We start from the raw sequence: 57,671 nt of genomic DNA, 5'->3' as shown, positions 1-57,671 counted from the left end.
GTAGAGATAGGCTATACTATCCGGAATTGGGCACATATCAGAAGCCTGCGTTTCTATTTCAACGGCACCAACCTGCTTACCTGGAGCAAGTTTAAATTATGGGACATAGAGATGGCGGGTAACGGTCTCGGCTACCCGGTGCAACGCGTATTTAACATGGGCGCCCTGGCGACCTTCTGATCACTTTTTAACTGTACGTGATGAAAAAAATAATCAGTCTTATATCCATTTTTGCAGTGGTCTATTTATTCAGCAGCTGTAAAAAATTCCTGGACATCGTACCCGACAACGTAGCTACCATTGACTATGCTTTCCGGTTGAGATCTACCGCAGAACGTTTTCTTTTCACCTGTTATTCCTATATGCCCGCCCTGGGCAACTTTGACGGGAATCCCGCCAATGCTGCCGGCGATGAGTACTGGCTACCGGTTACCAATACGTCTAATGCCTGGCAGATTGCCCGTGGCAACCAGAATGTGGTGAACTGTTACATGAATTACTGGCAGGGAAATTCGGGCGGTAAAGACCTTTTTGAAGGTATCCGTCAATGTAATATTTTCCTGGACAACATCGGGAAAGTGCCGGATATGACCACCAGCGAAAAAGAGCGCTGGATAGCCGAAGCCCGTTTTCTTAAAGCCTATTATCACTTCTGGCTGTTCCAGATGTATGGGCCTATTCCGTTGATCAAAGAAAACATCCCGGTGGGCGCCAGCCAGGAACAGGTATACCCACCCCGGGATCCTGTTGATTCCTGCGTAAACTATATCGTACAGCAGCTGGACGACGCAGCAGCGCATTTGCCGGATAAAATAGAAAATGAGGTGTCGGAGTTGGGGCGTATCACCAAACCCATCGCGCTTACCGTAAAAGCGCAGGTGCTCGTCCTCGCTGCCAGTCCCCTTTTCAATGGCAACCCTGATCATGCCGGGTTCAAAGGGCCTGATGGACGATTATTATTTGCTACCGCTGCCAGCCAGGAGAAATGGGTACGTGCTGCCGCCGCCTGCAAGGCTGCGCTGACGCTCTGCGAATCGCAGGGGTACCGCTTATATACTTTTAACCCGCAGTTCTTTCCTTACAAGATATCTGATACCACCCGGATAGAGCTGAGCATCCGTAATGCGATCTGTGAAAAATGGAACCCCGAAATCATTTGGGGGAATACCAACAGTATGGCAACCACTATTCAGGCCGGCGCCATCCCGCGGGGACTGGATCCTTCCAAGACCGCCAATAGTGCTACCGTTGGTAACCTTGCACCTACCCTGAAGATAGCAGAAATGTTTTACAGCAATCATGGTGTTCCTATTTCAGAAGATAAAACATGGGATTACAACGGCCGCTTTAAACTGCGTACCGGTACGCACGCCTACCGGTATGACCTCCAGGAGGGTTATCAAACGGCAGCCCTGCACTTTGACCGGGAGCCGCGCTTTTATGCCGACCTTGGATTTGATGGCGGCATCTGGTACGGGCAAGGTTTGTTCAACGACAAAGCCAATCTCTTTTTCGTTTCCAGTAAGAAGGGACAACCTGCCAGTGCTCAAAATCAATCGTCGTATTCCGTTACCGGTTACTGGCCGAAGAAGCTGGTCAATTTCAACAATGTTATCGGCGACGGTACCACCTATACCATACAGAGCTATCCCTGGCCAATGCTTCGTTTGGCTGACCTGTACCTGCTGTATGCAGAAGCGGAAAATGAAGCTAATGGTCCCAGTGCAGAGGTATACAGATACATTAACCTGGTACGTGAACGGGCTGGCATTCCTACTGTAGAAAGCGCATGGACCAACTATTCCCGCAACCCGGCAAAATTTGCCAATAAAGAAGGGATGCGGGATATTATCCAACAGGAACGGCTGATTGAATTAGCCTTTGAAGGGCAACGTTACTGGGATTTGCGGAGATGGAAAAAAGCGGTAGATGAGCTGAATAAACCAATTACCGGCTGGGACCTGGCCCAGGAAGATGCTGCCGCTTATTACCGGGAAAAAGTGATCTATAACCAAACCTTCACCACCAAAGATTATTTATGGCCCATCCCGGAATCTGAATTGCTGAGCAATAAAAAAATTAATCAGAATCCAGGCTGGTAACCCTTTTTAAACGTCTTACATATGAACAGATATATCATTTACGTTGTGCTCTTATGCCTTTGTTGCTGTAAAGAAGATGGGATTACCCCACTCAATAAAGATTATGCCCCGGGCCCTGTGACCCATGTAGTAGCCACCAGTATTCCCGGAGGGGCAAAGATCAGTTATAGTCGTCCGAAAGATAATACCCTGCTGTATGTAAAAGCAGTGTACGCCATCCGCCCTGGCGTGGAACGGGAGGTAAAGGCTTCTTATTACCAGAACAATTTAACGATAGACGGTTTTCCGGATACCCTGAATTACCCGGTAAAGCTCTATGCGGTGAGTCGTGGCGAACATGTATCCGAACCGGTTACCATCTCCATAAAACCGCTTACGCCGCCGGTAAAAGAAGTATTCCGTCAGCTTAAAATATCCGCCACCTTTGGCGGCGTGCGTATCAACTTCGTGAACACTGCAGAAGCGGACATTGTGATAGCTGTGCTGGCAGCCGATTCTACCAACGACCTCGTGCCGGCTGAAACCTACTATACCAAACGAAAAGAGGGCACTTTTGCAGCCAGGGGATTTAATACGACCAAAAGAAAATTTGCCGCCTTTGTGAGAGACCGTTGGAACAATCACTCGGATACGCTGTATGCGGAATTGGCGCCCTTGTTTGAAAAACAACTGGAGAAAACAAAATTCAAGGAGGTAGATCTTCCGACAGATACTTACGCCGGGCATATCGGCACTAAAATGTCCAACCTATGGGATGATAAATTGGGCGGCAATATTTTCCATACGAAACCGGGTAGCGGTCTTCCGCAATGGTTTACCATGGATATGGGCGTAACCGCCACCCTGAGCCGGTTCCGGCTGCATCACAGAGAGGGTACTACCGCTGGTCCTTATACTGGCGGCGATCCGAAAATTTATGAAATCTGGGGGAGCAACAATCCTGCTAACGATGGCAGCTGGGATAGCTGGACGCTGCTCTCCCGCTTTGAGTCGGTAAAACCTTCTGGTTTGCCTGAAGGCACCGTGACCACAGAAGACATACAATTTGCCACGGTAAACGGAGAGGATTTCGACTTCCCTGCCAACATCCCGCCTGTACGATACCTGCGTTTCAAAACCATCAAGGTATGGGGCGCGCTGGATCATATGTACATCGCAGAACTGACGTTCTGGGGTAACGTGAAGTAACCATTAAACAATTCATTTATGAAAAGATATATTCCTTTCTGCCTCCTCCTGTTATGTGCCTGTAGCAAGATGGACGATACTTATAAAAAATTCATCACCGGTGGTGAAATCATCTATGCCGGCGCCGTAGATTCTGTCAAGGTATTTCCGGGCAAAAACCGGCTACAACTATCGTGGTTGCTTACCGACCCGCAGGTGACCCGGGCGAAAATATTCTGGAACAACAAAAGCGACTCCCTTGACATAGTCATTAAAAGAGTATATGAAACAGATACCGTCAATGTTATTCTTTCTCCCTTAGCCGAAGGTGCTTACTCTTTCGATATTTATACTTTTGACAGCGGAGGTAACAAATCAATACGGGTAAGTAAAACTGGCCAGGTATATGGCGACCGGTATATCAGTTCGCTGCTGCCCCGCCCGGTTAAAAACGCCCTGTATGCCAATGGCCGGACAGTTATTACCTGGGGTAGCGCCGATCCGCATGTTACCAGCACACAAATCAGGTACACCGATTTAAACGGTGTACAACAACGTGTAGTCGTTCCCGTTGACTCTGTTAACACCACGCTGCCTGACTTCAATTTTGGCACGCCCGTATTTGACTATACTACAGAATATAAGCCGGATACTACGGCGATAGACCGCTTTAATACTGCCTACGAAACGGTAACTGTAAAAGGACCGCCGGTGGAGTATGCCAAAAACAGCTGGACAGCCACCGCTTCTGACTACGATGAACCATCCGGGCGCGGGCCGACCAATGCGATCGACAATAATCCGGCTACCATATGGCATATGTCTAAAGTGGCAGGTCTTACCTATCCGCATTCCATCACCGTAGACATGGGCGTTGCCAACCTCGCCTATGGGTTTACCTTTATACAGCGTACTCCCCTGGACGGTCCGTTGAAGCTGGTGGAAATTCAGACGAGCCAGGATAAGGTGAGCTGGGAGCCGCTGGGATCATTTACGTTGTTATCTACTGCTGATAAACAGTATATAGAGCTGACAGACAGTACCACGTTCAGGTATTTCCGGGTCATCGTACGGTCGGATTATAAGAACTCGAACTTCGGCGCACTTGCGGAGGTAGGGGTATATAGACGATAGTCCGGCATTTACATTACACGGCCTCACTGTTCCCTGGCGGCAGCAGTGAGGCCTTTTCAATGGCAATAAAAAAATTTTAATAAAGTATATTTATTCTAAACAAAATATTCTTATCTTGGCATAATACGAGCGTTATTGATCAAATCATAGTCGTTCTTCTCAGTGAACATTGAAGGAAAAGTATAGTTATCCTAAACCCTTAATCTTACCTTTTCCATTGCGGTTTTATTATTTACGGTGTGCCTTCAGCCACCCCTGTTGCCACGTGATGAGGTGTGATTGTTAACCGGTGTAAACAGGTTTGCATGTCTTGTATTTTCTGTTAAATAAACATTCACAAACCCAAACCTCTAAACAAATGAAAAAAAACCTGACGGCAATCAGCGTTTCTCTATTTGTTATGTTCGTGGCTGGCAGCAGCTGTACGAAAAACATGCAGGAAAACCCTACACTTGCCAACACCGGAACGTTAAGCGCCAGCGCCACTGCAACCCTGGCTACTATCGACACTGCTACCATTACCCTCAACTGGACTACCACCTATCAACGCATTGATGGTTTTGGTTCATTTGCCGGTCGCGCTACCCCTTTCTTTGAGTCACCCAAGCGGGATTCCATCATGCAACAACTCTGGGGCACGGATGGACTGCAACTAAACATGATCCGCGGGGAAGTACTGTACACTTATCCATTCGACAAACCCAGCGGCGTAGTAACTATCAAACCGGCGGGCAGCAGTGTAGACATGGACGTTAACAGCGCCGCTTACCAGGCATTAACCAGTGATCAAAAAGCACAAATCGCACAGCTCTGGATCTTCAAGAAAGTAAAAGAACGCTACCAGGTACCGATTATGTTTGCCAGCACCTGGACGCCACCGCTGTACATGAAAACCAACACCGGCAGCGTAAGTGGTCAAAATTTCAATGGACTCAACTACAGTTGCTGCTCCACGGACTTTGCCAACTACGTAGCAGGATTTACCAAAGCATACCAGGATGAAGGGATTAACTTTTATGGCGTATCTCCCAGCAATGAACCCGAAAATGTTTTTTCTTCCTGGGCATCATCTTACTGGACTGCCGCGCACCTGGGACAATTTATCACCAATAATCTCCGCCCTGCATTAAATGCCAAAGGGCTGACCACCACCAGGATCATTTCTTCCGAAAATGCCGCCTGGGGCACCGCCAACAGCTTCCTTTCCAGCATGGACAAAAGCAATGTAGACATCCTTGCCGGCCATGGATACGTGGAAATCGGCGACCTTATCTTAGGAAAAAGAGGCTTGAATCCCAATCCTGCTATCTGGAATTATGCTACCGGCAATAAACCTGTGTGGATGACCGAAGCCTGCGATGATAGCGGTGTATACGACGGCTCCATGGTGGGCGGTCTTAAACTGGCGGTGAACATGCACCAATTCCTGGCGGTATGCAACGTAAATGCTTACGTTTACTGGCTTGGTATGCTGGCATTCAATAACAACGAATCGCTGATCGGCGCCAGCGCAGATGGCAGCCTCGTATATCCGAAAACGTTTGACGTCATGGGGCAGTTCACCCGCTTCGTACATGCCGGCTACTATCGTTTCAACGCCGGCCTGGCCAATAACTCCACCCTGAAAGTATCTGCCTATAAAGATCCTGCGACAGGCAAATTCAGCGTAGTGGTGGTCAACCCGGGCGGTAATGAAACCCATTGCCGACTGAACTTATCTGGTTTTACCGCAGGTGCTATCGACTCTTATCTCACTGCCGACAACTCCAGTACGCACTGGCAGCAAGGCAGCGCGGTTGCGCCGCAAGGCAATGGCAGCTATGTGTTGACCGTGCCGCCTTCCAGCGTGATCACCTTTACAGGTACCGCTAATTAACTAGTGAAAAGGCCGGGGCGTTTGTTGTCCCGGTCTTTCCCTCTTAATAATTAACTGCTTAAACATTTTTCAAAAAAAGTATACTTATAATTTTGAAAAATGAAATAATTGCCTACTTTTGCATCCCGTCAAACAAAGAAAAATACCGGTTAAAAACGGGACGTAGCGCAGCCCGGTAGCGCGCTTGCATGGGGTGCAAGAGGTCGCTAGTTCGAATCTAGTCGTCCCGACAAAAAAGCAAATGCCTTATAACTCCTGTTGTAAGGCATTTGTTTTTGGGGTTAAATAAAATCATATGTAATAGACCAAACAAAAATTATTATATTTGTAATCTCACCAGCACCAAAACTCATTAATAATTCTACTATTTCGTCCTTGAATGAATAAGATTACTGATCCCAGCTATATATTACCCAATGTTCATGCATTGGCGTTATTTGATCAATTTGAAGGAAGTGCGAATAAACCATTACTTATTGACGGCATTGAAACACAAAGTCACGAACGAGGAGAATATGTTGTAAAGCTTAGGGCGGCTGAAAGATTATCCAATGAGGCATTTCAGCGAGAACTGATAGCAGCATTTATTGCAATGGAGTTAGATATTCCATGCGTACAACCTGCTGTAATTACAGTCAGCAGTGATTTTGTAGATACATTAAAGGGCGATAATTCCTGGCAAGTTGCCAATAAAAGTTTGGGATATAATTTTGGATCAAAATACATGACAGGATATAATACGATAATTTTGGGAGCACCGCTTTCTAATGAAGAACTGAAACATGCCCAGAATATTTTTCTCTTCGATCTACTGATCCAAAATACAGATAGAACTACAACCAAACCCAACATGTTATCCAATAGTAGAGAGATTATTATTCTTGATCATGAAATTGCCTTTGGGTTTGTCTTAGATATATTTCCAAGCATCCCAGGGACCTTCAAGGAGACTGATTTACTATGGATAAAGCTACATTGTCTATTAGACAAAGTAAAAAATACCAATGTAGATCTTGATGAATTTTGCAATAAAATTGGACGCCTTGATGAGTCATTTTGGGAACGGGTTTGGCAATTGACTCCAACTGAATGGGCTTCCCGTGATCAATTTCTTAAAATACGAAATTTTGTGTTGGGAATATTGACGCAAATAGATAAATTTAAAGTAGAATTAAAAAGAATAATATCATGATTAAATACCAATATCAAATACTTCGTTATTTGCCCGATAGAGTAAGTGGCGAGTTTATAAATGTTGGAATAGTTGTGTATGATTCTGTTAAAAAGGAATTACTTAGCCAGTTTCCTATTAAACAAACCAGACTAAGTAACTTTTTCCAACATTACGATTCAAAATTGATATTTGATTCAATAAAAAGAATTTGTAATGCTCTTGAGTCTATCGCTGCTATAGAACAGCATGCGGACTCATTAAATGAAATCACCAAGCAAATCCTTCCTGCTGACGAAAGTGCGCTATTCTTCACCGATGTAAAAAATGGAATTGACATTAGTCTAACAAGTGCGTTGAATCACCTTTTCAAAAAAATGATTCATGAACTTGATTTAATTAACAAAAGCGCAGGCAATACGGACAAAGCTGTCTGGAATAATTATTTCAAATCCTATTTTGATGACTATGGAATTACATCTCATTTAAAAACTCACAAAGTTGTAACGAATAACGATACATTGGAGTTCGAAAAATCTTGGAAAAATGGGAAATGGAACCTATTTGAGCCTGTTTCCTTTAGACTGTCACGAATAGACAATATAAAAAACAAGGTTTATAAATGGGTAGGAAAAATAGAAGAATTAAAAACGTCCTCCGAACCTTTAAATTTATATTTACTAAGCGAAATTCCTGATGACAATCCAGAACTCGAAAAATTTATATTTGACAAACTTGGACATTTACACTCTACAAAAACAAATGTTGAATTGGTGACTCCGGAAAATGTCATGGAATACGCTGAAAAAATCAAGAATGAAATTCAGTCACACCACGACTAACTAATTTAGTGATTCTTTTAGAAAATTACTAAAAAATATCATAGTCCATTTAGTATAGTCGCTAGTTCGAATCTAGTCGTCCCGACAAGAAGAAAGTCTACTCAAAAAATGGGTAGACTTTTTTTGTTTTTGGGCAGCATTGTTTAGGGTCGACTTGATCCTCCCTGCTTGGGTATAAAACCAACTTGATGGGTCAACGGCATATAACATTCGTCGCCATTACCCGGTTAACACCAGTTTCAATACTTACAAATGCCCCCTTCTTAACACTTTGACTATCTTTATATAAGAATACCTTCATTTTTTCCTTTACATTTTTTCAGAAGCAATTTTTTAAATTATGAATAGCTTACCACTCCAGGATTTTCTTAAAAAGAATACACTACTAAACGAAGAGGAGTCAGAAGAGGTGGCCAACGCTTTTAAGTTTATAAAGGTCCGCCGCAACCAGGTAATAGAACGGGAGGGAAGTATTTGTGGACATTTCTATTTTATTAATAAAGGCTGTCTGAGATTATATGAAATTGATAAAAAAGGAAATGAGATAACTGCCTATTTCGCTTTCGAAAACAGTTTCATTACTTCAATTACAAGTTTAATTACGCAAAAACCTTCGAGAGATATACTCATTTCACACGAACCCTCAGAGCTCATGGTTATTGACAAAGCATCGTTTTTTAATCTGATCGAAAGATATACTCAATTTAGATTGTTTTATAATAAGACGATTGAATTTGCCTTTATCCATGCCCAGATGCGAATCTACAGTTTTCTTGGTATGGATGGAACAGATAAGCTGAAATGGGTATTGGAACATGAACCAATGCTGCTGACAAGGATTTCCAGTAAGGCTGTGGCTTCTTATTTAGGCATGACAAACTCCACACTCAGTAAATTGAAAGCAAAGCTCTGAAATGTTGTCATATGACAACATTTGCTGCTAATCCTTCTCCTACTTTTGCTTTATCATTTAACAGCAAAAAAAATACAATGAGTAATTCAATCAGAAGGGTTTTTCTCTATGGAGAATTTCAAACAGCTGTTCCGCAGTTTACCAAGGAATTGTGGAGCATGGTGAATGAACAACTTAAAGAAGTGAAAGGATTGGTGGCAAAAACATGGCTTTGGGGCATTGGCACACACACTGTCGGTGGGTTTTACGAATTCGACTCTGAAGAAAACGCAAGGGAATTTGCTACCGGGTTATATGCGCAACAAGCGAAAAATGCAAATGCCAGTCTGACGGTGAAAATTTTTGACGGAGATACTGTTGAAGAGGCCAGCCGTGAGATGGGATCACCCTTTTATAAATGATCGTGAGTCTCCGGATGCAGGTATTAATACCTTAAATTCATTGTAGTTAAGTGGCTTTTCAGCTGATTGTCCAGCTCGCCCGACAGAAATATAAAACCTGCAATTGTAGCAGGTTTTATGTTTTATAACCATTATTGAGTCCGTACAACTCATTCAAATATTGTGATCACTAGGCCCGAAATAGCAAATATACTTAGATCAACGCCCCTGCCTTGCAATGATGGATTTTGGGAGAGCCAAAAGATCAACAATGTCAGTGTAAAAAATGCTGTAGTAACGATGAAATGTGGCAGTTTGGCCGAGCAGAGACACTCCCATGTATCCGCGCAGGTATAGTTTTTGCTGTTGCGTGCGACTGGTAGTAATACAATTACACAAATGCCCTTTTAATCTGTCGTATTTGCCCCTTGTTCAATAGCTCTTATTATTCGATTTTTACATGCTGGCCTGCTGAATGTATATCATGAGGACAGGCAGCGCAACCTCCTCGTCAAAGAAAGCAATTATGAAACTTCTTCTCACTTCCGCCGGCATCAGTAACACGAGCATTCATAAAGCGCTGGTTGATCTCCTGGGAAAACCGGTTACCGAAGCGAGCGCCCTGTTCGTACCCACCGCGATATACGCCCTGGCCGGAGGTGCTGGCATAGCACGAAGCGTGATTAACGGATCACTGGGTGATCCCTTCTGTGAATTGGGCTGGAAGTCGTTAGGGGTACTGGAGCTTACCGCGTTGCCCAGCATCAAACAGGAGCTTTGGGTTCCTATGATGCAGGAGACTGATGCCTTGTTGGTAGGAGGTGGTGACTGCCAGTATCTGACCTACTGGATGCAGCACTCCGGTTTGGCAGACCACTTGCCGTCGCTGCTGCGGAAGACGGTCTACGTAGGCTTGAGCGCGGGAAGTATGGTGATGACCCGCTTTGGAACGACCTACAGCGGCCATACACTGCCAGCCGAAAGCAGTAAATCGCTAGGACTGCTTGATTTTGCCCTGCATCCGCATCTGGATCATGAATGGTTTCCAGAGAATTCCCAGGCCAACCTGGAAAAGTTAGCAGCCACATTACCCGCGCCTTCATACATGATTGACGATCAAACTGCCATTAAGGTAACCGACGGCGCCATTGAAGTCATCTCTGAAGGGCATTGGAAGTTGTTTACCCCGTAATGTTCTTTAACAAAAGCCTGATTGACAGGCAATATACGGTGCCTATCCCTACCCATTTAAGCATGTTCAATTCCGTTTTCTTCCATTAGCTTTTTACCGTAATTAATGAGCATCTCCACCACCGGAAGCGCTTCTTTTCCTTTCTCGGTAATACTATATTCCACCCTGGGTGGCACTGCTGCATATACTTCCCTGTGTATCAGCCCGGAAGCTTCGAGGTCCTTCAATTGCGTGGTAAGCATTTTATGAGTGATATGCGGAATGTCTTTCTGGAGTTCACTATAACGCAAAGTTTTATTTCTCAAACGCCACAGAATGGGCATTTTCCAGGTTCCCCCTATATGAAACAAGGCAAATTCAATAGGATTATAATATAGCTTTCCGTCATGTTTAAATTCGGGCATATTAATATTCGTCTAGTTCTTTCCCAAAAGTAAGTATTGTACAAAAAAGTGCCTACTGTATACATCAGATCATAATGGGCATTTTTGCACAAAATAATTTTATGGTGATGGAAAAGACCGACATAACAGCTTTCAGGAAAGAGTTGAAAAATATGGTATCCCAGTGGACGCCGAAAGAAAAAATGCCAGTAAGTGTGGTAGCAGACAAGCAAATATACAACTATCTGCCAATCAGGATTTACAGGAAAGACGATAGCTCTATAGCGCTGCCTGTATTGATTTTCCTGCATGGCGGCGGTTGGGTACGGGGCGACCTGGATACTCATGATGATCTATGTCGTCGGCTCGTTTCGCAGGGAGATTTTATGATGGTTTCAGTTCATTATCGCCTTGCTCCTGAATACCTGTTTCCATATGCGATGGAGGATGCTTTTGCTACGCTAAAATGGGTACTGGAACATGCTGCCGAAATCAAAGCGGATAAAGGGAATATAGCCGTATGTGGCGACAGTTCCGGTGGTAACCTTGCTTTAGCGTTAGTTCAGCAAGCAAAAGAAAACGATATAGCACTTAAAGGATTAGTGGTAGCCTACCCACCATTAAGTTACGATTTTGATACACCATCCTATCATAAGTTCGCTGAAGGCTACGGATTAACAACAGCCCTGATGAAGGAGCTTTGGAATACCTATCTGGGTGATACCCTAAATGCTGAAAACCATTTTGCGTCCGTTATACGAAATGATTTCGTAGGGTATCCCACAACGTTGATAATAGCTTCCGATGAAGATCCGCTACGCGATGATGGCAGTCAACTTTTCAACAAAATGGTAGCAGCTTCCGTTGCGGTTACCTACTCTTTCTATCCTGGTACCCGGCATGCATTCCTTCTGCGAACAGCCATTGAAAAAGCTGCTATTACCGCGCAACAGGAAATAATCAACTTCCTTAAAAATAAAGTATTCGTTTCATAATATTTTATCGTCAGGGCCATACAAAAGCGACACTGCGTAATTTTAAAAACAACAAAATGACCGGCGTAACACACTACACCGGGCATTTTTCATTCCTTTAACATGTCACCCTAGTCCATTCGAAGCGCATTCACCGGATTACGTCTTGCCGCGCGTAATGTTTGCGACCCAATAGTGATGAGCCCCAGCACAAGTAATATGAGCGTCCCCGACAAAATAGTTCCTGCACCGAATTCCACCCGGTTAGGAAATTTCTGAAGCCATAGGTTATTGAGTAGGTAGCTCAACGGAGCAGCTATCAGGACAGCTATCAGCAGTATCCGAATGAATGTTGCAGACAGCAGCAGAACGAGCCTTGTATTGTTCGCCCCTAAAACCTTTCGGATACCTACCTCTTTTATTCTTCTTTCAGTGCTATAGGTGGCCATTCCCAACATGCCCAGGCAGGCAATAGTAACGGCAATAAAAGCCAGGAATCCCAGGATGGAAACAATATCGAAGAAGCCCTGGGAGGTGGCTGCCAGTTGATCATCGAAGAATTGATACTTGAAGGGATGAACCGGATCAATGGTCTTCCATTTTGCTTCCAGGTTGGCCAGGGTGGTCCTGATATTTCCGGATGCCATCTTTACATTAGTAAATCTAAACAGGTCGGGGCTATTTTGTAATACCATAGGCTGAATCTGGTCGTGATCCAGGTTCATATGAAAATCTTTAAGTACGCCAATCACCTCCAGCGACGTACTATCATTGCCTTCTGATGTCAATACCTGCCCAATCATTTCGGTTGGATATTTATAGCCCAATGCCCTGACGGCAGCTTCATTTACCAATAAATAACGTCCGGATGAACTGCCCGCCGGCAGTTTTTTTCCAGCTACCAGCTTTAATTCCAGGTTATCCGTAAAATTTTCATCTGTATGGAGGATGGTGAGGTTCTTATATTCTTCCTTGCTTCCCACTCTCTTTAAGTTCACCCCTTCTGATCTTCCCGTAACGGGGATGTAATCACAGGCCGAAACATTGACTACCCCGGGTACAATACCCAGTACATTTGAAACCGCCGTGTAGCTATTGCCCTGCAGGTCGACGTTCACGATATTTTTGGGATTGAACTCGTATTTGAATTTAAGGAAGTGCGTTGACTGGTTCAATATTAATAATGAGCTGATAATAAAGACCAGTGAAATAACAAATTGCGTAACGCTTAATATCTTCCTCATTCCTAATTTTCCCGGGCGCATACCGGTTAAATTTCTGAGCGTTTTAGCAGGCTGGAATCCCGACAGGTATAGGGCCGGGTAAATACCGGACAACAGCCCGATCAACAAGGCAAACCCGATAAAGCTAAGATAAACGGTCAGATTTCCTTCCAGATCAAAATGCAGGTATTGGTTTACCCAGAGATGCAGGAAGGCGGTCTTGAGACCAAAAAGGAAAAGGAGGGCCATGAGGAGCGCTGATAACGAGATCAATATTGATTCACTTAAAAATTGAAAAACAATATTTTTCCTGGTAGCCCCGTTCGCTTTACGCACCCCTATTTCTTTTGCCCTGGTCAGTGCCCTGGCAATAGACAAGTTGGTATAGTTCAAACAGGCGGAAATCATGATCACAAGCGCCAAAAGTGACAAGAAATAATACACCACTCTCGGCAAAGTAATATTGGGTTCATTGCCAAGTAAAATTCCCGGTGACATACTGGTGAGTTTTTGTCCTGTCAATCTGAAACTTTTAAAATCCGGGATATCTTTATAGGTCGCCAATGCCAGGCGATCCAGTGAAGCATTCAGATCAGACTCCCTTTTACCCGGATTAATCAACGCATAGGTATAACAGTGATATAAATCTTTCCAGTCTGTGCGAATATCACCGCACTTCTTACTATCGATAAGTACCTGCATAGAGGAACTGGAAACAAGCACGTCAAATTTCAGATGGGATTTATATTTTTTATCAGCGATGATACCCGTGATGGTATAAGTGCCCCATTTTACCGGTGTTGCTGCCCCACCCTGTCCTGTGTAGACCGATAATCCCCGGTCGGTAAATTCCACCGTTTTGCCAACAGCATCCTCATCCCCGAACAATTGACGGGCAACATTGGCAGTTATGACCATTGAGTTGGGAGCGCGCAGCGCCTCTTCCTTATTTCCATTGCCCAACTCGAAGCTGAATATGTTGAAAAAAGAGGGGTCGGCAAAATAGCCGCGCATTTCTACGGATTTTCCGTTATATAGGGCATCTCCGCCGATGCCCGTCACCAGGTGGGTGGCTTCTTTGACAACAGTATTCTCATTTTTTAGTGTTCCTGCCAGGGGAAAGGGACTGGTAGCATAAGGATGCCTAAAATCCGCTCTGTCACAGAGAATGCGATAGATACTATGTTTATTCACATTAAACTGATCGTAACTCCGTTGGTCAGCCAGCATCAGCATGATCAGCATACAAACCGACAGGGCGGAAGTCAATCCGAATGCGTTAATAAAGGAAAATATCTTGTACCTCAAGATATTCCGGAGTGCCACTTTCAAATAATTGAAAACCATAGTATATTTCTTGTGTATTGGATACTACACTAAGAAAATGCCGGCACGGAGGCATTTGTAAATCAATTATTTTGAAATTAAATATTTTTTAAACCTGTTCATTTTCGATACACGGGGCGTTCATTTTTGTTAATCCTGGCCAGCGTATGCTTTTTTTTCGGGATCCCATTTCTTAGCCTTAAAGTTCGCTTAACGTTGAGGTCCATAATAAAACGCTATGACACCGGAGCTAAAGGTTTTTGTTTTTATGAGATGAAGCATCGTTCTGTCGTTTATGTTCGCGAACAATGGTAAGCCCTTACCTGCTATAATTGGATGCACGCAGAGTTGAAATTCATCAATCAGATGCATGTTCATCAGGGTGATGATTAAGCTGCGGCTGCCTACCAGGATATCTTTACCTGGTTGTTGCTTCAACGCTGCCACTTCTTCCTCAATGCTTCTCTTTGCCAGGGTAGCGCTTGCCCATTCCACATTTTTCAGCGTATGAGAAAAAGCTACTTTGGGAATATTTTCCATTGCTACGGCAAATTCATCCATTGTCTTGTTGCCCGTGGGATTTTTCACCACATTAGGCCAATAACTTTCCATCAGCTGGTAGGTAATCCTTCCGTACAAAACGGCGCCTGACTGACGTAACAGTTCGGTGTAGTGTTGATGTATTTCATCATCCACTATCCCCGACGTGTGGTCACAATATCCATCCAATGTCATATTGATGGCTGCAATTACTTTCCTCATTTTATGATGTTATTTCATAAAGATAGTGCTCAATTTTTGCAACCGTAGGGGGCGAATCAGACATTATAGGGGTAATTATGCCAAGGTCACCTAAAATAAATCTTAAAAGGCGCTGAAGCTTTATTACCAACGGCTTCAGCGCCTTTTTTCCGGTGGCTTATTTAGCCTTACCTTCAAAATAGCCGACGATTTCGCCCACCGTCTTCATCTGAAACAGCTCTTCGGGGGCCGTTTCTACCCCAAACTGCGTTTGTAATTTAGAGAAAAGCTGCACTGCCAGGATGGAAGTCATTCCCAAATCATTTAGGGTCCGATCGGCCGTGATGGTACTTTCGGGAACATCGATGGAATTACTGATAGCATTGATGACGGTTGACTCAATAGGATTTTTCATATGTTATTATTTTTGAGGGTAAAAGTTTTCAGGTCCGGGTTAATTTCTTACAGCGCAACTCATAAATAACTATTCTTATTATAAATGGTTCAGGTACCTTAAAGATTTATTATCACCCGTACAAGAGGTCGCCAATTCAAATCCAAACGGACCGGCAAAACACAAAAAGTCTTCAACGCCTGTAAATACGCTTATTTACGGGCGTTTCTAATTTAAAACGCAATAGCATTACTCCGCAGTAGTGGGATCAATCACATTAGCCACTTCGTTGACAGCATTAGCCGGGAACCCTCCCTGTTTTGCATGCTCCCGGACCATTTCTTCATTGGGCGCGATATACACACAATAAATCTTATCACCTGTTACATAGCTATGCACCCATTGAATTTGCGGGCCCATATTGCTTAGCACTCCACAGGAAGCCTGTGAAATGGCTTTCAACTGTTCTTGTGACAATTTGCCTGCACCAGGAATTTCGCGTTCGATAACATACTTAGGCATAATGGTAGATTTTAATTGACAGTTAGATGTTCATTATTGGGGCTTTTTATAGATAATAGCGTTGGGGAAGTCAAAGGAGTAGTAGAAAGATATATATCCTAAATATAAGCAATTATCTTAAAAGCGCCCGGAAAAGCGCTACAACGGATGACCTTGGCATAGACTAAAATGTTCGTTAATTTCGTCCTACAGACAAGAAGCGAGGATATTTATGGCGCAGCGCGTGAAAGTAATTTTTTTTGTTGTATTAATGTTCAGCAGCTTCCAGGGCTACTCCACTGCCCGGGAGGATTCGGTCAGCAACGAACGGAAGACGATTTATTTTTTTAGCGGCCTGGGGGCAGACTCCAGTTTATTCAAGAACCTGAAACTGCCGGGTTATCATAGAGTTTACATCAGGTGGATTCCCGCCTTACCCAATGAATCCATCACGGAATATGCCGGCAGGATAAAGAGCCAGATCACGGTGGAAAACCCTTATATCATCGGTGTTTCTTTTGGAGGCATCGTAGCGGTAGAAATATCCAAGCAGATAAGGGTAGAAAAGATGGTGTTGATCTCTTCGGTAAGAACGAAGCAAGAATTGAACAAAATGCAGTTCTTTTTCATGAAATTAGGTTTATACCATATCATTCCCAGGGGACTGATAAAACGTACCAATTTCGTCACCTATCGCTATTTTGGCGCCCACTCAAAAAGTGACAAGAAAGCCTTAACGAGGTTATTGGAGGATACCGATGTTACTTTCTTTCGCTGGGCACTGAAAAGTATTGCTTATTGGGATAATAAAGAACCACCTGAACGGACCATTCAAATACATGGCACAGCTGATAGAGTCATAGCCAGCAGGTTGGTGCATCCTGATTACCGCATTAAAGGAGGAGGGCATCTCATGGTGTACAACCGGGCCAATACGATTAGTAAGATCATTATGAATTATTTTGGGAAGTAACATAAAGCGTTTAGCTGCGAGGCTTTCCTGTCTTGTGCTTTCCCTACCTGATTATCTAGTGACAAAATCACTGTAACTTTCCGGTAGTTGCCCCGTTTCATAGATAGACCAAAGCCACTGCAAGCATTATCTATTATCACACAAACATTTATTTATGAAACTGCCAAAATCTTTACTGGGCGCTATTCTTGTAGGAGTAACCATGCAAACAGCCACCTCCTGCAAAAAGGATAAAGCGCCGACTGTAAAAAAAGAAGAGAAAAAAGAGGAAAAGAAAGTGGTGCCGGATGCCTGTATTGCCTGTGGTATGGGTTGATATAATACCTGAATTGTGTCGCAAATATTTTCAACAATCGCCTGTAACCTGGACAACAACATTCTGGCTGCGTGCCTTCCCCTGATGGAGGCAGCCAGGGTTGAAGCTATCGAGTGGTCCTTCGATGCGGTAGAGCAGGCGCCTTCCTGGTTTGAGGAATTGCTGACCGTTTATAGCCAGGAAAACCGGCTTATCGGTCATGGCATTTTTTTCTCGCTATTCTCCGGCAAATGGCTGCCGGAGCAACAACAGTGGCTGAGCCATCTCCATAAGATTAGTCGCCGTTATCATTTCGACCATGTGACCGAGCATTTCGGGTTCATGACGGGTAAGGACTTCCACCACGGCGCCCCCTTAAATATTCCCTATACACCGGTTACCCTCAATATTGGACGTGACCGGCTGAAGCGCATACAGGGTGCCTGTGAATGTCCCGTAGGGTTGGAAAACCTGGCATTCTCCTATTCACTGGAAGAAGTAAAAAAACATGGTGATTTTCTCGAAAGACTGCTGGAACCTGTTAACGGTTTTATTATTCTCGACCTCCATAACCTCTATTGTCAGGCACATAACTTCGGGTTGTCTTTTGAAGCACTGAAAGAACTGTATCCACTGCACCTCGTCCGCGAAATACATATCTCCGGTGGTAGCTGGGAAGATTCCGATGCCATGCAGGGTAGAATAGTCCGTCGGGATACCCACGACAATGCAGTACCTGAAGCAGTATTTATTTACCTGGAAAAGGCGATAGACCTTTGTCCGTCCCTTAAATATGTAGTAATGGAACAGTTGGGAACTGCATTAACCACTACCGATAGCCAAGCGACATTCCGCAGCGATTTCCTCCGGATGGATCAAATCATCAGGAATAAAAACAGGATGACTGCTTCCCTTAATACATTTATGCCCCTCCCCTTATCTATCCAACCCCGGCCCCTTGAAGATATCCCGTTATACCAACAGCAACTGGAACTGTCTGATATACTGGAAACAGCTGGCTCCTTTGATACACTCATGGAAGCATTACAGGCATCCTCATTGGCACATTCCGATTGGCGGATTGAAAGATGGGACGCGGCAATGATCGAAACGGCAGCCAGCATTGCACAGAAGTGGAAAAAGAAATGACTATCTCACAAAACTACCATCTCCCCTGCGCGCGCCCTTAGCCGATTTACTGCGTGTAAACTGCTGCGGATACCAGGCCAGCTGCAACAGGAAGTACCGGCTTTTCATACTTGACACCGCGTTGGAATAACCAGTAACTGTCTGTGCAATCATGTTGTTGTTATGCTGTTGTAAAGCATCCATCACCACAAAACTGATAATGGCATCTTTTTTCTTCAGGAAACGCTTTTCAACATTGGCATTGATGACGAGCGGATGCTGATTGCCCAGGAAGCTGCTGGCCCTGAGCATATTTTGCCTGGCGCTGACATTAAGTTTAATATCTGCCGGGAAGAAGATAGCCCCTTTTACCAGTGCATTAAATTCATTGTTATACAAGGGGCGGCCTGGCTGCAATGAATTTTCGTTATTATCAGCGCGATATGCCAGGGCGGTGGCGATGTCCAGCCATTTCCAGGGAGAGAACGAAGCCATAAGAGATTGGTTCCAATTCTGCTGCAGGGTTGTTTCCAGGCTGCCATCTGCAAAATACAGCTGCTTTCCCCAGGACCAGTAACCATCGAGTTTAAGCGTGGTATTCATCCCCGGTAAATTTTTCGACAAAGAATAACCCAGGTTCTTATTATTACCACCTTTCATATTCAGGTAATAGGTTTCTGTACGTATCGTTTTGGTCACCGTATCTATCCGGACCAGCCTATTGGCTCCAATACTGTTATAGTTCTGGCTATAGGCTACTTCGCCTGTTGCAAATATTCCAACTTTTGCCAAGGTATAAGTTGCGCGCAAACGCCAATTGTCCACCAGGCCACTGGCCAGATCTTTATTACCAATTACCACATCAAACGGGGTAACATAGTAGGGCTTTGTATTGAGCTGCAACAGTGTAGGTAAATTGACGTCCCGGTTAAAACTGGCTAATAAATTCCCGGCAGAGGAAGGCGCATATTTAACAGTGATAGCAGGTAAGAAGGCGCCCGTCCGGGTGGAAAGATCCAATTCCTTTAACGGCAAACGCATATGCTGCCAGTTAATTTCATATCTCCCTCCCACTTCCACTGAAATTTTTTGATGATAATCATAAGTGACCGTAAAACTAGTGGGTAGCCGGTAGCCCGTCAGCATATTATCGTTACTGAGATCATTCAAACGTTTTACTTCCTGTCCGGGTAACACCTGGTCGCGGTAATTGATATCTGTGCTTTTGTTGATAGAAGGAGTTACTTTCAACAGGAAGGTTAATTTATTCCGCCAGGAATGCGTCAAAGCTACATCTACGGCGTTGAATAACGTGTTATTATCCTGCCGTTGTAACAGGTACAGGGAGCTATCCGGTTTTGTGATATCGGCGCCATACGTATCTGTATTATCATGCCCCGAGCCCTTCGTTGCCCGGCTGCTGCTGCTAATGGTCACATTCAGGTGAACTTTGCGACTGGTAAAAAATGTAAGCAGGGAGTACAGGTTATAGGAAGGCATATCGGTCGTAGTGCTTAACGACATTCGCTGTAAATTTTCCAGTATTCCAGACTGCTGTACCTCACTGTTATTTTTATTCTCATTGTGTGACATGGTGGCGGTGGCAGTCGTCATCATACTAAAATCGCCTTTACTGGCACTTCCGCTCAATGTCATCACATGAGAAGTAATAGTATTGTCGGTGGTTCTTTTAGTATTCCGCTTCAGGCTCCCCTCTTTATAAAATTCTTCTGAAAATTCTTCCGTCTCACTCACACTATGCAGGTGGTGAATGCTATAATCTGCGCCAAAATTCAATTTACCAAACGTATTACCGTAGTGTACCTGTGCGGATGCATTCTTCAGCATTCCCCCCGAACCTCCGCCACCCATCGAGGAAAACGAAGTGTTCATACCACTGATGGCGCCAATGGGTTCGCTATTCATGATTCCCAGGGGTTCCTGGTTGACCGATGCCGACAGGCTCCACTGTTTCCAGCCGTCGATAGACCTGGCCGATGCTCCGCCCCTGTAACGATCCTGTGTACCGCCTTCTGCATTCACCTGGTACATCCGGCCGGCGGATTTATCTGCTTTAGTGACAACATTCAACGTTTGGGAAGACGCTTCTGATGCGGATAACCTGCGCCCGGTTCCACTTTCATTATCCTGGATCACCTGGATGCGTTCTACAATATCTGCCGGCAATTCCTTAATGGCAGCGGCTACATCGCCGTCGAAGTATTTCGCGCCGTTGAAGAGCGCCCTGCTAATGGGTTTTCCCCGGTAACTCAGCTGGCCGTTGGCATCCGTATTAAATCCCTCCATTTTCTTCAGCATGTCTTCCAGCCGGGCATAGTCGCGAACAATATAATCCTTTGCCCAGAACTCAGTAGTATCGCCCCTTTCCTGTGGTCCTTTCGCAGTGGTTACCGCTACCTCTTTCAACTGTACCAGGCTGGATCCCATCACTACCGGTGGCAATACCAGGATAGACCTGGTATCATTCAGGAAATATTTTTTGCGGTAAGGACGATAGCTCATTACCTGTACCTCGATCGTAAAGCTTTCACTACGTACTGCTGGGAAATTAAACACCCCATATTCAGAAGTAACAACATGCAGGGTATCTTTCGATGAAGTTAACCGTACCGCAGCCGCTGGAATACTTCTACCCAGGCTGTCCCTGACAATGCCATTGACCCTTCTGACCGGCAATTGCCTGGCCACCGGTTTTTGTGGAATTTGCGCCAAAAGCATAGCTCCCGGCACCAACAATAAAAATATAGCGAGTGATAAAATCTTCTGCAAGCGATTTATTTTAGGCGATAGGTAATGGATAACTTTGATTCAACAGAAAGATCTTCCACAGCGTCGGTTGATCCGTTTTCCATATTAAATCCGGCGTAGTATCCGACTCCATTCAAGGCGGTCACAATATTCTTTTCTCCCGGAATAACGATGCGTATATAAACTGTACCACTTGTCACCGGCAATAATTTCATAGGAATGGCCAGCTCACAATCGGCGCCTACTATAGTACTGGTAGTCACGCCGGGCCTGTCCTCACCAGGCATACCCGTCACTACCTGCATCCCGTTAACGATCGTCGGAACTGTTGAAAGCAACATATCACTGGCCGACGACTTCCGGCTCCCCTGCTCCTGCTTCTCCCAAAATCCTCCTGATGCCTGGATACCGTAGTCATTATAGATAGTCAGCGTATCAAAAGAACGTTCCCCTGCTTTCTTTATCTCCATAAAATTCCACATGTCGTCTTTATTGAAACTGTAATGCCCGGGGTAAAAAATTTTAATACCATCCCTGTCATCTTTGTCTTTGCTGATCTCAAACGACATGCGCCCTGCCAACACCACTTTCCAGGCATACTTAGGACGCCGCAGCGCGATATACAGGAAATCATGATCGTTGTACACGTCGTAATAGAGCTGGGCAGCCTTGTCGTAGTGACGTAAGGTATCTCCCCACTCCTTCAGCTGGCCATCAACAATCACATTGCCGGGCCCGGGAGATTGCCCCCGGACAATGCCAGGAAGGCTGCCACAGAAAAATAACAAAGCACAGAGGCATGGGTATAGTAAAGTAACGGGCACTTTTTTCATTGTACGGAATCGGGTTATTAATACAGCGCTTATTTATCCAGCATGGATTTAATCGTTTGATCAATTTCTACATTCAGGCCATCTTCAATACGCAGCAAAACTTTACCATCCTTATCCAGCAGGAACTTGGTTGGATAAGCGGTTACCTGGAAAGCCTTTACGATATCCATTCCTCCTGCGCCTTCATCGTTGAGTACATGTACCCAGTTCACCCCGTCTTTTTTTATAGCTGCCAACCAGGCGGCCTTAGCTTTGACCAGTGGCGTTTTATCGCCATGTACATTTTCATTGGCCACGGCTATAATCTCCAGGCCTTTGTCTTTATAAGCCTCATAGAGCTCTTTCAAATGCGGATGGCTTTGTCGGCAGGCGCCACACCAGCTGCCCCAGAAATCCAGGATGACTAATTTTCCCTTGTAGTCGCTCAGCCTGACGGTTTTGCCGTATTGGTCTTTCCGGGTAAAGTCGGCCGCCTGTGTCCCATGCAACGATATCTTCTTCAGCTGCGTCATGCGGTCACGGATTTTCTGCGCTGCCTGTGTGTTTTTGAGCCGGTTGCTCAGTTTAGTATAGGCCACCGTATAGCTATCTGCGCTGTACATACCGTCGTTGTCGTTCAGCTCGTACAGACTTACATAAGAATCCGGATGTCCGGCTACAAACTGCTGCATCAGGATCCGTTTTTCCCGGTAAAGTGCCGCCGGCTTTGTAGTAACGAAATTGTAAAACCTGGTACTGTCCTTTTCCCTGTCAATAGCGGCCAGTTCTTTCATCATGGCAGCCTCCCCTATGTCTATACGCAGCAAAGCATTTAAAGCATCAATATCCCGTAGCACCTCGTTTTTGTCTACGCTGTCTTTCGACAGGAACGTCATCACCAAACCCGGATCCAGGTCAAACATACCTTTTGTAGACACCGTGGTATCCTGTTGCTGGCAAATTCCCGCTAAAGGGAGCAGCAGCATCCCCCATAGAATTAATCTTTTCATATTAACAGCTAATGTGATGGTGGTTGATATTAATATATAAGGCATCGGTAGCATCAAAAAGGGTGAAGGCAAAACAGGAATAATGTGATTATCGGCCAACAAAACAATTACATTATATTTAACTATCATTTGTTTACCGGCACGAAAACCGCACGGGTATTAATCATTATTTAATATAGCCCGCCGCCTACTTTATATCTTGAATAGTATTTTTGCTCGTCTATTCATCCCATCGGTAAAATAAATCTAACAGCTTTGACTTCGTTTTTGCATTCGGCAGATGTGATAGCCTTTGATGAAATCTATCATCAATATCACCATGCTGTTTTTAAAAATATCCGACGGTTAATTGACCAGCATGATATTGCAGAAGACATTCTCCAGGAAGTATTTCTTGCCTTCTGGAACAGCCGTCACCAGCTGGACCTTAGCCAGGGGCCTGGCAACTGGCTTTTTGTAGTGAGTTATAATAAATCCCTCCAGTATTTAAAAAAAGCGGCTACCGAGCAATCAAAGCTGGCCGTATACCCGGCGATCCGCGATGCCGTGGAAGATGATCATGCCTCCCTCCGGGAAAGCAGGTTGGCCCTGCTCAACGAAGCCATTGACCAGCTTTCTCCCCGCAAGAAAGAAGTATTCCAGCTATGCCGCCTGGAAGGTAAATCCGCCGTTGAGGCAGCGCGTATCCTCGGGATTTCGCATCATACTGTCAAAGAATATTTACAGTCCTCCTCCGAGGCCATTCGTTCCTACATAGCCTCCAGCCAGGCGGCGCTACCCGTTTTAGGCGCCGTTTTCCTCAGCTCCTACCTGTAAAGTGCCTTTGTTAACAATTCCGTAACCTGCCCCATCCCCCTCTTTTCATTCGTGTCTTACTTTTTATAGTTGAAAGATATGGAACAGATCATCGCATTAATACAAAAACTCAAAGACGGAACAGCTACGGCGGCAGAGGTGATGCTACTTGAAAGTATGCTGGAACGGGAAGAAGATGCTGCGCTCCGGCAGCAATGGCGTAATGAGTTTGACCACGCCGTAGCAACCGACGAACAGGTATTGAGCCAGGAGAGAACAAACGCCCTATTAATGCAGCTACACGCCCGGATGGAGGAACCCGGACAACATACCCGCGAACAGAAAGTGGTCCGTCTGCGTAGCAGGATACGCTCCTATGCCGCCGCAGTTGCAGGCATACTGCTGATATCCGGAATGTTTGCCATGTATTATACGCAGCTGCAAAAAAATGGGCCGCGTCCACTATCCAGTGCACCCGCGCCGCATTTGAAGCATCTCCGTAATACTACCGGCAAAGCGGTCATCATGACACTGCCGGAAGGCTCCCAGGTAACGATGGATGCCGGCGCTGTTTTATCTTACGATGAAAAGGCAGCAAGAACGGTAACCTTACAGGGCAAGGCCTCCTTTCAGGTAACGGCAAGCGATCAGCATCCATTCACCGTCACTGCCGGCGATATCACTACCATTGCATTGGGCACCCGGTTTATCGTAGATGCCAGCATGTTGCAAGCAGTAACCGTAAAACTGGAAAGCGGGAAGGTATTGGTACGTAACAACGGCAGCATGGCCAAAGAAGATATTCTTTTACAACCGGGAGAAGCTTTTCACCTGAATCCTATCACTCATCAATATGCAGTAACAAAAGTTGCCGGCATACCGGAAGATAACGCTCCTGGAGAAACTACTGTGAAACATGCCGTATTACTGACTTTTACGAACATGCCATTAGACAAAGTGTTCAAAAAATTAGCAGCTGCCTATCATACCGATATCCATTTTGCGGATAGCGAAGTGGAAGGCGCCTATTTCACAGGACAAGTATTAAAAACGGATTCGTTGCAACATATCTTATCAGCGATTTGCCAGCTAAACAATCTTGAGTTTACCTCCGGAGACGAGGGAATAACGCTCAGGAAGATAAGGTAACATCATTCACCAGTATTGATATAAAACATTTACACGCGCAGTGCTGCACGTGTGGGGCCATCTATTTCTTAAACTTTAATTAATACCTGTCAAAAAATGATCAGACTTCTAAAAAGCTATCTCCTCGCATTCCTCGTGCTGGCCATCGCATTAAGCGCCCGCGCACAGGATTTGGGCGGTACGGTGACTATCAAGGGTAGTGTAATGAGCGAAGCCGGCGACCCGCTGCCGGGCGTGTCTGTAATGGTTAAACAGCATAACGGTAGCAGCAGGATGAATACAACGACCGATGAAAAAGGAATTTTCAGGTTGCAGGGAATGAAACCCGGCGCGATGTACGATTTTACTTTTAGCTTCATTGGCTATGAAAACAACTTATTAAATAGCTTCGTAGTCAGGGATGGTAACAGCAACCTGTTACTGATCCGTATGAAAGAGGCCAGTAAAGGATTAAATGAACTGGTAGTCGTGGGCTATGGTACGCGTAGCAAAAAGGAGCTGACAGGCTCTGTTTCCTCTTTGCGCTCTTCAGACCTCAAGCAACAGGCGATCACCTCTTTTGACCAGGCCCTGGCCGGCAAAATGGCGGGGATCCAGGTAATGCAGACCAATGGCGCCCCCGGGGGCAACGTATCTATCCGCGTACGTGGCGTAGGTTCTATCAGTGCAGGCAACAACCCGTTGTTTGTAATAGATGGCGTACCCATTACCAACGATACCCGCAGTGCTTCTCCCGGTGTAAACAACTACCAGCAACCATTCAATCCGCTGGCATCCATTAATGTGAATGATATTGCCTCCATCGACGTATTGAAAGACGCCGCTTCTGCTGCCATCTACGGCTCCAGGGGCTCTAACGGCGTGGTACTGATCCGCACCAAAAGAGGTATAGCCGGAAAAATGACCGTCAGCTATGACGGTAGCTACGGCATACAAAACGTAAATAAACATGTGGACGTACTGGACGCCTACGATTATGCCAAGCTCGTATACGAAGGCCATAACAACGCCTATCTCGATGCGGTGCCCTCCGGCAAACCAACAGATCCCAATAGCGTAAGGCCTCAAAATCCTTCTACCAGGATTCCGCCTCAAATACTTCCCTACCTGGAAGGCAAACCCGGATTAACCAATACCGACTGGCAGAAAGAAATATTTCGTCAGGCGCCCATGCAAAGCCATACTGTAAGCGTATCCGGCGGTAGCGAAAGCCTCTCTTATTACTTTTCGGCCAACTACTTCAACCAGGATGGTATCGTCATCAACAACAACTACAAGCGCTATTCCAGCCGCTTCCGCGTTGACGGCGGCACCGGAAAATTCCGGTTCGGCGTAAATATGACGCCTTCGTATACCGACAACCGGGTGGTAAATGCCGAAGGACCCTGGTTTGCGCCCAATTCAGGCGTTATTGCACTTGCCCTGGGCTATGCGCCCATCTTCCCGGTTCGTAACCCCGACGGTACATTTGCTGACTCTGTGAATGTATGGGGCTATGGTCAGACCAACCAGCTTAACCCCGTTGCCGTGGCCACGCTGATCAAAGACCGTATCAAAAATTTCCGGTTAACAGCCAACGCCTACATGGAATATGAATTCCTTCCTAACCTGAAGTACCGTATTTCTGCCGGTACAGACCTCAACAGCTTCCGCAGGGATTATTACCGGCCATCCAACCTGCCGTTGCCATCCGGTACCCTTCCTTCGGTAGCAACAGGCTTCTCCAATACAGATATGTATACCAACTGGCTCACCGAGCATACCGTTACCTACAATAAATCCTTTGGCAAACATAAACTGGATGTACTGGCAGGATTTACCGTACAAAAGGAAAACCAGGAGCACAACTCCCTTACCGCCAACAACTTTCCTACAGACATCGTTACCACGCTGAATGCAGGACAGGTAAACGCGGGCAGCTCCACACTCGAACAGTGGAGCCTCAATTCCTGGCTGGGCAGGGCACAGTATAGCTATAGCGATAAATATTTTCTGACTGCCTCCATAAGACGTGATGGATCATCACGCTTTGGCGTCAATCAAAAATGGGCGTCTTTCCCCGCTGTATCAGGCGCCTGGCAGGTTTCCAACGAGCCCTTCTTCCGTGATATAAAACCTATCAGCTCTCTCAAAGTCAGGAGCAGCTATGGTCTTACCGGCAACTTCCAGATTCCGAACTATGGCTCCCTCGCGCAGATGAGCAATACCAACAGCAACTACATTTTCGGCAACCAGGCGTTGGTAAATGGCGTATCTATTACCAGTCCCGCCAACCCTAACCTTACCTGGGAGAGCATGGCCAGCTTTGATGCGGGACTTGAATTTGGATTATTTAATGAGCAGCTCAACGTTACCGTTGATTATTATAACGCCAAAACCACCAAGCTGCTGCTGAACCTCCCCGTTCCCGGAGCATCCGGCTTCAGCACCTATCTGCAAAATATCGGCGCCGTGAATAACAAAGGCTGGGAGATCTCCCTGTCTTATAACAAAAAGATAGCGAAAGATTGGTCTATTGAAGGCAATGCCAACATCGCATTTAACACCAACAAAGTAACTAAACTGGGACCTTCCGGCGCACCTATTATCGCGACCGGCGGTACGGGTAATACCTACTTTATTACCAAGATCGGGGAAACCATCGGGTCTTACTATTTGTACGTGGCGGATGGTATTTACCGCGACCAGCGCGACCTCGATAACTCTCCCAAGACCAGCAATCCTACGCATATAGGCGACCTGAAGTTTAAGGATATCAATGGCGATGGTAAGATCGATGCCAACGACCGGGCCATTGTGGGCAGCTTTCAGCCTAAATACATTTTTGGATTCAGCAATACGGTGCGGTATAAAAACCTGGACCTGAGCTTTTCTATCCAGGGCAGCCAGGGTAATAAGATCCTCAATCTATTCAGGCGCTACATCGCCAACGTAGAAGGAAACTTCAACAACCTCAGCGAAGTAAAGGATCACTATGTATCTCCGGAAAATCCGGGCAACGGCATTGTAAACAGGGCCAACAGGCTCGCAACCGGCGGAAATGGCATCACCTCTTCCTGGCATGTGGAAGACGGTTCCTATATCAGGGTGCGGAATATTGCATTGGGATATAACTTACCTGCCTCCCTGCTGCGCCGGAGCCACATTCCATCAGCAAGGATCTATGGGGCCGTTCAAAATCCATTCACCTTCGCCAAATATTCGTTGTTCAATCCGGAGATCAGCAATCGCACAGAAAATGCACTCACCGCTGGGGAAGACTATGGCTCTTACCCGCTGGCACGCACTTATATGATTGGTCTTAACGTCACTTTTTAATGCGCTACATCATGAAAAAATATAAATTTTATTTGCCTGTATTGTTATTGATACTTGCCTCCTGCAACAAGAAGTTCCTGGACCTGACGCCTGTTTCCACCATTGCACCCGGGCAGTTTTTTAAAACCGCCAGCGACGCGGTCACTGCGGTCAATGGTTGCTATGCCTCACTGGCACAGGGAAGTCAGTACGGCTCCACCTTTGAAGTGCTCATGGAAGCGCGGGCGGATAACTTCACCGACCAGGATCCTTCTTCGAATGCGGGGCAAAACTACCAGATCAACCGCTATTCCGACAATCCCGGCAACACCAACTTCTATAATGCCTGGGTGGGTGTATACAACGGCATTTTCCGCTGCAATACCTTATTGACTGCCATAGACGGCATCAACATGGATGAATCGCTGAAGAACCGTATCAAGGGAGAAGCCCGCTTTATCCGCGCATTGAGCTATTTCAACCTGGTACGGCTGTGGGGACCGGTGCCACTGCTCACTACCGCCGTTGATCCCGTTCAGGCGGCCACCCTCAAGCGGGATGATGTTGCGGCGGTATACAAACAGGTAGAAGAAGACCTCACTTTTGCTGCAGCCAATTTACCTGCTACCTATGCCGCCACAGAGTTGGGACGTGTTACCAACGGAGCAGCTAAAGGACTGCTCGGCAAAGTATATCTCTACCAGAAAAAATATGCGGCTGCTCAAACGGTATTACAGGAAGTAATAGACAACAAGGTGTTTACTTTATTACCTAAAGTAGCAGATGTATTTAGCACGACCAACAAGTATAATGCGGAAATACTGTTTGCCGTACGCTATGCCAAGGGGGTGGCTAACCAGGATCATGGCTTCTGGTATGCCAATTCACAAACTATTACCGTAGATACCACGTTATTGAAGGCCTATAATGCGGCCGATCTGCGCAGACCTTTATCGGAATCTGTGAAGCCTGCCGGCAATGCCAATATGATGCCGCGTAAGTTCGTCGATGATCCGGTTAACGGTAACGCCGGTAACGACTTTCCCGTACTGCGTTTTGCAGATGTATTGCTGATGCAGGCAGAAGTGCTGAATGAAGTCGGCTACAGCACCGGTGGCAATGCCTTCACTTACCTGAACATGATCCGCACCCGTGCTGGTCTTTCGACGCTCAGCTCCACCGATTTGCCGGACCAAACCAGCTTCCGGAATGAGATATACTTACAGCGGCGCCTGGAGCTGCCATTTGAATGCGACCGCTGGTTCGACCTGGTGCGTACCAATCGTGCCGTAGCAGAGATCCTCGTCAATAAAAAGGTGACGCTTCCGGCTTTCCGGCTTATTTACCCGATTCCCCAGCAGGAAATAGATATTATGAACAATAAGGCTACTTTCCCGCAGAACCAGGGATATGATTGATCACGCTTTTTAAATAACCATATAATCGAAGAGGACAACAGGAATGCTTCCCTGTTGTCCTCTTTCCCTATATTCCAGTCTTTTTTCTCAATGAGAAGCATCCAGCCGTTGCTTCGCGTCTGCAGTCACCGGTGCAAAGAAATTAACCAGGTTGCCATCGGGATCCCGGAACAATAGCGACCGGTTTCCCCAGGGCATCGTCGTTGGAGGCTGTACCAGCGTCTCTGCAAGAAAATCGGCCAACGCTTCGTAACGTTTATCCACATCGTCCACACGGAATTCAATGATAGCAGAATGATTGTTGGCGGCTGTTGCTACATCACTTCCCCCAAATGGCGCCAGGGTATTGGTAGTTCCAATAGCGAGCGTTGCCTGGCCTGTACGTAATTCGGCAAAATCGGGGGTATACCAGGTCCAGGTCATGCCGGTTACCTTTTCATAAAATGGTACCAGGCGCTGGATATCGGCGGTAATGATGCGGACAGATGATAAATTCATAACTAAGCTTTATTTTGTTCAATAGCACAAAGTAAAACTGTCGTTATGACAACCCTATGTCAGCAGGATTTCAAGAACGCCGGAAAAATGAAAAAGCAGCCATCAAAGTGCGGCCTTATCCCATCATCCATAGCGTAGACGCGCAGTAGATTCTTCAAGCAGGTGGATACAGTAATCCAATTCTTCTTTCAATTGGTTTAATAACAACTTCCGCGGTTCTCCCGGCACTCCGGGGTTCACCTGCATATCGGCCGCCATTCGTGACAGCTCCATCAAACCCACGGTAGTAGCGGTTCCGTATAGTTTATGCCCTATACGTTTCAGGTCTGTATCGTCCCATTGTTCGTCATGTTGCCAGATCTGGGTACTTAGTTTTCTCAGCTCTGTAATGGTCGCTTCCATTATTTCCAACAGGAAGGTATAGCCAATAATATCTGCGCTCAGGTATTGTTTCAGGATAGCAATATTGAAGTGCTGGGTATCGCTGCTTTGTATATCGGGGATTATTGTGTGCATATCTGCTACCAATGGATTGATCCATTTTTCCAGCAGGGCTATCATGGCATTTTCTACAAATGGCTTATGCAAAAAGTCGTTCATGCCTAGCTGTAGGCATCTTTCTCTTTCTTCTTTCATATCGCTGGCGGTGATGGCGATGATGGGGATTTGCGCAGCGGGATCTGTTTTCCGGATGATTTCCGTAGCTTCAAACCCGTTCCTGTCGGGCATTTGCAAGTCCATAAACACAAGATCCGGCCGGCTTTCATTATATTTCTCTACCGCCTCCACTCCATTCGCTGCTTCCAGGATAGTGGCGCCGGGCAAAATCCGGTTCAGGATAGTGACTGCCACCATCATATTGACGGCGTTATCTTCTGCAATGAGAATACGAAGGGGCTGGGCAGGTGATACTGTTGTATATTCTGTTGACATTGAATCGTTCTTTTTCGTTGTTATATTAACAGCCATCAGGCTATAGCCATTTATATGCCTGTTATCTCTTTTCCAGTTGTACCACCACATGATGGAGAACAGTTTCCAGTTTACTGATCTCCGATATGACCTGCTCCCTTGCTATATTTTCTTCCGGGATATGTTCCAGTGCCTGGATGACCGGGAACAATGAAAAGATGTCCATACTTTCAATAGTTGGTTTTATTTTATGGGCTGTTTTCCTGATCAGTTCCCAATTGCCGGTAGCTGCGGCATCCTGCATCGTTGCTATGGATGCAGGCATCATCTGCAGAAACAAGCTGATTATTTTTTTCGTGAAGGAGTCGTCTCCATTCCCGATCTTTTCGATTTTAGCAAGGCTGAACAACGGTGGTACACCGGTTTCCTGCCGACCGTTTGAATGGTGGCCATTTTTCCCCAAGTTATTTCCTCCATCCAGCTGTTCTGTGATCTTACCCAGCAATTCTTCTTCTTCAAAAGGTTTGGAAACGAAATCGTTCATCCCTGCTGCCAGGCATCGTTGACTCTCTCCTTTGATGGCGTTGGCTGTGAGTGCAATAATAGGAATATTTAGCTTTAATTCATTACGGATAATCGTGGTAGCTTCCAACCCACTCATTACGGGCATCTGTACGTCCATCAGCACCAGGTCAAATGGCTGTTGTTTTAGCTGGGCAATGGCATCTGCGCCATTCACTGCTTCTGCTAAAACAACCCCGTAGCCTTCTAATATGGTGGAGACCACGAGGCGATTCATTTCATTATCTTCTACGAGCAGTACATTTTTCCCCGTCAATAACCGGGTATCTGCCACGCTATGCCGTTTCCCGGGAAGGTCGGCAGGGGTGCCTGTTTCAAAAGGAATATTGAGCAATATGGTAGTTCCTTTGCCTTTGGCACTTTCAACGATTATTTGTCCGTTCATCAGCTCCACCAGTTGCCGGGAAATAGACATCCCCAGGCCTGTTCCCCCGTATTTTCGGGCGGTGGTCCTGTCTTCCTGGGTAAATTTCTCGAACAGGTTGGCCAGGAATTCCTGGTCCATACCGATGCCGGTATCTTTTACGATGATATCCAGCATCTGTATACCGGGGCGTTTTTTTTTCAGCAGGCAATATACTTTCACGGCGCCTGTTTCGGTAAACTTGATACCGTTGCTCATCAGGTTGAGCAGCACCTGGTTGAGGCGGTGCGGATCGCCGAGTAGTACCGGGGCAATACCGGCATCGATAACACAATCGAGTTGGAGGCCTTTTTCATCGGCCCTGGGCTGCATCACCCGGCAGGCATGCCTGACCACCTCTTCCAGGTTAAACCCTATATGTTCGAGGTTCAGTTTTCCTGCTTCAATTTTAGAGATATCGAGGATATCGTTGATCACGATCAGGAGGTGGTCGGTAGCGGTATTGATGGTATTGAGGAAGAAGCGCTGCTTATCGTCCAGGGATGATTTTTCCAGTTGCCGGCTCATGCCCATGATGGCATTCAGGGGGGTCCTTATTTCGTGGCTCATATTGGCCAGGAAGGCTTCTTTGGCCCTGGCGGATTGCCCTGCGGCTTCGCTGGCATCATTGAGTTTAAACTCCAGTTCTTTTTGTTCAGTTATATCGAGATGGATACCTATAGACCCTACTATCTGGCCCGAATCATCGTACCGGGGAGCGCCACTCACCAGCCACCATTTCTGTGCGCCGCTCTTGTTGTGTACCGCTATTTCGTAGGCATCAGAGATGCCTTTCTTCCTGAGTTCATTTTTGGTCTGCACCAGCTCCTGGTCGGCCAGTGCAGCAAATAAGGCCCCGGGACGCTGTCCGTATAATTCCTCAAGGGTATAGCCCGACATCTCACAAAAACTATGATTGGCATACTGGATACATTCCTCAGTATCCAGTTCCAGCAAGCCCAGGTTCATATTTTCGATAATGTTGCGGTACTTTTCTTCTTTCATCCGGATAGCCTGCTCCACCTGTTTGCGGTCGGTGATATCGCGGTAGTTCCACAGGTGTCCTTTATACACGTGGTTCATAAAAATAGGCACGTAATCCATTTCCCAACATCGGCCATCGGCCAGCATTATTTCATCATTTACCCTCCATTCCTTCTTTTCAATCAGGCTTTTAATATGCCGGGTAAAAGCTTCCGGATCGGCAAAGATGCGCTTATACTGTTCTTCCAGTATGGCGCCATCCGCACCACTTAGCCCTGCAGGCGGCTCTGTTATGCCAAACATATTGCAGAAAAAGCGGTTGGCCAGTCCTATTGTCCGTCGTTCATCTTCCACCAGTATGCCCATTGGCAGGTTACTGATAAGCGTAGAAAACCTGTTAGCCGTGGTTGACAACCGGGCTTCGGCCTCCTTGCGCCGGCCTATCTGCAAGGTAAGAAAGCCAACAACATCCAGCAGATGGTCGCTGTTAAGACTCCATCCTTCTTCACTGAACGCCGAAATGGCTTCTTTCAGTTGGCCGATAGATACCTTCTTCAGCGCCAGCTCTTCTGCCAGCTGTTTATTGACAGCTATAAACTCTTCCTCGCTGAGCTTAAAAGCATTTTCTGCGAGATGGCTATCCCGTTCATACCCGTTGTAAGATTCATTTACCGTGTTAAGAAATGACCGGAGTTCCTCATGGTTGAGCAACTCCGCCGGGAGATGCTTCTTTATCTGCCTTTCCAGTAACTTATTCCACTTCATGAAACGTCGTTATTGTCATCGTTTGGTTGTGTAATTGACAGCTCATGCCATCCAGGAGAGGGGACAGCTCTCCATAGGAGTAAAAACCAGATAACAAGGTATGGTGTCCAAATATTTCATCCACGGCTTCTACCTCTTCCTCCGTGCGGGACTTCAGGATCATTTTCCGGCCTATGCAGCTGATTAAAAGCGCGAAGCCCGGCTGTTGGCTCCCCTGTCGGAATGACTGTGTAGCAGCGCCGGAAGCGGCGATGGTCAACTTATCGAAGTTGGCCCGCATAAACCGTACACTGGCCCCTTCGGGAATGTCGCCGGCGAAAGTCATACTGCCTTTATCAGGATCGATAGACAGAATAGTGCGGACAATAGGCGCGGTAATACCGGGTAATTTCACGGCCAGTGGAAACAGCAATGCTGCCCCCGGCAAGGATTCCGCTTCCGTACCCAGATAACGCTTATATAATTCCAGTGCATTTTTATCATCCATTTCAAACAATACATTTCCATCTGAACGGGTCACCATCCGTTCCAGGCCGAAGGTCTCCCATCCTCCCTGGGAGCCATGTCCCACCTGTAATTTATCGCCATAAAAACCTACGCCTACGATCAGGCCTTGTTCGGGATGGCCATTCAACCCCACAAAAGTGGACTCAAACCGGTCGCCATCGCCTGCCAGTCCCCCTGTCACCAGGACGCTGTGCGAAGTGGTGGCGTTCATACCCCGTACCAGCTCGCTACCGTTGACATGGCTACCGTCGGAGAAAACCAGTACATGCGACAGGTTTTCCATGGCAAAGGCCTGTATCAGCGCTGTTCCCGCCTCATAGCTATTGGAATAATTGCTGATATGCACGGACCGGGTGACCACCTCCGTGGCGTCGAAATCGAGTGCCACCAGCGACAAGCCATCGTCCAGCACTTCTGTATGGTAGATTTCTCCCGCCGTAGAGCAGATCACGATCTCTGCATGGGGGAACCTGGTGTGCAGCTGGGAGTAGATGGGAGATGTTTCCAGGGCTGACCTGGAGGCAAAGCATAGCACGAGCCGGGCTGCGTCTTCGCTCAGCGGTTGACTCTGGGGATGGCGTTGCCATTGACCGGATTGAAATTTGTATAATGCGGCTTTCAAGGTGGGACTTTTTTAGATGACCAAATAAATACTAAAGTCTCTTAATAGCAGCCAGGTTATGATCAATACAGTTTTCCACGCTTCCCTCCTTCTCTTAAACTATCCCGTACGTTGATATTACAAAATGAAAGGGATTATCAAAGCCTATATACTTAAAAATATGAAATTTAACCGGCTTAAAAAAATATCTGCCGGGTGCCGGGTAAACGGGGACATCACTGCCCTATTTTTCTTTCAAACAATAAATCTCTAAATTGCCGCCTTATTTGTAACCCAAATCATTGTGAATGACCAACGAGCTGGAAACCATTGCCAAAGACATCGCTCATGGCGTGTCTGTACTATTAGCGCAATTAAACAAAAACAAGGATGCTGCCGCCATTATAAAACGATCCAGGTTACAAGTGGGCATATTTGACTTCGCCCGGTTTGTGTATAAAAACGGTGAAATGTACCTGTATACTTCCGACGATGATTTCAGTGATGCCGATATGCATTATGAAGGCAGTAATACCACCGGCGTGCTCACTGATCCCGAAGCGGCAAAACAACTGGAACCTTTGCTGCACACAGCTTTACAACCGGTGATAGCGCAGTATACCGAACTCCCGGTACTGGACTACCGGTTTAGGGTATATGGGCAGGTGCTGGTTGGCGGCAGGCGCATTGCCATAGCACCGTATAACCATACCAGTGAGTCCAGGCGGGCACAGCTACTAACCACTATCGCCCAATATATAGATCAACATATCGATAACGGACAATATCCTACCAAAGAGCTGGACACCTTTTTCCTGTCGCGGCACCTGCTGGATGAAGGCTTGTTTCAGCCGCCGGAAGCGTCCCGTATCATGGCTATTTTCGATAAGATATGCCAGTTGAATAAAGCGAATAAAGAAGCCCTGGCACGGCACCGGCACTATATCATTAATGCGCTGCAGCAGTGGGCAGAAGAGGTATTTATTCCGCGGTTTTATACCGTCGCAAAAGCGACCTTCCAGCCCACCGTATACACGCTGCAAGCCGACCATCCTGCGGTAGATCCGGGCTTGCTGGACCTCTTGGTATACACGGCAGTGATGATCATAAAATACTCCCCCAGCTATTCGCAATCCTCCGGTATACGACTGGCAGAACTGGCCGGTGAACTGGGCAGCGGCGCCGCCACTACCCTGCTGCAATCCGGTACGGGTAAGTTTAAGGCCGTTGCCACCAGCAGCGTTCAGCTTCAATGTAATGATATACTCGGTACCGTTAGTATACAGGTACGCCAGGAAAACGAGGAGGCTTATCAACAAGCGCTGGAATACCTCATCGGGCTGCTGGAAGAGGATTTTCCGCATAGCTATGCCATTGAGCTGAAGTCGAAAGTCAAAAATTTTCTCCCCATTAAAAATACCGGCAAAAAAAGTACACATCGCTTCTTTGCCAACGCCCTGGCTTATAAAGCATTGTTTCCCCTGTTGGAACAATACGCCCGTGTAGCTATGTCCCAGCCCTACGAATGGTATACCGACGCAGACGCGGAAATATGCTGCCTGCCCGGCACCTATGCCGTATTTGGCCTGGGACTGGCCAGTACAGATTATTTTCAGCTGGTGCAGGACTATATGAAGCAGGTAGATACTGAGCATCAATCGGTGCAAAATCACTTTACCCAGGCATTGATCAGTCAATACGGCGTGAATGCCGATACCATCCCCACCATTTTCCGCTGCCTGCTGGCATGCCAGGATATGAAGCCTATCCGGGAGCTACAGGTATTTGAGCAACCGGTATACGCCCCGCTGCTACTGGAGCTTGTACGGGAATTACCGGGACATGAAATTGAACATATTATGGGGTTGATATGGGGCGGCACACAAAAGCTGGCCGCTATTGCCAAAAAGAAAGGTGCAGATCCTGCCCTGGAAGGCGTGTTGGCTGCAGCGACCAAATAGCATAAGCGTTTTTAGCAGGAGTGCTGACCTGATGACCAGCACTCCTGGCTTTAACCACTATTCAAATATGCTATTCAGTTGTTCACCCGGGTTGCGGAGAAAATCTTCCACGCTTCCCAATTCTTTTAATTCGCCATGCTCATAATCGGCAGAGGCCAGGCATTTCTTTTTGGGATACCATACCAGCAGGCCTTCTGCGCCGTAATTATCTGCGTCCGACAAGAGATCCAGGAAGGTATGTTTGTTCCAGTTTACTTCTTTGAGATCTACAATACGGTTAAATTCAATATAACTTACATATTCGTTCCCCGGAATTTCCATACGGCGATGATCGCTTTTTAGCAACGCCAGTAGTTTAGCCGGAATTTTATACTTTTTCAGCGCTGCCAGCCTTTCTGCTTCCTCATGCCATTCCGGGGGCTCCAGCGCCCGGAGATAAGCGATCATCTCTTCATTTTTATTGGCAACTGCGGCGTTGTAAGGTCTTTCACCGTACTTATCCCTGATGGTTACATCCGCACCTTTTTCCACCAGTAATTTCACCGTATTGAAATCGTTGTTCTGCGCGGCTACGCATACCGGGGTTGGATTGTAAGGAAATACCATATCTGGCTGGTGCAGGTTAACGTCCACGCCGGCCTCCAGCAGTATTTTAATGGCGGGGTATTGCCGGTTGAAAACAGCCTGCCGCAATGAACGGCCATCTTCTGCCAGGCTATATCCATTGGCCAGCAATACAGGGATATTATCATATCGCTTTCCGTATAACGCTGTACTCAGGGCTGTTTTACCTACTTTATCCGATTGGTTTACAGCGGCGCCTTTGTCGATCAGTAGCTGTACGATGGCCGGTTTACAACTAGCCGCTGCCGTAATCAGTGCCGGATAATCGCTGTTGTTAACGTCTGCATTTTTTTCCAGTAACCAGTGAATTACTTTGGTTTTATGTTCTGACAGGGCCAGGGTCAGGGGCGGCACATCTACATGCCGGGTTACGTGAAAAACGGCATTCACATCCCATCCTTCAGACAGCTCATTTTCCAGTGCTGCCAGGTCTTCATTCATCATTCGTGTAGCCAATTCCGTTAATTCGGCGCCAGGACCAAATAATTTCATATCTGCTATCTTTTATGAAATATGCTAGTTTTTGCCATTCAGCTGTGTAAGCCTGGACTGCTCGTCAAAAGAGGCGGTAATGGTATGTCCATTCCAGGTGGCCGTTAACGCTTCCGGTTGTTCTGCAATGGTATAGCCTATCTGGGTCAGGTAATTGGAGAAAGCATTCTTATGATTCATCTCAAAAAAGCTGATCAATTGGGGAAAAACAGACAGGGGGCGTGCGAGATTATTGCGTTCCGACTGGTCTACCTGGTCACCGTTGATGGTAACCAGCAATATACCCTGTCCATAATCCGCAAGGTAGTAGGCGCTGGCATCAAATATGCCGGCAGCGATCATACCAATGCGGTGAAGGTCGTTTTCTTCCGCATCAAAATCGGGGCGTGTAAACAGGTCGATATTGTGTTGCACACCATATGTTTTCAACTGTAAGGCTTGTTCCAGCACTACCGGTGGAATGGCCGACTGGGCGTTGGCCCAGGCCCACAACCAGGTTTGAGCGCTATGCGAAAAAGTACCCAGCACCTGCAAGGGAAATATTTTTCCTTCTCCGAAGCTGATAGTGCCTGCATCCAGGTCGGCATCCCAATTATGTTCGCCTATGACATCGTAAAGATTATGCTGTTTATCGAGGCTGGTGCCGCCGTATTGCTCCAACAACGCTTGTACCGTAGTAGCAGGATTAACATTTATACCGGGGTGATTGTTTCCTGAAATATGTTTTAAAAAACTCATAGCATCGTCATTTAGACTGGTTCAAAAATAGGGAAATAAATAGCGCCTTCTCTTCGACTTTTTACGTTAGTCTGGCTTTTTTTCCTTAACTTATCTGAAATCGCCCATTATATGAACCTCAAACTGCTACCTTGCCTGGCAATCCTCATGCTATGTGCAGGTTATTTATTCAGCCAAAATCAGAAAATCAGCGGGAAAGTTACCGATGCCGGCAGCGGCGCACCGTTGGAGGGTATTACCGTTAGGGTGAAGTCTGCACCCAAAGGCACCCAAACCAATAAAGACGGTATTTTCACACTTGATGCTCCATCGACCGGTACACTTGAATTCAGTTCCGTAGGTTTCAATACCCAGGAAGTGAGCATTAACGGGCGAACGGAAATAAATGTACAACTGGTGCCCGCGGTAGCGGAGCTTACACAGGTGGTATTAGTGGGTAGCCGTAGCGGCGGCCGTGCCAAAACGGAAACCCCGGTGCCAGTAGATGTGATCAGCGTGAACCAGGCGGGGCTGCCCAGCGCTAAAATGGAACTCACCTCCCTGCTCAATGCGGCCGCTCCTTCTTTTAACTACAACAAACAAAGCGGTAGTGATGGCGCCGACCAGATAGACCTGGCCACGCTGAGGGGCTTAGGTCCTGATCAGACACTGGTATTGATCAATGGAAAACGAAGGCATCAAACTGCTTTTGTATCCGTATTTGGTACACGGGGCCGCGGTAATTCCGGCACCGATCTGAATGCCATCCCGGAGTCAGCGATTGACCGGGTAGAAATCCTGCGTGATGGCGCCTCTGCGCAATACGGCTCCGATGCCATTGCCGGTGTAATCAACATCATCCTTAAAAAGGATGTGAATCATCTTTCCATCAATACCGGTTATGCAGGTTATTATGATCATAAATTTAATACGCATTTTAAGAGCAGCTTAAACCAATACGAGTCTGCCGGCGCCATCGACGGTAATACCGTTACCATCGGCGCCAACTACGGCTTCCCCATTGGTAAAAATGGTGGATTCATTAACCTGTCAGGTAATTTCCTGCGACAGGGTAAAACATTCCGGCAGGTATTGGATACTAACTTAACGAGTTCCGGCGGACTGCCTATCAACACCGGCCGGCGCGCTCATGGCGATGGCTCTGTGACCACCGGCGGCGGGATGCTGAATATGGAAATCCCGGTAGCACATAGCAATACTACGGTATATGCGTTTGGTGGCTATAATTATAAAGCAGCTGACGCCTATGCCTATACGAGAACCTTGCATGGCTACAACCCGTTAGCCAGCGGGCATCCGAACCGTTTCCCCATTACACAGAAAAATGGCAACGCTATTTTTGTTCCCGGTATTATGGAAAGTATTCCTACTCCCGGCGATCAACCGGATACGATCTTCAATCCGCATATACAAACACATATACAGGATGCTTCGCTGGCTGCCGGCGTAAGAGGCAGCCTGGGAAACAACTGGAAATGGGATCTCAGCAATACGTTGGGCAGAAATGACTTTCACTTCTATGGCGACAAAACCTTCAATGCTTCATTGATAGGTACTGCCAGTCCCACTCATTTCGATGATGGCGGCTTTTCCTTCCTGCAAAATACCGCCAACCTCACCTTCACCAAAGAAATTCCTCACCTGGGCGCAGGATTCAACCTGGCGTTGGGTGCAGAATACCGGTATGAGAACTATAAGATTTATGCGGGCGAAGAAAAGTCCTGGCGCAACTTTGACCCCGATACGCTACAGGCCAGCGGTGCGCAGGGATTTCCCGGGTACCGGCCCTCTGATGTAGTAAATGCCAAACGCACCAACATAGCTGGCTATGTGGATGCAGAATGGGATATTACGACGAAGTTCCTGTTGGGCGCCGCGATCCGGGCAGAGAATTACAGCGACTTTGGGTTTACCAGCAACTATAAGCTGGCCGCCCGTTACAAGGTAGCTCCTCATTTTAATATACGCGGTTCCGTTAGTACCGGCTACCGGGCGCCTTCCCTGCAACAGATCAATTACAGTTCCCAATTTACCAATGTACAGGGAGGCCGTATCACAGAAGTAAAAATTGCGCCGAACTACAGTCCTATTACAAAAGCTGCCGGCATTCCTGAGCTAAAGCAGGAAAAATCCGTGAATGCCAGTCTCGGCTTTTCCTGGAAGCCTGTCAATGCGCTGACCATCACCATAGATGGCTATCTCGTAAAAGTGAAAGACCGTATTGTATTATCTGGTCAATTTGATGCCAGTGATGCTACACTCGATCCGCAATTCCGGGATACGCTCAATTCACTTAGGATCAACAATGCCCAATTCTTTGCCAATGCCGTTAATACCACCAACTATGGCGTGGATATCGTGATAGACTACAACAAGAAATGGAACGATCAGCACTTCCGGGCGTTGTTTACCGGCAACCTGCAACATATGGATATCGACAAGATCAATGTACCTGATAAACTGAACGACAGCTACCTGCACCGGGGAGAATTTTTCAGTGAGCGGGAACAGCATTTTGTGCTGGCATCTGCGCCGCCGGTAAAGCTGGGCTTAAACCTGGAATATGGTATCCATAAATTTAGTGTGGGCGCCCGCGTTACCTACTACGGTAAAATTGTATTGTTGGGATATGGCTTTGCAGGCGATCCGGCGAAAGAAGGCACCGGGCTGCCCGGCGATCCTAACCTGGAAGGCACCGGTATCAGTCCCCTTGTAGCCCTGGATAGCGATGGTACCCTGGTGCCGGAGCAGTTCAACTACAATGGTAAAGCAGTGACCGACCTGTATGCCAGCTTCCGGTTTTCTTCGCATATCAGCTGGTTCCTGGGTGCTGACAATATTTTCAATGTACATCCTGCCCTCGGGTATGTTCCGGGCGCCAAGCTGTCGGCTTACGACGGAGAAACCGGAGGGCCCTGGGATGCTGTGCAGATGGGCTTTAACGGTGTGCGGTTATTTACCAAAGTAGCGTTTAGTTTCTAAATAGTATTTTATCTTGCCGGAAAAGGAGCAAAGAATTTTATAAAATTCTTTGCTCCTTTTCTTTACAAACCCGCCTAAACTCTTCTTTCCTAATTACTATCAAAAGGGAAAAAATAATATTCAATTTAAACTAAAATAATTAGTATTTTTGCTAAAAAAATTAGTTAATAATTTTAGAGATGCCTACGACAAAAGCAGATATCATCGCACAATTGCAAAAAGATATTCTTCTTTTACAGGGGCACCAGCCGACATTAAATAATGCCGCGGTGGATGTAGGACTTGGGCCGTTGAGAGAAGCTTTTCCGGGGGGAGTATTTCCTACCGGTCATATACATGAATTGATCAGCATGAGCGCCGAAGATGCGGCGGCCACTTCGGGTTTTCTTAGTGGTATATTGGGTTGCCTGATGCAGGAAGGGGGTATTTGTATCTGGATCAGTACCAACCGGATGATTTTCCCACCGGCCCTGCAGCATTTTGGTATTGCACCAGACCAGGTGGTTTTTGTAGATGTATCCCGCGATAAAGACGCGTTGTGGGCAATGGAAGAAGCGTTGAAGTGTAATGGGCTGGCAGCAGTGGTGGGTGAGCTGAAAGAAATCAGTTTTACCGCCTCCCGGCGTTTGCAGTTGGCGGTAGAGCAAAGCAAAGTGACGGGTTTTGTACACCGGCATCAGCCCCGGCAGTTGACCAGCACCACCTGCGTAGCCCGGTGGCAGATTACGCCCCTGGTGAGTGAGCAGGAGGAGCGCATGCCCGGACCGGGCTTTCCTTCCTGGCAGGTAGCCCTGTTGAAAATGCGCAGTGGCAAACCTGGCACCTGGCGGCTTACCTGGTACGATAACCGCTTCCACACCATTCGTGAAGCCATTACGGCACTTCCATTAACACCGCTTCGTAAAATAGGATAATATGCCGGCCCGCTTTATTGCCATATGGTTCCGCCATTTGCAAACGGACTGGTTTACCCGCCGGCAGCCGGAATTGCGCGAGGTACCTTTTGTGCTGGCAGCGCCGGATCATGGCCGGATGAAAATTACCGCCGCCAACATCCCTGCACAAGCCCAGGGAATAGATACCGGCATGGCGGTAGCAGATGCCCGCGCCCTGGTGCCTTCTTTACAGGTATTGGATGAAGTACCCGGCCTGTCCGAAAAATTACTGACCGCACTCGGGCACTGGTGTATACGTTATACGCCGGTAGCGGCCATAGATCCGCCCGATGGACTGATACTGGATATTTCCGGTTGCGCTCACCTGTGGGGCGGCGAAATACCTTACCTGGAAGACATACGCTCCCGGCTGAGAGATTTCGGCTATGATGTAAGGGCCGCCATTGCCGACACCATCGGCGCCGCCTGGGCGGTAGCCCGCTATGGACGGGTAACGCCGGTAGTGCCTCCGTATGAACAACAAGCCCACCTTTTACCACTGCCTCCTGCCGCATTGCGACTGGACCCGGAAGTATTGGACCGCTTACATAAACTGGGACTCTACCAGGTAGGCAGTTTCATTAACATGCCCAGATCTGCCCTGCGCCGCCGTTTTGGGCAAGACTTACTGCAACGGCTGGACCAGGCGCTGGGCATGGAACCCGAAATTCGGGAGTCACTGCAACGCCCCGAGCCTTATGAAGAACGGTTGCCCTGCCTGGAGCCTATTATGACCGCCACCGGTATCACCATCGCCTTGGAACGGTTGCTGGAAGCGCTTTGCGGGCGATTGCAAAAAGAAGAGAAAGGACTGCGTAATGCCCGGCTCAAATGTTACCGGGTAGATAACGAGGTACAGGAAGTGAGTATCGGTACCAATCGTCCTTCCCACAACAGCCGGCATCTCTTCAAACTGTTTGACCAGCATATTTCACAGATCGCACCGGGGCTGGGTATCGAATTATTTGTACTGGAAGCTTCCAGGGTGGAAGCGGTATCGACAGCGCAGGAAGCGCTGTGGTCGCGTGCCGGTAACCTCGATGACAGGATGGTGGCCGAACTGATCGACCGCCTTACCGGGAAAATAGGCGCCGGCATTGTACACCGGTATTTACCCGATCAGCATCACTGGCCGGAACGTTCTTTTAAACAAGCGCCCAGCCTGCAGGAGAGCCCGGACATTGCCTGGAGAACAGACCGACCAAGGCCTATCCGGCTATTAGCAGAACCGGCGCTTATTGAAGTCTCCGCTCCCATTCCGGATTATCCGCCTATGCTGTTTCGCTACAAAGGAGAACTGCACCGCGTAAAAAAAGCAGACGGTCCCGAACGCATAGAGCGGGAATGGTGGCTGGAAACAGGCGCGCACCGCGATTATTATTGTGTGGAAGATGAAAAAGGCCAGCGCTACTGGCTTTTCCGGCTGGGGCATTATGATGTAGACCAGCCACACCAATGGTTTATCCATGGATTTTTTGCGTGAAGAATGAAATAGCAGCGTATGCATTACACAGAGTTACAAGTCACCACCAACTTCAGCTTCCTGCGTGGCGGTTCTCATCCCGAGGAACTGGTAGAACAGGCTATAGAACTGGGATATACGGACATCGCCATTACAGACATCAACAGCCTGGCAGGCATTGTACGTGCGCATACAGCGGCAAAGGAAAAGCATATACGTATTATTCCCGGCTGCCAACTCCAGCTGCTGGACGGCCCCAGCCTGCTGGCCTACCCTACCAACCAGGATGCTTACAGCCGCTTATCGGCCTTACTGACGAAAGGGAACCTCCGGGCTGAAAAAGGGCAATGCCACCTGTACAAAGCAGATGTATATGAACATGCGGAAGGTATGATCTTTATTGCCCTGGCGCCAACAGCCCTCAACGCCAATTTCGACTATGAAGATACCTTTAAAAGCGCCCTGCGGGAATACCGGAAAGCACTGGGCAAACAGCTGTACCTGGCCGCTACCCGCACTTACCAGGGAGATGATTTTAAAAAATTATTCCGGCTTTCACAGCTGTCAGAAAAACTGCATATACCTATGGTGGCCACCAATGATGTACACTATCATCATCCCGAACGCAGGCAGCTACAGGATATCCTTACCTGTATCCGGGAAAAATGTACGATCTATACTGCCGGCTACCGGCTACACGAAAATGCAGAACGATACCTGAAACCTCCACAAGAAATACAGCGGCTATTCCGGCAATACCCCGATGCCATCCGCCGTACCCGGGAAATAGCCCAGGCCTGCCAGTTCTCCCTCAGCACACTCCGGTATATCTACCCCGAAGAACTCACCAGTGAAGGGCGTACGCCACAGGAAGAACTGGTATACTTAACCTGGAATGGCGCCGCAGAAAAATTGGGAAACGATATTCCTGCCGGAATAAAAAAAGATATCCAACGTGAACTGTCATTTATCGAAGAGATGAATTATGCCTCCTATTTCCTGACAGTATATGATATTGTGAGATTTGCCCGCAGCCAGGATATACTTTGCCAGGGACGCGGCTCTGCGGCTAATTCTGCGGTTTGCTTCTGCCTGGGCATTACGTCTGTTAATCCCACCAAATTCGACTTACTCTTTGAACGCTTTCTTTCTTCTGCCCGGAATGAGCCACCGGATATTGATGTAGACTTTGAACATGAACGCCGGGAAGAAGTCATTCAATACATCTACAATAAATACGGGCGGGACCGGGCCGCTATAGTAGCTACCGTTACGCAGCTGCAGCGCAAAGGGGCTGTTCGCGATGTTGGAAAGGCCATGGGATTATCGGTAGATATGATTAACCGGTTGTCTGATACGATGTGGGAACTAAGCGAAGCCTGGTATGAAGGCAAACAGCTGTCCAGCCAGGGTTTTAACCCGGCAGACCCTCATCTGCGCAAAGTGCTGGAATTAACTGATCAGCTGATCGGCTTTCCCCGTCAGCTGGGACAACATACCGGTGGCTTCATCATCACCCAGGGAAAATTATCGGACCTGTGCCCGCTGCTGAATGCACGAATGGAAAACAGGATCAATATTGAATGGAATAAAGATGATATTGAAGCCCTGGGATTCCTGAAAGTAGATGTATTGGGGCTGGGTATGCTCACCTGTATCCGCAAAGCATTTCACCTGGCCCGTGATCACTATGATCTTCATCTTACATTGGCCAATATTCCCCAGGATGATGGGGCGGTGTATGAAATGGTGAGCCATGCCGATACCATTGGCGTATTCCAGATAGAAAGCAGGGCCCAGCAATCGATGCTGCCCCGGTTAAGGCCTAACAAATTTTATGACCTGGTGATCGAAGTGGCCATTGTGCGGCCTGGTCCTATACAGGGCGACATGGTGCATCCTTACCTGCGCAGACGGAATGGGGAAGAAAAAGTTTCCTATCCTAAAGACGAACTAATACCTATACTGGAAAAAACATTAGGCGTACCGCTGTTCCAGGAACAGGCCATGAAAATTGCGATGGTAGCTGCCCGCTTTACCGCATCGGAAGCTGATGAGTTGCGGCGCAGTATGGCTACCTTCAAATCCGGCGGGCAGGTTAGTAAGTTCAGGGAAAAGCTGGTAGATGGCATGGTGCAAAATGGATACGATACAGAATATGCGCACCGTATTTTCAAACAGCTGGAAGGCTTTGGTAGTTATGGTTTTCCAGAGAGTCATGCTGTATCCTTTGCATTGCTGGTATATGTATCTTCCTGGCTAAAATGTTATTACCCCGACGTATTTGCCTGTGCGTTGCTCAACAGCTTACCAATGGGTTTTTACCAGCCGGCGCAAATAGTGATTGATGCCCGGAAGCACGGGGTTAAAGTAAGGCCTGTAGATATTAATTTTTCTTTGTGGGACAACACCCTGGAGGAACATTCCGGTAAATACCGGGCTATGCGGCTAGGTTTCCGCCAGGTAAAAGGCATCAAGGAAGAAGATATTGCCAGCCTGCTTTCAGGCCGTAGCACCCATTACCAGAGCATTCCGGCGCTCCGGGAAGCGGGCGTGCTGCACACTACCCTGGAGAAGCTGGCAGATGCCGATGCCTTCAACTCTATAGGGCTCAATCGTCGCCGGGCATTGTGGGAAGTATCCGCCCTGCATGACCGTCCTACCGGTATGTTTACCGGTCAAACAGCGGAAAGCGCCGCAGAAGCCAGCGTACAATTACCTGAAATGACGGCCGCCGAACAGGTGATTCATGACTATGGCTCCTTATCGCTTTCTTTAAAAGCCCACCCGGTGAGCTTTGTCCGGGAGAAGCTCAATTTATTGCAGGTGCTGACAGCCAAAGACCTGGAATACATAGACGATGGTGCTTTCGTGAAAGTGGCTGGCCTGGTATTAGTACGGCAAAGGCCTGGTACGGCCAGCGGGGTTTGTTTTATTACCATGGAAGATGAAACCGGCTGCTGCAACCTGGTGGTATTTGAAAAACTGTTTACCCATTACCGCAAAGAAATTGTGCAATCGCGTTTGCTCATGGTAGAAGGTAAATTACAACGGGAAGGGGAAGTGGTGCATGTGGTAGTGCAACATTGCTATAATTTCACCAAACTCCTGCAACGCTTAATTCCTACTGGTGCTGAGGCGCCTGCCAGCGCTACTCCAGCCGTTAGAAAGGATCAACCACAACAAGGAAAAATTTTCCCGGAGGGCAGAAATTTCAGGTAATGTTGGTTAATACAGCTGATTGCGCAGGATTCTTTTGATCATCTGTATGGTACCGCGACTCACTTCATTTTTGTATTTCTGCAGGATGAGGGCTTCGCTGGTGCCATTGCTCAGCTCATTGACTACACGCAGCCATTTGCCCAGGAATGCGGAATTGGGGGTACGATATTTCAGCAATCTCCTTACCGTATCAATAATAGCCTTGTTTACGGTGCCTTCATGCAGCTGGAAGATTTCGTCGTTGTTGAGCCCCAGCTCCACATCATCTGCGATGCGGGAATAGTCCATCAGGTACTTTTCATTGGCTTCCATTACCTGTAGTAACGGGTTATCGCTAAAAACGAGTTCGTTGTATTTACGCTGTTGCTTTTGCAGGGATTGGAGGGCATAATTACGGGCAATGTTGTCGCAGATGATCAGGTCGTCTTTGCTGAGCTCGAACCACTCTCCTTTTACGCGTTTATGCTGAAAAACGATGTGCAGACTTTCTTCCAGGTCTGTCATGTTGAGGGCGGCGTACTGCCGGATAACGCGGAACATGACAGGCAGGTGGGTATGATAGGCAGCCAGCCGCTTATGCAGGTCCTGGGTTTTGCCTATTTTATACAGATTTTTGCCTGTACTGAGAATATACACACATTTGCCAACTTGTACTTGCTCCATGAGGTGGTTTTCACGCTTTGCGAAAATAATAATTTAATAATCAATTTACGATCCTGATTATTATGCGCCAAATCTGCCGGCGGCATCATCTTTTTATTTACGCTGACATTCCTGTAAAAAATTGGTCTGTGATTTCCGGGAGGCTTATATTAGCATCGTGATTTATTGAACCAAAACAATCACCTGATAGAGATGGCCGACGTAGTAGCTCCACACATTGTTGAAACCTGGGTAAAGGGCTGGTCGCTGGCCCGCGAAGTGCCACCACCAGTACCTTATGGCAGCGGATTCCGGACGGAATTGGGCTGGGCAGACGCCAAAACACGTTATGTTTTTCCCGCTTTAAGCCAGGAATGTCATACGCTGGCCGGCACTATTCATGAGCCTTATGTGTTTATTAAAGTTTGTGCACCGGCAGAAGCATTGGCTGCACTGTTGCCGGCTCCCTGGGAAATTACCACACATGCTTTTATGATGGCTTGTCCGGGTCCTATGGGCTCGCCCAAACATCCCCTTCCGCCAGGGTATCGCCTGGAAGTGATAACAGCAGCTCCTGTATTCATTGTCCGTATATTGACGGCAGACGGAGAAGAAGCCGCTATTGGTCGTATAGCCATCACCGATGGTTACGCTATTTACGATCGCATTGCCACACAGCCCGATCATCAGCGCCGGGGTCTTGGCAGTATTGTCATGAAAGCCCTGGAAGAGACAGCCCTGGCAAATGGGGTTTCACAAGGCTTACTGGTGGCTACGCCGGAGGGAAAAGCCTTGTATGAGTCGCTCAACTGGCAGTTCCTGTGTCCTTACACCACCGCTGCCATTCCAGCAGAAAAATAACGCCTATTGTTCATTGCCTGGCCTGGCCAGTACTTTATCTTTTTCGGCTACTGGTCCCTGGTAGCTGAACCGGCGGTTTTCGTCGCGCGTATTGATTAAGCAGCTGTCGCCCACCAGGAAGGGGATATTTTGGAAGACAGGTTTGCCCAGCCCATCCCCCGGGGCAATGTATATCTTGTTGACTTTATCCGGCAGGCTATATTCCGAATATTCGGTATCGTACATCGTATGTACCAGGTATAAATGCCGCGATGCGGGGCCGTTGACAAGCGTTTCGAAGCCTTCGGCCGTTTGGGTCATCGCGGGAGGATCTGTGGGCGTTATTTTCTTCCGCTACTTCCATGCGGCTGGCATTGTAATAGCCGGGTATTACGGGGGAAGCTTTCTGGGCTAGTACAGGTGACTCCATGATCAGCAATAATAAAACGGATAAACCAATCGTGTATCTCATATATGGGAAGTTAACATCCGGCTACTGCCGGTTATCTAAAGATAGTAACTTTCCGTTGGCCTATGGCAGCGGGCGATTTTACATTTCTTCTCTTTTATTTTTTCTCTACCTTTCCGGTATTTTATCATATTTCAACGATACCAACGAACATGTATGTCCCTATTTTAACGCTGCTGCTAACATTATCCGCTCCTGCCGGGCAGCCGGCTAAAGACACCACCCACCACCAGCTCTTCACCGCAGGAGTAGCCAGTGGACTGATGGGCGGTCTGTATGATGGATTTTACCCGATAGACTCCCTTGTCACAAAAGGAGATTTTGGCCTCGGTGCGCCGGATAAAATAGACGGGGAGCTGCTGTTTTTAGATGGTAAGGCCTATCAGACGCAATACACGGGAAAAACTACGGAAGTGTTGCACCGGCAGCAGCTGACGCCTTTCAGCATGATCAATTTCTTCCATACCGACCTGACTTTCACCGTGCATCAGTCCATGGACAGAGCAGCCTTGTACCATTACCTGGACAGCCTTTTGCCAAATATGAACGGCCTCTACGCCATTCATATCAAGGGTAAGTTCAGTCACCTGAAAACAAGGGCTTTTCCACCGGTGCATGAGGCGCCGTATCCGCCGTTGGCGGGCATGTTGGGGCTGCAACATTTCTTTCAATTCAATGCCTGTGCGGGAGACCTGGTAGGCTATCGTTTACCGGCGTACATGGATAACACCAACATTGCCGGGTATCATTTTCATTACCTGTCGGATGCACGGGATGCGGGCGGTCATATCGTGGATCTGGCCATTGCTGATGTGGTGATTACTGTGAGCATACTCGACAGCTACACCTTGCAAATTCCCACCTCTCCTGCCTTTGATCACTTCGACTTTAAGCAAAACAGGCAAGAAGACATAAAAAGCGTGGAAAAGGGTTCAAAATAACAGTCAGAAGGATGCCTCCATTGCCTGAGGCATCCTTTTGTTTAGCTAATAGCCCGAACCTCCTCCGCCACCTGTCATTTTCGAGGTGGAGATTTGCCCTCTTATTTCCCCATTAGGGAAAGCGGCGGTATGGATATTTACATACCAGTTGCCGGAGAGCAAATCACCCGCCTGGCCCGCACTAAGCGTTACTGTTCCGGATACTGAGCCAGTGGCATTAGCAGGAAAGCCTGTAATGGCAATCGCCACCGGGGCTGCCACACCTGCTGCACCAGGCCCATGGAAGTGCATACCTGTAGGCACTCCGCTGATTTTACTCCAGCTAAGGGTGAAGCTGAGTTTATATGTTGCAGGATCATAAGTACCTGTGAGTGTACCTGTACCGGTACTGCCGTTGGCAGGCGTTTCCTGTGCTCCTGTCAGCGTTGCACTAACGGTATAAGTACTACCTCCACCAGGGTTACCGTTACCACCATTATAGCCCCCGCCACTACAGGCAGCCATACATACAGCAAAAAATAAAGAACTGTATGCAAACCACTGTCTCCTCCATAGGCGGGAGAAAGATTCCTTTTTCATAACAGTTGTTTATAGTTAATACGGGAAATGTGTGTTAAATGTTGCCTCATTAACGAACCTTTAACGGTGGCCTTACAAATAGTCAAAAATGCCTATCTTTCCCGAAACAACATACATGTTAGACCCACAGATCAGCGAAAGAATCAACGCTAGTTTTGGACGGCAAAAGCTCATGCAATTTTATGGCGCCCACATCGAACAGATCGATCACGGATCCATCGCCATTGCTGTACCTCCCACTGATTTCCTGTTGCGTACTTCCGGCATTTTTCACGGCGGCGTCATTGCCGCCCTGGCCGATACTGCGGGAGGCTACGCCGCTACCACACTTTACCCGGAAGATGTTTCCTTTCTCACCATAGAATTTAAGGTCAATTTTCTGCGCCAGGCGAAAGGTGAAATGCTCATCGCCAAAGCTACCGTGATTAAAGGAGGCGCTACTATTACGGTAGCACAAACCGATCTTTTTATCCGGAATAACGATCAGGAAGCACAAGTCGCCACCTCTTTAATCACCCTCATAAAAGCCAGCAAATAAGCCATGGAAATCCTTAGCATACCACCCTTTCTCGAATACTACGACAAAGTACGGGAACGTACCCTCCGGCTCATCAGCGTAGTGCCACCCGATCAGCTGGACTGGTCGTACAAACCGGGTAAGTTCAGTATCGGCGACCAGATCCGGCATATTGCCACCATCGAAAGGTATATGTTTGCCGAAACCATCGCCGGCCGCCCCAGCGCCTACCAAGGCTGTGGCAAAGAGCTGGCCGACGGCTACGACAACGTTGTTGCCTTCTTCAACGAACTGCACCAGCAATCACTCGCCATATTCCGGCAACTGAGCGATGCAGACCTGCAACGTAAATGCACCACGCCCGGCAATGTAGAAATGCGTATATGGAAATGGATGCGCGCCATGGTAGAACATGAAATTCACCATCGCGGCGAACTATATATTTACCTGAACCTGCTGGGCGTAAAAACGCCGCCCATGTACGGACTCACCGCAGAAGAAGTAGCACAAAACAGTACACCGATAGCCGGTACCGAAAAAAATCCGGTGAAATAACTGGGGGAATTTATTAAATTAGCCACCTCAAACGGGATGTAGCGCAGCCCGGTAGCGCGCTTCGTTCGGGACGAAGAGGCCGCAAGTTCGAATCTTGTCATCCCGACTTGATTGGACAGGATGGTTTTAATACCATCCTGTCCTTTTTTATTTTCGGCTGAAACGCTGTTCACGTCTGCAAAAAGGGAAAAAACGCCGTTCACTTTTTGAGTTAGAAATGCCCCGTTTTTCAAATTATATGATACTCCCTCCGGAAACACCAATTTTTGCAGGGATTCCTTTTTAGGGATATTGCCACAATCCCATGCTGTAGCCAGTTCCCGAGAAATTATGACCGCTTTACTTAGGTACTGTTCCAAGTTAGAACTGTCAATACCACTTTTTTTGATTTCGCTTTCTATATTGTTCTTCTGCTCGATGTATTTAGCCTTAAATTTCTGGTAGCTTTCATCGCCCATTTTCTTATATACATGGAAACTTTCCTCAATGTTATTCAGGTATACTTGTACTTCTCCGAGCTGCTTTTCTAACTCCATAATATGAACATAAGCTACTTCATTACGCTTTCTGAAGAATTGGCTCATGTGATACTGAAGGGGTGCGAGCGTATCATCCCGAAGGCTATAGTGAGATAGAAACTCGATAAATTGTTCATTGAGCTTCTTGGCGCTTATATTACAGTTGCAGCCAATGCCACGACATTTATAGTAATATATGTTCTTGGAAGTATAACCGGTAAAGGCATTACCACACATGCCACACTTAACGAATACCTTTAAGGGGAGTTCTGCTCTTTCTTTCTGATGATATACGCCAAACTTTCCACCAGCTGCGGCACGGATTTCATTTATTTGCAGGAACTCTGCCTGTGAGATTAGCGCCGGGTGCTTTCCTTTTATAGCTGCTCCATTCAGCATTTTGTTTACAATAATCCCACAATAAAAGGGATTGCTGAAGATCATAGACAGTTTCTGTTTATAAATGGTTACCCCGAGGGCTTTAAGACGGAGTAATATATCTTCGTTTTTCACTCCCATTAATTTCCACTGAAATGCTTTGCGCAGACGTTCGCCAGTCTTATTTACCACGATGGTACGAACACCATTCATAGTGACGGCATCATACCCCATCGGTGGTTTAAGGCACCAAATGCCAGCCTCTAATTTCTCTTTAGACCCTGCCATTGTTGCTTGTCTGCGTTGCTGGTTATCCCAATGAGCAAAGAGGAAATTTATATTCTGCTGAAACTGACCATTGGTAGTAGAGGTGTCTGTTGGCTGAGTTACTGCCAATATTTGTACTCCATATTTCAACAATAAATCTTCAGCAAGCTTAATTGCCGCCCCTCCTGTTCTGCTGAACCGCGCTGTGGTGTATACTAATATGTGGCTGATCGCCCCCTTTTTGGAGCGGATGAAGTTCAGCATCCGTAAAAACTCCTTTCTGCCATCCGTTTTGGCAGATTCAAAAGTGCCGCCAAAATATTCTATAAGCTTAAAGTCATTGCGTCTTGCATAGTCCTCAATTGTCTTTCGTTGAAATTCGAGGCTTAGATTTTTGTCTGCCTGTTCTTTGGATGAAACACGTGTGTAGACCACAGCTTGTTTTATGTCTTTGATCAGGTTATTAGTACCGGAGGTTCTTGCCCATTTCTGAAAAGCATCTACTGTTTTGAGCATTTGTTTTGATTTTTGGGATAATAATGTTTTTATGCTGCCTGATTTAAGGGCATTATTTCACAAGTATCTAATTGATAATCAACATTATGTATTTCTTTAGAAATCGCCAAATCATATAAAATTTCTGCAAGGAGGTGTATCGACTCAATTACTGATTCGGCCTGCTCGTCCGAATAATGCTCACAGCCCGGAAATTTTCTAAGCAGTTCAGGTGTAAGCTCACCCTGGTCTTTTATAGGTAATGACATTACTGCTGATGGCTGCCTGTGTGTTACTTGTTCCATAGATATATAGTTTTTCCAACCCGTCAATATATGACAGGTAGAACAGCCACTTTACAGCTCATGCGCTGTATTGCAAGCAACATGAAACAATTTCGCATATAGGTAGTTAATTGCCGGTCGCCGGAGTAGGTGGTGAAAGGCGATGCGGAGAAAGAAAAGTAGTATGTGCTTACAACAAGTTGATAAAGGGATAAGGGTCACATAGGCGGTGGGCCGATCTTCTCGTATATGATTAGCATTTGTGCGACCGTATAATAGTAGCCTAATCGCGGGCCGATCTCTGCTTCAAATGGACTTAACCAGGTTCTGATAATGCGCCTGCTTACTCCGTATTGGTCGGCAAGCTCCTTGAGTGTGTGTGCGGTTACTTTGCGCGGATGGTTCATGTGGGCTTCGTTTGATTTCATAGTTGTGAAATGTTGATTCATGGGAAATATGAAAGCACAGACAAGCTAAGGCAATAGCTTGCCAGTACGACTACAGTTTTTTGTAGATGGAATAATTATGCAGATGCGATCAAAGAACGCAATGAAGAGATGGTTAAAACTTTTGAGGGCTGACGCTGATTCAATGCAAATGCGTCAAAACATCGGCAATGGCTTCAATCGTATTGATAGATTCTCGTGGTGATAGGGATGCGTAGCCAATGCGTAGCGCATTGGGCGGATGCTTGCTATATGCGATCAGGTTTGCTGGTGGTATCCAAATGTCCATTTCCAGCAGACGTTTACGAATATTATCGGTATTAAAGCGCTGATCAGGAATCAGCCACAATGCAAGACCTGCATCCGGGACGTTTGCAGATACTAAAGGATGCAGGTGTTTTTCGATATATGCTACCATATTGTCCCGTTTCTTCCGGTATTCCCGTAAGCTGGCACGTGCAGCACGCCCGATAATATCTGTCTTCATCATATCAGCTACCGTTAATTCCAGCACGGCGTCTGCCCGCTGGTATATGCTGTAGTAGAGCGCATGTAGCGACTGGATGAATGCCGCCGGCCCTGCAACACAGCATATCAGGTTTAACGGTGCCATCATGCGGCTCAGGTTCGTTAAGTAGATAACATTCCCTTCGACATTATTTGACGCAAGAGGTAACGGTGCTGAAGGATCGAATGAAAACTCATGATTGTAGTCTGTTTCTATTATGGCAAAACCATATTTCTCTGATAGGGCGATCAGGTGCTTTCTGCGTTGCAGAGATAAAGTCGCAGTTGTTGGGTATTGGCAGGAAGGAGAAATGTAAACAGCTTTTATTTTTTTTTGTTGCAGCTCCCGCTCCAGTATATCCGTGCGGATACCCTCACTGTCCACCTGGACAGGTAAGAGCATAGCACCGGCGCGTTGAAAGGTTTGCCAGCATATTGCGCCCCCGGGATCTTCCACTGCAACTACATCCCCTTTCTGCAATAGCGTCTGTGCGATCATATATAGCGCCATCTTACTGCTTATGATAATACAGAGGTTGGAATCATCAATATGAAGGCCACGACGTGTACGAAGCATCCGGCCAGCTTCCAAAAACAGCTGCCGGAAACTATTGCCGCTGTTGTATTCTGCTTTCTTCTGCCGGGTACTACGAAAAGACATCAGTTTATAGGTTGCCACGAACTTACCGCTTGGAGCGAGTTTAGGATCGGGGAAACCATCGTCCACTTTTACCTGCCAACGTCCCGGAGGCACCTCAGTTGTGATAATCTCATTATTAAACTCATTGAAAGTAAAAGATAGTTTCTGTTTGTGCGTGACCTTCCTGACGGCGATATCCCTTTGGTGCGGGATATGATCTGCAATAAGCGTTCCTTTCCCTCTTACACTTTTAAGAATGCCTTTGCTTGCCATTTCAGTATAGACAGCTGCAATTGTATTACGGCTCACGCCGAGTAAACTGGCCAGCTCGCGATAACCGGGCAAGAGCATCCCCGGAGTTAACCTCCCGTTACTGATTTCATGTACAATGCCATCTTCAATTTGCTGGCTCAGGTTCTTTCTTTGTCTGTCAAGTTCAAATGACAAGACATTTTTCCATGCACGGAATGCCATAGGTAAATGGTATGGGTTTCAAGTAAACAATTAAGGTGGGCGCTACCTTAGATAAACGTGCTTTCTTCAACAGGGAGAAAAGATGCTTCCAGGCGTAGGGATTTGGTCTTCAGAGTTCCGGTCTTCAGGTTAATGAGTATGTGTCCTGTTTTGAAAATCTTTATCGAATGTATATGAATTTCAGTTACAAAACACTGGCCCAAGTTCGAGAGTGCAAAACTGGCCCAATCATGACAAACCATTTCAGGACAATCTTGTAAGCAATAAAAAGGGGTGCCGATAAGCACCCCTAAAGCTACACTGTAGCCGCTCAGAGAAAGAGTATCTATTTTAGCTTGGTAATCTTAATTGTTTCCTCGCTGCCCCTACTATTGGTAAAATGTACAAGGTAGATTCCAGGTTGAAGCACGCTGGTATTTATAGAGTATGTCTGCCCCTTAACAAAGGCATTATTTTTCTTAACCATTGCTGTTTTACCCGCTACGTCCGTTACTATGATATCTGATTGTATATCGCCATCTCCGTTGTAACCAAAATACAGCGTATTGTCTACCGGGTTTGGATAAGCAAAGAAATTGCCCTGTTTGAGTACTTCTGTGGTTGCCGGGGCTTTCCTTGCAAAATGCAGCAAATCCGCTACCGGTGTTTTGATTAGGAAACTCACGTCTCCGTACAGGTCTGAATAAGTATTTGTTGCATCTGAGGTAAACTGCCTGAAATGAACAGTAAAATCATTACCATAGCTTTTTGCGCCGCTGCGCAAATGTATTTCTACTCCTACAGGGAAACGTTCACCAGCATCTAATGATATGCCATCCAGTTCCAAAGTACTAGAGCCGTCAAAGGTTACTGATTTATTATGTTCATCTGATGTTGCATAGATGCCGTGAGAACCGGCAGCCACCCAACGATCAAAAAGATCACCAAGATACAGGGTGATATAGCCAACTGCTGAGAAGTCACCGGCAAGCTGTTTATGTATTGCACGGTCATTGATGAGCTGGAAGCTAAAAATGTGCTGCTCTGTTTCTGCATTGGCTACCCATACCTGATGCTTTTCTGTGCCCTTATTATAGAGGTCAGTATTTGTCACAATCAGGTTACGGGTTACAATGTTGTTATTGTTAGTTACATTGTATTTTTCATTGCCACCCGTTTCAGGAACATGCATAAAAACGTCAAACCAATTCACGCCACCAAAAGGAGGATGTGTCGCAACCTGTTCGGTAATCCTTGCCAGCAGGCATACATCTACCTGATTTGGGCTATTTGCATAGTCTTGCGGGATATGTGGCTTCCATGCAGTCTCCACGAGTACGGAAGCCCCCGGAGCTAACTGTAAGGGGACATCTTTTACACTGATCTCACCTCCTGCAACTACCACACCTCCGGTAGCTCCTGGTACAAAAGTGGAGCCCGTCCAATCGTTCAGAATATTATTCGGGTCCCAATGCTCACCGGTACTCGCCAGTGTCCAGTAAAAATG

Annotated in this window: 47 protein-coding genes, 2 tRNA genes and 1 pseudogene (1 of these 50 running past the window's edge); 29 read left to right on the top strand and 21 right to left on the bottom strand. The window is 46.9% G+C overall.

The features are described 5' to 3' along the window. The 11 genes from HGH91_RS00255 to HGH91_RS00200 all read left to right on the top strand — a co-directional run. Positions 1-180, top strand: partial view of a SusC/RagA family TonB-linked outer membrane protein gene (locus HGH91_RS00255; protein WP_168736468.1) — the end only. The gene continues 2,970 nt to the left of window position 1, outside the view; 180 of the gene's 3,150 nt are visible here — the last part of the coding sequence; its start codon lies beyond the left edge, outside the window; the stop codon is at positions 178-180. Positions 181-200: 20 nt separating this feature from the next. Next, complete coding sequence (locus tag HGH91_RS00250; RefSeq protein ID WP_168736467.1) at positions 201-2,102, top strand: RagB/SusD family nutrient uptake outer membrane protein; 1,902 nt, start codon at positions 201-203, stop codon at positions 2,100-2,102. A 21-nt stretch (positions 2,103-2,123) separates the two neighbouring features. Beyond that, on the top strand, positions 2,124-3,290 hold the full coding sequence (locus HGH91_RS00245; RefSeq protein ID WP_168736466.1) for a DUF5000 domain-containing lipoprotein: 1,167 nt from the start codon (positions 2,124-2,126) through the stop codon (positions 3,288-3,290). Positions 3,291-3,308: 18 nt separating this feature from the next. Beyond that, entirely contained in the window at positions 3,309-4,403 is a 1,095-nt protein-coding gene (locus tag HGH91_RS00240) for a DUF4998 domain-containing protein (RefSeq protein ID WP_168736465.1), read from the top strand. Between the two features lie 358 nt (positions 4,404-4,761). Continuing rightward, on the top strand, positions 4,762-6,279 hold the full coding sequence (locus tag HGH91_RS00235) for a glycoside hydrolase (RefSeq protein WP_211092149.1): 1,518 nt from the start codon (positions 4,762-4,764) through the stop codon (positions 6,277-6,279). A gap of 156 nt (positions 6,280-6,435) precedes the next feature. Beyond that, a tRNA-Pro gene (locus HGH91_RS00230) sits at positions 6,436-6,509 on the top strand. 149 nt (positions 6,510-6,658) lie between these two features. Beyond that, a complete protein-coding gene (locus HGH91_RS00225) occupies positions 6,659-7,471 on the top strand; it encodes a HipA family kinase (protein ID WP_168736464.1) in 813 nt (270 codons plus the stop codon). Then, the gene (locus HGH91_RS00220; protein ID WP_168736463.1) at positions 7,468-8,292 is read left to right on the top strand and encodes a DUF3037 domain-containing protein; all 825 of its coding nucleotides are present in this window, start codon (positions 7,468-7,470) and stop codon (positions 8,290-8,292) included. Before HGH91_RS00225 ends, HGH91_RS00220 begins: the two co-directional genes overlap by 4 nt. 340 nt (positions 8,293-8,632) lie before the next feature. After that, entirely contained in the window at positions 8,633-9,205 is a 573-nt protein-coding gene (locus tag HGH91_RS00215; protein WP_168736462.1) for a Crp/Fnr family transcriptional regulator, read from the top strand. An 11-nt stretch (positions 9,206-9,216) separates the two neighbouring features. Further along, on the top strand, positions 9,217-9,606 hold the full coding sequence (locus HGH91_RS00210; RefSeq protein ID WP_211092148.1) for a YdhR family protein: 390 nt from the start codon (positions 9,217-9,219) through the stop codon (positions 9,604-9,606). Positions 9,607-10,111: 505 nt separating this feature from the next. Then, positions 10,112-10,777, top strand: a complete 666-nt coding sequence (locus HGH91_RS00200; RefSeq protein ID WP_168736460.1) for a Type 1 glutamine amidotransferase-like domain-containing protein — start codon at positions 10,112-10,114, stop codon at positions 10,775-10,777. Positions 10,778-10,833: 56 nt separating this feature from the next. Here the strand turns inward: HGH91_RS00200 and HGH91_RS00195 are convergent, their stop codons facing one another. Beyond that, positions 10,834-11,181 (bottom strand): winged helix-turn-helix transcriptional regulator, encoded by a 348-nt coding sequence (locus tag HGH91_RS00195; protein WP_168736459.1) that lies wholly within the window; start codon positions 11,179-11,181, stop codon positions 10,834-10,836. A 107-nt stretch (positions 11,182-11,288) separates the two neighbouring features. Between HGH91_RS00195 and HGH91_RS00190 the strand changes: the two genes are divergently transcribed. Beyond that, a complete protein-coding gene (locus HGH91_RS00190) occupies positions 11,289-12,155 on the top strand; it encodes an alpha/beta hydrolase (RefSeq protein WP_168736458.1) in 867 nt (288 codons plus the stop codon). Positions 12,156-12,265: 110 nt separating this feature from the next. Here HGH91_RS00190 and HGH91_RS00185 read toward each other — a convergent pair whose 3' ends face one another. The 4 genes from HGH91_RS00185 to HGH91_RS00170 all read right to left on the bottom strand — a co-directional run bounded on the left by HGH91_RS00185 (position 12,266) and on the right by HGH91_RS00170 (position 16,340). Beyond that, complete coding sequence (locus tag HGH91_RS00185; RefSeq protein ID WP_211092147.1) at positions 12,266-14,704, bottom strand: ABC transporter permease; 2,439 nt, start codon at positions 14,702-14,704, stop codon at positions 12,266-12,268. Between the two features lie 189 nt (positions 14,705-14,893). Beyond that, positions 14,894-15,445 carry a dihydrofolate reductase family protein gene (locus HGH91_RS00180; RefSeq protein ID WP_168736456.1) on the bottom strand — a complete coding sequence of 184 codons (552 nt, stop codon included), beginning with the start codon at positions 15,443-15,445 and terminating at the stop codon, positions 14,894-14,896. Between the two features lie 157 nt (positions 15,446-15,602). Further along, complete coding sequence (locus HGH91_RS00175) at positions 15,603-15,839, bottom strand: acyl carrier protein (protein WP_168736455.1); 237 nt, start codon at positions 15,837-15,839, stop codon at positions 15,603-15,605. A gap of 228 nt (positions 15,840-16,067) precedes the next feature. Continuing rightward, positions 16,068-16,340 carry a DUF4242 domain-containing protein gene (locus HGH91_RS00170; protein WP_168736454.1) on the bottom strand — a complete coding sequence of 91 codons (273 nt, stop codon included), beginning with the start codon at positions 16,338-16,340 and terminating at the stop codon, positions 16,068-16,070. 223 nt (positions 16,341-16,563) lie between these two features. On the opposite strand from HGH91_RS00170, the gene HGH91_RS00165 reads away from it, so the two are divergent. From HGH91_RS00165 to HGH91_RS00155, 3 genes are all read left to right on the top strand, one after another. After that, positions 16,564-17,292, top strand: a complete 729-nt coding sequence (locus HGH91_RS00165) for an alpha/beta fold hydrolase (protein WP_168736453.1) — start codon at positions 16,564-16,566, stop codon at positions 17,290-17,292. Between the two features lie 154 nt (positions 17,293-17,446). Then, positions 17,447-17,608, top strand: a complete 162-nt coding sequence (locus HGH91_RS00160) for a hypothetical protein (protein ID WP_168736452.1) — start codon at positions 17,447-17,449, stop codon at positions 17,606-17,608. Positions 17,609-17,623: 15 nt separating this feature from the next. Beyond that, positions 17,624-18,736, top strand: a complete 1,113-nt coding sequence (locus HGH91_RS00155; protein WP_317166797.1) for a DUF692 family multinuclear iron-containing protein — start codon at positions 17,624-17,626, stop codon at positions 18,734-18,736. Here the strand turns inward: HGH91_RS00155 and HGH91_RS00150 are convergent, their stop codons facing one another. The 3 genes from HGH91_RS00150 to HGH91_RS00140 are packed head-to-tail and all read right to left on the bottom strand — an operon-like array spanning position 18,737 to position 23,306. After that, positions 18,737-21,505, bottom strand: coding sequence for a TonB-dependent receptor (locus tag HGH91_RS00150; RefSeq protein ID WP_168736451.1), 2,769 nt, complete (start codon positions 21,503-21,505; stop codon positions 18,737-18,739). It lies immediately after the preceding gene. Between the two features lie 5 nt (positions 21,506-21,510). Further along, positions 21,511-22,317 (bottom strand): hypothetical protein, encoded by an 807-nt coding sequence (locus HGH91_RS00145; RefSeq protein WP_168736450.1) that lies wholly within the window; start codon positions 22,315-22,317, stop codon positions 21,511-21,513. Between the two features lie 29 nt (positions 22,318-22,346). Beyond that, positions 22,347-23,306: a peroxiredoxin family protein gene (locus HGH91_RS00140; protein WP_168736449.1), complete on the bottom strand. Its 960-nt coding sequence runs from the start codon at positions 23,304-23,306 to the stop codon at positions 22,347-22,349. 255 nt (positions 23,307-23,561) lie between these two features. On the opposite strand from HGH91_RS00140, the gene HGH91_RS00135 reads away from it, so the two are divergent. The 4 genes from HGH91_RS00135 to HGH91_RS00120 all read left to right on the top strand — a co-directional run bounded on the left by HGH91_RS00135 (position 23,562) and on the right by HGH91_RS00120 (position 29,965). After that, positions 23,562-24,122 (top strand): RNA polymerase sigma factor, encoded by a 561-nt coding sequence (locus HGH91_RS00135; protein ID WP_168736448.1) that lies wholly within the window; start codon positions 23,562-23,564, stop codon positions 24,120-24,122. Positions 24,123-24,200: 78 nt separating this feature from the next. After that, on the top strand, positions 24,201-25,250 hold the full coding sequence (locus tag HGH91_RS00130) for a FecR family protein (protein ID WP_168736447.1): 1,050 nt from the start codon (positions 24,201-24,203) through the stop codon (positions 25,248-25,250). A gap of 96 nt (positions 25,251-25,346) precedes the next feature. After that, the gene (locus tag HGH91_RS00125; RefSeq protein WP_168736446.1) at positions 25,347-28,568 is read left to right on the top strand and encodes a SusC/RagA family TonB-linked outer membrane protein; all 3,222 of its coding nucleotides are present in this window, start codon (positions 25,347-25,349) and stop codon (positions 28,566-28,568) included. Between the two features lie 11 nt (positions 28,569-28,579). After that, positions 28,580-29,965: a RagB/SusD family nutrient uptake outer membrane protein gene (locus tag HGH91_RS00120; RefSeq protein WP_168736445.1), complete on the top strand. Its 1,386-nt coding sequence runs from the start codon at positions 28,580-28,582 to the stop codon at positions 29,963-29,965. An 87-nt stretch (positions 29,966-30,052) separates the two neighbouring features. On the opposite strand, the gene HGH91_RS00115 is transcribed toward HGH91_RS00120, so the two are convergent. The 4 genes from HGH91_RS00115 to HGH91_RS00100 all read right to left on the bottom strand — a co-directional run bounded on the left by HGH91_RS00115 (position 30,053) and on the right by HGH91_RS00100 (position 35,238). Continuing rightward, positions 30,053-30,463, bottom strand: a complete 411-nt coding sequence (locus HGH91_RS00115; protein WP_168736444.1) for a VOC family protein — start codon at positions 30,461-30,463, stop codon at positions 30,053-30,055. Between the two features lie 123 nt (positions 30,464-30,586). Next, positions 30,587-31,396, bottom strand: a complete 810-nt coding sequence (locus HGH91_RS00110; protein WP_168736443.1) for a response regulator — start codon at positions 31,394-31,396, stop codon at positions 30,587-30,589. Between the two features lie 61 nt (positions 31,397-31,457). Beyond that, entirely contained in the window at positions 31,458-34,109 is a 2,652-nt protein-coding gene (locus tag HGH91_RS00105) for a response regulator (protein WP_168736442.1), read from the bottom strand. Then, positions 34,096-35,238, bottom strand: coding sequence for an FIST signal transduction protein (locus HGH91_RS00100; RefSeq protein ID WP_168736441.1), 1,143 nt, complete (start codon positions 35,236-35,238; stop codon positions 34,096-34,098). Before HGH91_RS00100 ends, HGH91_RS00105 begins: the two co-directional genes overlap by 14 nt. A 287-nt stretch (positions 35,239-35,525) precedes the next feature. On the opposite strand from HGH91_RS00100, the gene HGH91_RS00095 reads away from it, so the two are divergent. Then, positions 35,526-37,178 (top strand): DUF6138 family protein, encoded by a 1,653-nt coding sequence (locus tag HGH91_RS00095; RefSeq protein ID WP_168736440.1) that lies wholly within the window; start codon positions 35,526-35,528, stop codon positions 37,176-37,178. A 57-nt stretch (positions 37,179-37,235) separates the two neighbouring features. Here HGH91_RS00095 and HGH91_RS00090 read toward each other — a convergent pair whose 3' ends face one another. Both HGH91_RS00090 and HGH91_RS00085 read right to left on the bottom strand, forming a co-directional pair. Then, positions 37,236-38,294 (bottom strand): ankyrin repeat domain-containing protein, encoded by a 1,059-nt coding sequence (locus HGH91_RS00090; RefSeq protein ID WP_168736439.1) that lies wholly within the window; start codon positions 38,292-38,294, stop codon positions 37,236-37,238. Between the two features lie 24 nt (positions 38,295-38,318). After that, entirely contained in the window at positions 38,319-39,032 is a 714-nt protein-coding gene (locus HGH91_RS00085) for a DUF6882 domain-containing protein (RefSeq protein WP_168736438.1), read from the bottom strand. Between the two features lie 111 nt (positions 39,033-39,143). On the opposite strand from HGH91_RS00085, the gene HGH91_RS00080 reads away from it, so the two are divergent. The 4 genes from HGH91_RS00080 to HGH91_RS00065 all read left to right on the top strand — a co-directional run bounded on the left by HGH91_RS00080 (position 39,144) and on the right by HGH91_RS00065 (position 47,633). Next, positions 39,144-42,014 (top strand): TonB-dependent receptor, encoded by a 2,871-nt coding sequence (locus HGH91_RS00080; RefSeq protein WP_168736437.1) that lies wholly within the window; start codon positions 39,144-39,146, stop codon positions 42,012-42,014. Positions 42,015-42,193: 179 nt separating this feature from the next. Beyond that, positions 42,194-42,928: an ImuA family protein gene (locus HGH91_RS00075; protein WP_168736436.1), complete on the top strand. Its 735-nt coding sequence runs from the start codon at positions 42,194-42,196 to the stop codon at positions 42,926-42,928. A gap of 1 nt (position 42,929) precedes the next feature. Further along, positions 42,930-44,432, top strand: coding sequence for a Y-family DNA polymerase (locus tag HGH91_RS00070; RefSeq protein WP_168736435.1), 1,503 nt, complete (start codon positions 42,930-42,932; stop codon positions 44,430-44,432). Between the two features lie 18 nt (positions 44,433-44,450). Continuing rightward, positions 44,451-47,633 (top strand): error-prone DNA polymerase, encoded by a 3,183-nt coding sequence (locus HGH91_RS00065; RefSeq protein WP_168736434.1) that lies wholly within the window; start codon positions 44,451-44,453, stop codon positions 47,631-47,633. Positions 47,634-47,639: 6 nt separating this feature from the next. On the opposite strand, the gene HGH91_RS00060 is transcribed toward HGH91_RS00065, so the two are convergent. Then, on the bottom strand, positions 47,640-48,296 hold the full coding sequence (locus tag HGH91_RS00060) for a GIY-YIG nuclease family protein (RefSeq protein WP_168736433.1): 657 nt from the start codon (positions 48,294-48,296) through the stop codon (positions 47,640-47,642). Positions 48,297-48,461: 165 nt separating this feature from the next. On the opposite strand from HGH91_RS00060, the gene HGH91_RS00055 reads away from it, so the two are divergent. Then, positions 48,462-49,136, top strand: coding sequence for a GNAT family N-acetyltransferase (locus HGH91_RS00055; RefSeq protein ID WP_168736432.1), 675 nt, complete (start codon positions 48,462-48,464; stop codon positions 49,134-49,136). A 3-nt stretch (positions 49,137-49,139) separates the two neighbouring features. Here HGH91_RS00055 and HGH91_RS00050 read toward each other — a convergent pair whose 3' ends face one another. Then, positions 49,140-49,436 (bottom strand): hypothetical protein, encoded by a 297-nt coding sequence (locus HGH91_RS00050; protein ID WP_168736431.1) that lies wholly within the window; start codon positions 49,434-49,436, stop codon positions 49,140-49,142. A gap of 300 nt (positions 49,437-49,736) precedes the next feature. Between HGH91_RS00050 and budA the strand changes: the two genes are divergently transcribed. Continuing rightward, the gene (gene budA, locus HGH91_RS00045) at positions 49,737-50,525 is read left to right on the top strand and encodes an acetolactate decarboxylase (RefSeq protein ID WP_168736430.1); all 789 of its coding nucleotides are present in this window, start codon (positions 49,737-49,739) and stop codon (positions 50,523-50,525) included. A 45-nt stretch (positions 50,526-50,570) separates the two neighbouring features. Here budA and HGH91_RS00040 read toward each other — a convergent pair whose 3' ends face one another. After that, the gene (locus HGH91_RS00040; RefSeq protein ID WP_168736429.1) at positions 50,571-51,104 is read right to left on the bottom strand and encodes a CHRD domain-containing protein; all 534 of its coding nucleotides are present in this window, start codon (positions 51,102-51,104) and stop codon (positions 50,571-50,573) included. Positions 51,105-51,219: 115 nt separating this feature from the next. Here HGH91_RS00040 and HGH91_RS00035 point away from each other — a divergent pair, with 115 nt between their 5' ends. From HGH91_RS00035 to HGH91_RS00025, 3 genes are all read left to right on the top strand, one after another. Then, entirely contained in the window at positions 51,220-51,642 is a 423-nt protein-coding gene (locus HGH91_RS00035; protein ID WP_168736428.1) for a PaaI family thioesterase, read from the top strand. Positions 51,643-51,645: 3 nt separating this feature from the next. Beyond that, complete coding sequence (locus HGH91_RS00030; RefSeq protein ID WP_168736427.1) at positions 51,646-52,176, top strand: DinB family protein; 531 nt, start codon at positions 51,646-51,648, stop codon at positions 52,174-52,176. 32 nt (positions 52,177-52,208) lie between these two features. Next, positions 52,209-52,282 (top strand) — tRNA-Pro (locus tag HGH91_RS00025). A gap of 538 nt (positions 52,283-52,820) precedes the next feature. Here HGH91_RS00025 and HGH91_RS31575 read toward each other — a convergent pair. From HGH91_RS31575 to HGH91_RS00005, 4 genes and pseudogenes are all read right to left on the bottom strand, one after another. Next, positions 52,821-53,855: pseudogene (locus tag HGH91_RS31575) on the bottom strand (recombinase family protein); the annotation flags it as partial. Positions 53,856-53,884: 29 nt separating this feature from the next. Further along, positions 53,885-54,139 (bottom strand): hypothetical protein, encoded by a 255-nt coding sequence (locus HGH91_RS00015; protein ID WP_168736426.1) that lies wholly within the window; start codon positions 54,137-54,139, stop codon positions 53,885-53,887. A 567-nt stretch (positions 54,140-54,706) separates the two neighbouring features. Continuing rightward, a complete protein-coding gene (locus HGH91_RS00010; protein ID WP_168736425.1) occupies positions 54,707-56,185 on the bottom strand; it encodes a PLP-dependent aminotransferase family protein in 1,479 nt (492 codons plus the stop codon). A 325-nt stretch (positions 56,186-56,510) separates the two neighbouring features. Further along, a partial coding sequence (locus HGH91_RS00005) for a T9SS type A sorting domain-containing protein (RefSeq protein ID WP_168736424.1) occupies positions 56,511-57,671 on the bottom strand: 1,161 nt, incomplete at its 5' end.

This window comes from Chitinophaga eiseniae, assembly GCF_012641265.1.
Classification (GTDB): Bacteria; Bacteroidota; Bacteroidia; order Chitinophagales; family Chitinophagaceae; genus Chitinophaga; species Chitinophaga eiseniae_A.
The sequence above is the reverse complement of the archived record's forward strand: the minus strand, read 5'-3'. Positions and strand labels throughout refer to the sequence as shown.

Excerpts from the sequence above, each read along its gene's own strand:
- HGH91_RS00250 (WP_168736467.1), top strand. The coding sequence starts at position 201 with ATGAAAAAAATAATCAGTCTTATATCCATTTTTGCAGTGGTCTATTTA.
- HGH91_RS00245 (WP_168736466.1), top strand. The coding sequence starts at position 2,124 with ATGAACAGATATATCATTTACGTTGTGCTCTTATGCCTTTGTTGCTGT.
- HGH91_RS00240 (WP_168736465.1), top strand. The coding sequence starts at position 3,309 with ATGAAAAGATATATTCCTTTCTGCCTCCTCCTGTTATGTGCCTGTAGC.
- HGH91_RS00235 (WP_211092149.1), top strand. The coding sequence starts at position 4,762 with ATGAAAAAAAACCTGACGGCAATCAGCGTTTCTCTATTTGTTATGTTC.
- HGH91_RS00225 (WP_168736464.1), top strand. The coding sequence starts at position 6,659 with ATGAATAAGATTACTGATCCCAGCTATATATTACCCAATGTTCATGCA.
- HGH91_RS00220 (WP_168736463.1), top strand. The coding sequence starts at position 7,468 with ATGATTAAATACCAATATCAAATACTTCGTTATTTGCCCGATAGAGTA.
- HGH91_RS00215 (WP_168736462.1), top strand. The coding sequence starts at position 8,633 with ATGAATAGCTTACCACTCCAGGATTTTCTTAAAAAGAATACACTACTA.
- HGH91_RS00210 (WP_211092148.1), top strand. The coding sequence starts at position 9,217 with ATGACAACATTTGCTGCTAATCCTTCTCCTACTTTTGCTTTATCATTT.
- HGH91_RS00200 (WP_168736460.1), top strand. The coding sequence starts at position 10,112 with ATGAAACTTCTTCTCACTTCCGCCGGCATCAGTAACACGAGCATTCAT.
- HGH91_RS00195 (WP_168736459.1), bottom strand. The coding sequence starts at position 11,181 with ATGCCCGAATTTAAACATGACGGAAAGCTATATTATAATCCTATTGAA.
- HGH91_RS00190 (WP_168736458.1), top strand. The coding sequence starts at position 11,289 with ATGGAAAAGACCGACATAACAGCTTTCAGGAAAGAGTTGAAAAATATG.
- HGH91_RS00185 (WP_211092147.1), bottom strand. The coding sequence starts at position 14,704 with ATGGTTTTCAATTATTTGAAAGTGGCACTCCGGAATATCTTGAGGTAC.
- HGH91_RS00180 (WP_168736456.1), bottom strand. The coding sequence starts at position 15,445 with ATGAGGAAAGTAATTGCAGCCATCAATATGACATTGGATGGATATTGT.
- HGH91_RS00175 (WP_168736455.1), bottom strand. The coding sequence starts at position 15,839 with ATGAAAAATCCTATTGAGTCAACCGTCATCAATGCTATCAGTAATTCC.
- HGH91_RS00170 (WP_168736454.1), bottom strand. The coding sequence starts at position 16,340 with ATGCCTAAGTATGTTATCGAACGCGAAATTCCTGGTGCAGGCAAATTG.
- HGH91_RS00160 (WP_168736452.1), top strand. The coding sequence starts at position 17,447 with ATGAAACTGCCAAAATCTTTACTGGGCGCTATTCTTGTAGGAGTAACC.
- HGH91_RS00145 (WP_168736450.1), bottom strand. The coding sequence starts at position 22,317 with ATGAAAAAAGTGCCCGTTACTTTACTATACCCATGCCTCTGTGCTTTG.
- HGH91_RS00140 (WP_168736449.1), bottom strand. The coding sequence starts at position 23,306 with ATGAAAAGATTAATTCTATGGGGGATGCTGCTGCTCCCTTTAGCGGGA.
- HGH91_RS00130 (WP_168736447.1), top strand. The coding sequence starts at position 24,201 with ATGGAACAGATCATCGCATTAATACAAAAACTCAAAGACGGAACAGCT.
- HGH91_RS00125 (WP_168736446.1), top strand. The coding sequence starts at position 25,347 with ATGATCAGACTTCTAAAAAGCTATCTCCTCGCATTCCTCGTGCTGGCC.
- HGH91_RS00120 (WP_168736445.1), top strand. The coding sequence starts at position 28,580 with ATGAAAAAATATAAATTTTATTTGCCTGTATTGTTATTGATACTTGCC.
- HGH91_RS00115 (WP_168736444.1), bottom strand. The coding sequence starts at position 30,463 with ATGAATTTATCATCTGTCCGCATCATTACCGCCGATATCCAGCGCCTG.
- HGH91_RS00110 (WP_168736443.1), bottom strand. The coding sequence starts at position 31,396 with ATGTCAACAGAATATACAACAGTATCACCTGCCCAGCCCCTTCGTATT.
- HGH91_RS00105 (WP_168736442.1), bottom strand. The coding sequence starts at position 34,109 with ATGAAGTGGAATAAGTTACTGGAAAGGCAGATAAAGAAGCATCTCCCG.
- HGH91_RS00095 (WP_168736440.1), top strand. The coding sequence starts at position 35,526 with ATGACCAACGAGCTGGAAACCATTGCCAAAGACATCGCTCATGGCGTG.
- HGH91_RS00090 (WP_168736439.1), bottom strand. The coding sequence starts at position 38,294 with ATGAAATTATTTGGTCCTGGCGCCGAATTAACGGAATTGGCTACACGA.
- HGH91_RS00085 (WP_168736438.1), bottom strand. The coding sequence starts at position 39,032 with ATGAGTTTTTTAAAACATATTTCAGGAAACAATCACCCCGGTATAAAT.
- HGH91_RS00080 (WP_168736437.1), top strand. The coding sequence starts at position 39,144 with ATGAACCTCAAACTGCTACCTTGCCTGGCAATCCTCATGCTATGTGCA.
- HGH91_RS00075 (WP_168736436.1), top strand. The coding sequence starts at position 42,194 with ATGCCTACGACAAAAGCAGATATCATCGCACAATTGCAAAAAGATATT.
- HGH91_RS00070 (WP_168736435.1), top strand. The coding sequence starts at position 42,930 with ATGCCGGCCCGCTTTATTGCCATATGGTTCCGCCATTTGCAAACGGAC.
- HGH91_RS00065 (WP_168736434.1), top strand. The coding sequence starts at position 44,451 with ATGCATTACACAGAGTTACAAGTCACCACCAACTTCAGCTTCCTGCGT.
- HGH91_RS00060 (WP_168736433.1), bottom strand. The coding sequence starts at position 48,296 with ATGGAGCAAGTACAAGTTGGCAAATGTGTGTATATTCTCAGTACAGGC.
- HGH91_RS00050 (WP_168736431.1), bottom strand. The coding sequence starts at position 49,436 with ATGACCCAAACGGCCGAAGGCTTCGAAACGCTTGTCAACGGCCCCGCA.
- budA (WP_168736430.1), top strand. The coding sequence starts at position 49,737 with ATGTATGTCCCTATTTTAACGCTGCTGCTAACATTATCCGCTCCTGCC.
- HGH91_RS00040 (WP_168736429.1), bottom strand. The coding sequence starts at position 51,104 with ATGAAAAAGGAATCTTTCTCCCGCCTATGGAGGAGACAGTGGTTTGCA.
- HGH91_RS00035 (WP_168736428.1), top strand. The coding sequence starts at position 51,220 with ATGTTAGACCCACAGATCAGCGAAAGAATCAACGCTAGTTTTGGACGG.
- HGH91_RS00030 (WP_168736427.1), top strand. The coding sequence starts at position 51,646 with ATGGAAATCCTTAGCATACCACCCTTTCTCGAATACTACGACAAAGTA.
- HGH91_RS00015 (WP_168736426.1), bottom strand. The coding sequence starts at position 54,139 with ATGGAACAAGTAACACACAGGCAGCCATCAGCAGTAATGTCATTACCT.
- HGH91_RS00010 (WP_168736425.1), bottom strand. The coding sequence starts at position 56,185 with ATGGCATTCCGTGCATGGAAAAATGTCTTGTCATTTGAACTTGACAGA.